Annotated in this window: 43 protein-coding genes (1 of these 43 running past the window's edge); 11 read left to right on the top strand and 32 right to left on the bottom strand. The window is 73.6% G+C overall.

Annotation, left to right across the window (positions count from 1 at the left end):
• From ACFWUY_RS09235 to ngcE, 7 genes are all read right to left on the bottom strand, one after another.
• A protein-coding gene (locus ACFWUY_RS09235) for a sugar ABC transporter permease (RefSeq protein WP_384104194.1) crosses the window boundary here: on the bottom strand, positions 1–27 show its 5' portion. It extends 1308 nt beyond the left edge of the window; only the first 27 of its 1335 coding nucleotides appear in the window; its start codon is at positions 25–27; the stop codon falls past the left edge of the window.
• On the bottom strand, positions 24–803 hold the full coding sequence (locus tag ACFWUY_RS09230) for an ATP-binding cassette domain-containing protein (protein WP_073817512.1): 780 nt from the start codon (positions 801–803) through the stop codon (positions 24–26). The genes ACFWUY_RS09235 and ACFWUY_RS09230 overlap by 4 nt, the downstream gene beginning before the upstream one ends.
• Positions 804–1118: 315 nt before the next feature.
• Positions 1119–2183: a sugar ABC transporter substrate-binding protein gene (locus tag ACFWUY_RS09225; RefSeq protein ID WP_384104190.1), complete on the bottom strand. Its 1065-nt coding sequence runs from the start codon at positions 2181–2183 to the stop codon at positions 1119–1121.
• Between the two features lie 122 nt (positions 2184–2305).
• Entirely contained in the window at positions 2306–3517 is a 1212-nt protein-coding gene (locus ACFWUY_RS09220) for an ROK family protein (protein WP_384104187.1), read from the bottom strand.
• Between the two features lie 180 nt (positions 3518–3697).
• Positions 3698–4636, bottom strand: coding sequence for a carbohydrate ABC transporter permease (locus ACFWUY_RS09215; protein WP_384104184.1), 939 nt, complete (start codon positions 4634–4636; stop codon positions 3698–3700).
• The gene (locus tag ACFWUY_RS09210; RefSeq protein WP_384104181.1) at positions 4636–5565 is read right to left on the bottom strand and encodes a carbohydrate ABC transporter permease; all 930 of its coding nucleotides are present in this window, start codon (positions 5563–5565) and stop codon (positions 4636–4638) included. The genes ACFWUY_RS09215 and ACFWUY_RS09210 overlap by 1 nt, the downstream gene beginning before the upstream one ends.
• A gap of 100 nt (positions 5566–5665) precedes the next feature.
• Entirely contained in the window at positions 5666–7111 is a 1446-nt protein-coding gene (gene ngcE / locus ACFWUY_RS09205) for an N-acetylglucosamine/diacetylchitobiose ABC transporter substrate-binding protein (protein ID WP_384104178.1), read from the bottom strand.
• A 522-nt stretch (positions 7112–7633) separates the two neighbouring features.
• On the opposite strand from ngcE, the gene ACFWUY_RS09200 reads away from it, so the two are divergent.
• Positions 7634–8575, top strand: coding sequence for an FG-GAP repeat domain-containing protein (locus ACFWUY_RS09200; RefSeq protein WP_384104176.1), 942 nt, complete (start codon positions 7634–7636; stop codon positions 8573–8575).
• Positions 8576–8655: 80 nt separating this feature from the next.
• Here ACFWUY_RS09200 and acnA read toward each other — a convergent pair whose 3' ends face one another.
• Positions 8656–11373, bottom strand: a complete 2718-nt coding sequence (acnA, locus tag ACFWUY_RS09195; RefSeq protein ID WP_384104173.1) for an aconitate hydratase AcnA — start codon at positions 11371–11373, stop codon at positions 8656–8658.
• Between the two features lie 247 nt (positions 11374–11620).
• On the opposite strand from acnA, the gene ACFWUY_RS09190 reads away from it, so the two are divergent.
• The 3 genes from ACFWUY_RS09190 to ACFWUY_RS09180 all read left to right on the top strand — a co-directional run bounded on the left by ACFWUY_RS09190 (position 11621) and on the right by ACFWUY_RS09180 (position 13326).
• Positions 11621–12442, top strand: coding sequence for an SMI1/KNR4 family protein (locus tag ACFWUY_RS09190; protein ID WP_384104170.1), 822 nt, complete (start codon positions 11621–11623; stop codon positions 12440–12442).
• A gap of 120 nt (positions 12443–12562) precedes the next feature.
• Positions 12563–12772, top strand: a complete 210-nt coding sequence (locus ACFWUY_RS09185) for a helix-turn-helix domain-containing protein (RefSeq protein WP_383865982.1) — start codon at positions 12563–12565, stop codon at positions 12770–12772.
• Entirely contained in the window at positions 12772–13326 is a 555-nt protein-coding gene (locus ACFWUY_RS09180) for a Clp protease N-terminal domain-containing protein (protein WP_384104166.1), read from the top strand. Before ACFWUY_RS09185 ends, ACFWUY_RS09180 begins: the two co-directional genes overlap by 1 nt.
• Positions 13327–13441: 115 nt before the next feature.
• On the opposite strand, the gene ACFWUY_RS09175 is transcribed toward ACFWUY_RS09180, so the two are convergent.
• Entirely contained in the window at positions 13442–14380 is a 939-nt protein-coding gene (locus ACFWUY_RS09175; protein WP_384104163.1) for a helix-turn-helix domain-containing protein, read from the bottom strand.
• 103 nt (positions 14381–14483) lie between these two features.
• Here ACFWUY_RS09175 and ACFWUY_RS09170 point away from each other — a divergent pair, with 103 nt between their 5' ends.
• The 3 genes from ACFWUY_RS09170 to ACFWUY_RS09160 all read left to right on the top strand — a co-directional run bounded on the left by ACFWUY_RS09170 (position 14484) and on the right by ACFWUY_RS09160 (position 17542).
• Positions 14484–15524 carry a saccharopine dehydrogenase family protein gene (locus ACFWUY_RS09170; RefSeq protein ID WP_384104160.1) on the top strand — a complete coding sequence of 347 codons (1041 nt, stop codon included), beginning with the start codon at positions 14484–14486 and terminating at the stop codon, positions 15522–15524.
• 80 nt (positions 15525–15604) lie between these two features.
• On the top strand, positions 15605–15961 hold the full coding sequence (locus tag ACFWUY_RS09165; RefSeq protein ID WP_384104157.1) for a VOC family protein: 357 nt from the start codon (positions 15605–15607) through the stop codon (positions 15959–15961).
• Between the two features lie 51 nt (positions 15962–16012).
• Positions 16013–17542: a helix-turn-helix domain-containing protein gene (locus tag ACFWUY_RS09160; protein ID WP_384104154.1), complete on the top strand. Its 1530-nt coding sequence runs from the start codon at positions 16013–16015 to the stop codon at positions 17540–17542.
• 108 nt (positions 17543–17650) lie between these two features.
• On the opposite strand, the gene ACFWUY_RS09155 is transcribed toward ACFWUY_RS09160, so the two are convergent.
• The 6 genes from ACFWUY_RS09155 to ACFWUY_RS09130 form a co-directional block, all read right to left on the bottom strand.
• Complete coding sequence (locus ACFWUY_RS09155) at positions 17651–18082, bottom strand: hypothetical protein (RefSeq protein WP_384104151.1); 432 nt, start codon at positions 18080–18082, stop codon at positions 17651–17653.
• 23 nt (positions 18083–18105) lie between these two features.
• Positions 18106–19350: an MFS transporter gene (locus ACFWUY_RS09150; RefSeq protein ID WP_384104148.1), complete on the bottom strand. Its 1245-nt coding sequence runs from the start codon at positions 19348–19350 to the stop codon at positions 18106–18108.
• Positions 19347–20021 (bottom strand): ATP-binding cassette domain-containing protein, encoded by a 675-nt coding sequence (locus ACFWUY_RS09145; protein ID WP_384104145.1) that lies wholly within the window; start codon positions 20019–20021, stop codon positions 19347–19349. Before ACFWUY_RS09145 ends, ACFWUY_RS09150 begins: the two co-directional genes overlap by 4 nt.
• Entirely contained in the window at positions 20018–20980 is a 963-nt protein-coding gene (locus tag ACFWUY_RS09140; RefSeq protein ID WP_384104142.1) for an ABC transporter ATP-binding protein, read from the bottom strand. Before ACFWUY_RS09140 ends, ACFWUY_RS09145 begins: the two co-directional genes overlap by 4 nt.
• Positions 20961–22727 carry an ABC transporter permease subunit gene (locus ACFWUY_RS09135; protein WP_384104477.1) on the bottom strand — a complete coding sequence of 589 codons (1767 nt, stop codon included), beginning with the start codon at positions 22725–22727 and terminating at the stop codon, positions 20961–20963. Before ACFWUY_RS09135 ends, ACFWUY_RS09140 begins: the two co-directional genes overlap by 20 nt.
• 319 nt (positions 22728–23046) lie before the next feature.
• Entirely contained in the window at positions 23047–24492 is a 1446-nt protein-coding gene (locus ACFWUY_RS09130) for an ABC transporter substrate-binding protein (RefSeq protein ID WP_384104474.1), read from the bottom strand.
• 283 nt (positions 24493–24775) lie between these two features.
• Here ACFWUY_RS09130 and ACFWUY_RS09125 point away from each other — a divergent pair, with 283 nt between their 5' ends.
• A complete protein-coding gene (locus ACFWUY_RS09125; protein ID WP_384104139.1) occupies positions 24776–25501 on the top strand; it encodes a dienelactone hydrolase family protein in 726 nt (241 codons plus the stop codon).
• A 10-nt stretch (positions 25502–25511) separates the two neighbouring features.
• Here ACFWUY_RS09125 and ACFWUY_RS09120 read toward each other — a convergent pair whose 3' ends face one another.
• The 3 genes from ACFWUY_RS09120 to ACFWUY_RS09110 form a co-directional block, all read right to left on the bottom strand.
• Positions 25512–27059, bottom strand: a complete 1548-nt coding sequence (locus ACFWUY_RS09120; protein WP_384104136.1) for an MFS transporter — start codon at positions 27057–27059, stop codon at positions 25512–25514.
• Positions 27060–27151: 92 nt separating this feature from the next.
• Positions 27152–27565: a RidA family protein gene (locus tag ACFWUY_RS09115; RefSeq protein WP_384104133.1), complete on the bottom strand. Its 414-nt coding sequence runs from the start codon at positions 27563–27565 to the stop codon at positions 27152–27154.
• Entirely contained in the window at positions 27562–28785 is a 1224-nt protein-coding gene (locus ACFWUY_RS09110) for an acyl-CoA dehydrogenase family protein (RefSeq protein ID WP_384104130.1), read from the bottom strand. Before ACFWUY_RS09110 ends, ACFWUY_RS09115 begins: the two co-directional genes overlap by 4 nt.
• Before the next feature lie 210 nt (positions 28786–28995).
• On the opposite strand from ACFWUY_RS09110, the gene ACFWUY_RS09105 reads away from it, so the two are divergent.
• Both ACFWUY_RS09105 and ACFWUY_RS09100 read left to right on the top strand, forming a co-directional pair.
• Positions 28996–30636, top strand: coding sequence for an AMP-binding protein (locus ACFWUY_RS09105; protein ID WP_384104128.1), 1641 nt, complete (start codon positions 28996–28998; stop codon positions 30634–30636).
• Positions 30637–30640: 4 nt separating this feature from the next.
• Positions 30641–31510 carry a PaaX family transcriptional regulator C-terminal domain-containing protein gene (locus ACFWUY_RS09100; protein WP_384104125.1) on the top strand — a complete coding sequence of 290 codons (870 nt, stop codon included), beginning with the start codon at positions 30641–30643 and terminating at the stop codon, positions 31508–31510.
• Between the two features lie 52 nt (positions 31511–31562).
• On the opposite strand, the gene ACFWUY_RS09095 is transcribed toward ACFWUY_RS09100, so the two are convergent.
• From ACFWUY_RS09095 to ACFWUY_RS09080, 4 genes are all read right to left on the bottom strand, one after another.
• A complete protein-coding gene (locus tag ACFWUY_RS09095) occupies positions 31563–32099 on the bottom strand; it encodes a Dps family protein (RefSeq protein ID WP_384104471.1) in 537 nt (178 codons plus the stop codon).
• 149 nt (positions 32100–32248) lie between these two features.
• On the bottom strand, positions 32249–32707 hold the full coding sequence (locus ACFWUY_RS09090; protein ID WP_384104122.1) for a hypothetical protein: 459 nt from the start codon (positions 32705–32707) through the stop codon (positions 32249–32251).
• A gap of 178 nt (positions 32708–32885) precedes the next feature.
• Positions 32886–35162, bottom strand: a complete 2277-nt coding sequence (locus ACFWUY_RS09085; protein WP_384104469.1) for a bifunctional salicylyl-CoA 5-hydroxylase/oxidoreductase — start codon at positions 35160–35162, stop codon at positions 32886–32888.
• Between the two features lie 128 nt (positions 35163–35290).
• Positions 35291–36118 carry an enoyl-CoA hydratase family protein gene (locus ACFWUY_RS09080; RefSeq protein ID WP_384104119.1) on the bottom strand — a complete coding sequence of 276 codons (828 nt, stop codon included), beginning with the start codon at positions 36116–36118 and terminating at the stop codon, positions 35291–35293.
• Between the two features lie 301 nt (positions 36119–36419).
• On the opposite strand from ACFWUY_RS09080, the gene ACFWUY_RS09075 reads away from it, so the two are divergent.
• Positions 36420–36953 (top strand): ATP-binding protein, encoded by a 534-nt coding sequence (locus ACFWUY_RS09075; RefSeq protein WP_384104116.1) that lies wholly within the window; start codon positions 36420–36422, stop codon positions 36951–36953.
• A 21-nt stretch (positions 36954–36974) separates the two neighbouring features.
• Here ACFWUY_RS09075 and argF read toward each other — a convergent pair whose 3' ends face one another.
• The 10 genes from argF to ACFWUY_RS09025 all read right to left on the bottom strand — a co-directional run bounded on the left by argF (position 36975) and on the right by ACFWUY_RS09025 (position 57387).
• Positions 36975–37994, bottom strand: coding sequence for an ornithine carbamoyltransferase (gene argF / locus ACFWUY_RS09070; protein WP_384104111.1), 1020 nt, complete (start codon positions 37992–37994; stop codon positions 36975–36977).
• Between the two features lie 114 nt (positions 37995–38108).
• Complete coding sequence (locus tag ACFWUY_RS09065) at positions 38109–39344, bottom strand: arginine deiminase (protein ID WP_384104108.1); 1236 nt, start codon at positions 39342–39344, stop codon at positions 38109–38111.
• 116 nt (positions 39345–39460) lie between these two features.
• On the bottom strand, positions 39461–41857 hold the full coding sequence (locus tag ACFWUY_RS09060) for a hypothetical protein (RefSeq protein ID WP_384104105.1): 2397 nt from the start codon (positions 41855–41857) through the stop codon (positions 39461–39463).
• On the bottom strand, positions 41854–44124 hold the full coding sequence (locus ACFWUY_RS09055; RefSeq protein WP_384104102.1) for a hypothetical protein: 2271 nt from the start codon (positions 44122–44124) through the stop codon (positions 41854–41856). The genes ACFWUY_RS09060 and ACFWUY_RS09055 overlap by 4 nt, the downstream gene beginning before the upstream one ends.
• A complete protein-coding gene (locus tag ACFWUY_RS09050; RefSeq protein ID WP_384104099.1) occupies positions 44121–46703 on the bottom strand; it encodes a hypothetical protein in 2583 nt (860 codons plus the stop codon). The genes ACFWUY_RS09055 and ACFWUY_RS09050 overlap by 4 nt, the downstream gene beginning before the upstream one ends.
• A complete protein-coding gene (locus ACFWUY_RS09045) occupies positions 46700–50206 on the bottom strand; it encodes a tubulin-like doman-containing protein (RefSeq protein ID WP_384104096.1) in 3507 nt (1168 codons plus the stop codon). The genes ACFWUY_RS09050 and ACFWUY_RS09045 overlap by 4 nt, the downstream gene beginning before the upstream one ends.
• A gap of 143 nt (positions 50207–50349) precedes the next feature.
• Complete coding sequence (locus tag ACFWUY_RS09040) at positions 50350–52740, bottom strand: VWA domain-containing protein (protein WP_384104093.1); 2391 nt, start codon at positions 52738–52740, stop codon at positions 50350–50352.
• 8 nt (positions 52741–52748) lie between these two features.
• On the bottom strand, positions 52749–53369 hold the full coding sequence (locus ACFWUY_RS09035; RefSeq protein WP_384104088.1) for a Pycsar system effector family protein: 621 nt from the start codon (positions 53367–53369) through the stop codon (positions 52749–52751).
• The gene (locus ACFWUY_RS09030; RefSeq protein ID WP_384104086.1) at positions 53366–54949 is read right to left on the bottom strand and encodes a hypothetical protein; all 1584 of its coding nucleotides are present in this window, start codon (positions 54947–54949) and stop codon (positions 53366–53368) included. The genes ACFWUY_RS09035 and ACFWUY_RS09030 overlap by 4 nt, the downstream gene beginning before the upstream one ends.
• Positions 54946–57387, bottom strand: coding sequence for a hypothetical protein (locus ACFWUY_RS09025; protein ID WP_384104081.1), 2442 nt, complete (start codon positions 57385–57387; stop codon positions 54946–54948). The genes ACFWUY_RS09030 and ACFWUY_RS09025 overlap by 4 nt, the downstream gene beginning before the upstream one ends.
• Positions 57388–57671 lie beyond the last annotated feature (284 nt).

Below are 57671 nucleotides of genomic sequence, written 5' to 3'. Positions count from 1 at the left end.
GCTCGCGGCGGGAGGGGTGTTGCTCACTTCGCTACCTCCGCGTTGCGGGCCTGGCGGCGGGTCACGGCGTTGTCCGTGGCACCGGTGATCGCGGCGATGATCTCTTCGTGCGTGGTGGTGGCCACCGGGAAGGTGCCGTTGTTGCGGCCGAGGCGCAGTACCGCGACGGTGTCGGCGACGGCCTTCACGTCGGCCATGTTGTGGCTGATGAGGATGACGCCGAGGCCCTGCTCGCGCAGGCGCTCGACGAGGTCGAGGACCTGGGCGGTCTGCTCGACGCCGAGGGCGGCGGTCGGCTCGTCCAGGATCACGATCTTGGGGTTGCCGACCAGGGCGCGCGCGATGGCGACGACCTGCCGCTGGCCGCCGGAGAGGGCGGCGACGGGGATGCGGACGCTGGGGATGCGGATGGAGAGCGTGGAGAGGAGGTCCTTGGCCCGCTTCTCCATGGCGACCTCGTCGAGGACGCTGCCCTTCTTGATCTCGCGGCCGAGGAACAGGTTGGCGACGACGTCGAGGTTGTCGCAGAGCGCGAGGTCCTGGTAGACGGTCGCGACACCGAGGTTCTGGGAGTCCTGCGGGCGCTGGATCTCGACGCGCTCGCCCTCCCACTCGATGACGCCCTCGTCGATGGGGTGCACACCGGCGATCGTCTTGACGAGCGTGGACTTGCCCGCTCCGTTGTCGCCGACGAGCGCGACGACCTCTCCTGCGTGGACTTCGAGATCGACACCGGAGAGGACCTGGACCGCTCCGAACCGCTTGAAGATCCCGCGCAACGCCAGCACGGGCGTCTGGGACACGTGAACCAACTCCTTCGCCGCCCGCGGGCGGCGGCATGTCGCGCCGCCGGTGCAGCGCCAAAGTTCGAGGGGGGGTGAGCTCGTCCGGCCCCCGGGCCGACAGCGGGGTCTGGGTCGGCCGGGGACCGGACGGGCGGGGGGACGGATCCGGTCGCCGTGCCGGCCGGAGGGGGTCTTCACCCTCTGTACGCGGGCCGTGGCGGCGGCTCCGGGGCCGGCCCCGTCCGAGGGGCGGCCCGTGTGCCGTACGCGACCGGCGGCGGGACCCGTGCCACCGGGCCTTGGGGGGCCCGGCGGGGTGGTGCGGTCGGGGTGTTACTTGATGCCCAGCCCGGTGCACTTGGCGGCGAGGTCCGAGGTGCAGAGGTCGGCGGCCTTGTAGATGCCGTCCTGGATCACCGTGCTCTGGATGTTGGTCTTGTCGACCACGACCGGCGGGAAGAGCGTGGACGGCACGCCGTCGGTCGAGCCCTGGGCGCCGAGCTCCTTGCCCTGGAGCAGGTTCACCGCGAACTTGGCGGCCTCGGGGGCCAGCTGGAGCGGCGACTTGTAGATGGTGAAGGTCTGCGTACCGGCGATGATCCGCTGGATGCCCGCGACCTCGGCGTCCTGGCCGCCGACCGGGATGTTCTTGATGCCGGCGTTCTCGAGGGAGGTGATGATGCCGCCGGCCATGCCGTCGTTGGCGGAGTAGACCGCGTTGATCTTGTCCTTGCCGAGCGAGGAGATCGCGGCGGACATCTTCTCGCCCGCGACCTTCGGGTCCCACTCGCCGGAGGCCTCGTAGGCGATCTTGCCGACCTTGCCGTCGAGGGCGGCGTGGGCGCCCTTCTTGAACAGCCCGGCGTTCGGGTCCTTCTCGTCGCCGTTGATCATCACGACGTTGGCGGTGGCGGCCTTGCCGCCGAGGGCGGCGAGGAGCGCCTGGCCCTGGAGCTCGCCGACCTTGTTGTTGTCGTGGCTGACGTAGGCGTCGGCGCCCTTGACGGCACGGTCGTACGCGACGACCTTGACGCCCTTGGCCTTGGCCTCCGTGACCCAGCCCTCGGCCTTGGTGGCGTCGACCGAGCCGAGCGCGATGACCTTGACGCCGTCGGCGATCAGCTGGTCGAACTGCTGCTTCTGCTTGACGACGTCGGAGACCGCGTTGTTGTAGACGACCTCGCAGTCACCGCAGGCGGCCTTGACGGCCTTCTCGAACTGGGGCTTGTCCAGGGTCTCGTAGCGCGCGGTCTTGTTCTCCGGAAGGAGCAGGCCGATCTTGGTCGAGCTGCCCTTGTCCGCGCTGTCGTCGCCGCCGGCCTGGCCGCAGGCGGCGAGCGAGAGGGCCATCGAGACCGCGGCCGTGGCTATGACGGCACGACGCGTCACTGCGTTCATGTGGGTTTGCCTCCCTGACGAGGCCGCGACGTTGCGGCCGAGGTGTCACGAAGTCAACTCGGCCGAAACCTTGTCGTCAAGAAGTAAATTATTAACGAGATGACAACGGTGGTGTTCGTTATCTAAGTGAAGGCAAGCCGGGAGGCCGGCGCGGCGATCGGCAACGCACTCTCCAACAGGGTCGAATCGCCCATTTCGCTCAGCGCGAGAGCGAGCGCGCCGAGCACCTCGGCTCGGCCCCCGAGGGCCCCCTGGGTCAGCGAGAGCTGCCGGGCCGCGCTGGGGATCGCGTACCGCGAGACGGAGTCCCTGATGGGCGCCAGGACCAGCTCGCCGGCCTCGGCGAGGTCGCCGCCGAGCACCACCCGGCTGGGGTTCAGGAGGTTGCAGAGGTTGGCGATGCCGCTGCCGATGTGCCGTCCGACGTCCGCGATCACCCGGCGGCAGCCGGGGTCGCCCTCCCGGGCCAGCTGGACGACCCGTTCCATCGTCAGATCCGGCCCGTGGCTGGGCTGGAGCAGCGGCAGCACGTAACGCGCGGCGGTGAAGGTCTCCAGGCAGCCCCGGTTGCCGCAGCGGCAGACCGGGCCCGACTCGTCGAGCGTGATGTGCCCGATCTCGCCCGCCGTACCGCCGGGCCCCCGGTAGACCCGTCCGTCGATGACGAGGCCGGCGCCGACGCCGCTGGCCACCTTGATGTAGGCCAGGTCCTTGACGCCCCGCCCGCTGCCCCAGACCAGCTCGCCGAGGGCGCCGAGGTTGGCGTCGTTGTCGACGTGCACCGGGACGCCGAGGCGGCCGGAGAGCTCCTCCGCGGGGTTGATCCCGCTCCAGCCCGGCAGGATCGAGGTCGACCCGAGGGTCCCGGAGGAGACGTCGATCGGTCCCGGTACGCCGAGTCCGACGCCGATCACCTTGTCCTGGTCGATCCCGGTGGCCCTGATCAGGCGTTTGACCAGCTGTTCCGCCCGGTCGAAGCCCTCCGCCGCGGAGGCGTCCACGTCGAGCGGTTCGGCCTCCTCCGCGAGCACCTGGTGGGCGAGGTTGCCCACGGCGACCCGAAGGTGGGTGTGGCCGAAGTCGACGCCGATCACGATGCCGGCGTCGCCGGAGAGCGAGACGCTGCGGGCGCGGCGGCCGCCCGCGGAGGTGGGCGTGACGTCGACGGTGCCGCCGTCCTTCAGCTCCCGGACGATGTTGGAGACCGTCGCGGCGGACAGGCCCGTCGCCCGGGCGATCTCCGCCTGGGTGAGCGAGCCGGCCATCCGCACCGCCCGGACGACCCGTTCGAGATTGGCCCTGTGCAGAGACGTCTGCGACCCCGGAGTCTCCATCGACTCACTCACTCCCACCGTTTTCTCCAACATGTGAACCCTAAGGGGACGCTTTCGGCTCGGTCCCCGTCAAGGCCTTGACGGGCGGAGGGTCGGAGTCACACGGCGCCGAGGGTGCGCGAAGGGCCCCCGGCGCGGGGTGCGGCGGGGGCCCTTCGGGGACGGGAGGGGGTTACGGGATCACTTCACGGCACCGGCGGTCAGGCCGGCCACCACCTGCCGCTGGAAGATGATGTACGCGGCGAGGACGGGGAGCATCGCCATGACGAGTCCGGCGAAGAGCCCGGACCAGTCGCCCTTGTAGCCCTGGCTGACGGCGAGCTGGACGAGGCCCTGGGAGAGCACCTTGTTCTCCGGCTCGGTGTTGAGCACGGTCGGCAGCAGGTACTGGTTCCACTGGCCGAGGAAGTTGAAGATGCCGACGCTGATGAGGCCGGGCTTGGCCATCGGCAGCATGACCTGGAAGAAGGTCCGGGTGTGCGAGGCACCGTCCACGAAGGCCGCTTCCGCCACCGAGGTCGGCAGGGTGCGGAAGAAGGCGGTGAGGAAGAAGACGGTGAACGGCAGCGAGTACGCGATGTAGACGAGGATCAGGCCGTGCAGCGTGTTGAGCAGGGCCATGTTCTGCATCACGTAGAACAGCGGTACGAGCGCCAGGATGATCGGGAAGCTCATCCCGCCGATGAAGAGGAAGTAGACGAAGCGGTTGCCCGGGAAGTCGAAGCGGGCCAGGACGTAGGCCGCCATCGAGCCGAAGAGCAGGGTGCCGAGGAGCGATCCGCCGACCACCAGGATGGTGTTCATGAAGTAGTCGCTCATGTGCGCCTCGGTCCAGGCGCGCGACCAGTTCTCGAAGTGCAGCTTGTCGGGCAGCGCCCACGGGGAGGTGAAGATCGCCCGGTCGGTCTTGAACGAGGTCATGACCGCCCAGAGCAGCGGCATCACGACCATGATCGCCCAGACGATCAGGACGCCGTGCGAGAAGACGTTGAGGGTCGCGCCCTCGGCCTTGGCGGTCCTCCGGGGCGCGGGCGGCGCCGTCTTGGTGACCGCGGGGCCGGGGCCGCCCGGGGAGCCGGGGGTCTCGACGCCGGTGGGGGCAGTGTCGGTCGTCTTCATCAGAACTCCAGCCGCTCACGCCGGCCGACCTTCATCACGACGGCCGCGAAGGCCAGCGTGACGAGGAGGAGCGCGACGCCGATGGTCGTGGCGTAGGCGGCCTGACCGTCCCGGAACGCCTTCTGGTACACGTACAGGGGGAGGACGATGGTCGAGTAGTCGGGTCCCCCGCCGCTGGGGCCGACGGTCATGATCTGGACGACCGCGAAGGATTCCGCGCCGAGCGCGAGGATGCCCATGTAGATCCAGCCCGACTGCACGGTGTCCCAGAGCAGCGGCAGGGTGATCTTGAAGAAGGTGGTGAACCGGTTCGCGCCGTCGAGCAGGGCCGCCTCGTAGAAGTCCCGCGGAATGGACGCCATGCCGGCCGAGAAGAGGACGACGAAGAATCCGACGGTGGACCAGACGAGTACGACCATCACACAGATGAGGGCGAGGTCCGGATCGCCGAGCCAGTCCGGCTGGACGCTGTCGAGACCGACGCCCTTCAGGACGGAATTGATGGCTCCGCTGTTCGGGTTGTACGCGAACTGGAAGAGCAGCGCGACGATCGCGATCGACAGCACCTGCGGGAAGAAATAGACGATCTTGTAGAAGGACGATCCGCGCACACCGGCGATGGCCGCGCCCCTGCGGCGCCGACCGCCGACATTCAGCATGAAGGCGAAGAACAGCGCGAGTCCGACGGTCACCAGCGGGAGCACCACCGCGAAGGTCAGACTGTGCTGGAGCGACTTCCAGAAGATCTCGTCATCCAGCATCCTGCCGTAGTTGTCGAATCCGACGAAGCCGAATTCGGGGCTCAGTCCCGTCCAGTCCGTGAGCGAGTAGTAGATGGACTGGATGAACGGCCAGATGACGAACAGCGCGTAGAGCGCGAGGGGGGCCGCCAGGAACCCCACGATGAAACGGTACTTGCCGTGTTGCATTCCTACCGACCCCGATCTTCCCGCGAAGGCGCGCCGCTGCTGTGGCGCGCGAAGGGCCCGGGGCCCGCTCCCGGTCGGCGGGAAGGGGCCCCGGCACTGCTCACTGGTGCTTGTAGTGCTTGATCGAGGAGTCCTGGGCCGCCTCGTCGGCGTACTTCTGGATCTTCTTGATCGTCTCGGCCGGGGTCGCGCGGCCGGCCATCATCTCGCCGATGCCGGCGACACCGATCTTCTCCTTCTGGAGGGCGACGTACCAGTCCTGGAGGCGCGGGTTGACCACGTTCTGGCCGGCCTTCTCCAGAGCCGCGACACCGGACTTGAGACCCGGGGTCAGGTCGATGCCGTCCGTGCCGCCGTTGAGGGCCGTCAGGGACTTCACGGACTGGGTGAAGTTCTTGGAGGACGCCTCGCTGAGCATGATGCGCAGCTGCTCCATGCCGCCCTCGGGGTTCGCCGCCTTCGCCGGGACGATGAAGGGCTCGCCGCCGGAGGCCCAGATGGTGCCGAACGGCATCTTGTCCGAGGAGTCGATGCCGGTCGGGGCCGACACGGCCAGGTTGAAGTCGGCCGGCATGGTCTTCGCGGCCTCGTTCTCGACCCAGGAGCCGTTCGGGATGAACAGCGCCTTGCCCTCGGTCCAGGCGGTCTGCGACTGGATGTGGTCGAGGCCGGGCGTGCCCTTGAGGATGTAGCCCTTCCGGACGAGCTCGTAGTACGCCTCGAAGCAGGCCTTGACCGCGGGGTGCTCCCAGGCCTTGGGCTCCAGGTTGTCGATGGCGTCCAGGACCTCGCGGCCGCCGACCTTGCCGATCATCGGGTAGAGCGAGAAGGGGACGTAGTACGGGTGCTTGCCGGCGTACGTCCAGCCCGCGATGCCCTTCTTCTTGGCCTTCTCGCAGACGGCCAGCATCTCGTCCCAGGTCTCGGGGTACTTCGCGTCGAGCGAGTCGAGCAGCTTCTGCGAGTACCAGACGCCGTAGACCGTGTAGGCGTAGTACATGATCCACACCGGGTCGCCGTCGAACTGGCCCATCTCGACGATGCCGGGCCGCAGGGTGTCGCGGACCGTCTTGCTCGGGTCGTCGATGGAGGGCGCGTCGAGGAGCGGGGTGAGGTCCGCCAGCTGCTTCTGGCCGACGAGGACACCCATGTCCATCTGCTCGGCGCCGGAGTTGTCGATGAGGTCCGGCGGGTTGCCGCCGTTGAAGCGCGGCTGGAGCGTGGTGGTGATCTTCTGGGTGGGGGTGAACTTGACCTTCGCCTTGGGGAAATTGGTCTCGTAGATCTTGATGGCGTCCTTGGCGTACTGCTGTCCGAATCCACCGTCGAAGAGGACGAAGTCGAGCGGTGCCGACTCGTTCACCGCGAGCGGGTTCTTCTCGGACTTCGTGCCCTTCTCGACCTTTCCGTTGCCACCGCTGTCGCTGCTCGCACAGGCGGACAGGAAGCCCATCGTCGGTACGGAGATCAGGCCGATAGCGGCAGAACGCTTGATCAGGTCGCGACGGCCAAGGCCCTCACCGTTGTGTGCGGAGGTGGATCCCATGCTCAAGTCCTCGCCTTCATTCAGGACTCAGGCGGTGTACCGGTCGCCCGTACTCTCGCCACAGGCGAAGGGCCCCGCCACCGCGGTCATTTGCAGCCGGGTCGTGCAGGCGTCAGGCCGTCGCGTGATGGATACGACTGGCTGGACGCCGACAGGTATAGTCCACTTCCCTTCGACTGAGCAAGATCGAAACCAGGTTTCGGCAGCCATCTTTCCCGAGTTGAGACCTCCGGGATAAGCACGACGCATCTGCGGCGTTTCGTCCAAGCACTCGTTCGCCGCCACCCTTGACACGGCATCAGGGCGACCCGTACAGAGGAGCCGTGCGGGCCCCGGCGGCACGGCCGGGGCGCGAGGTGCACAAAGGGGACATACGTTCGTGACTGAAACAGTCGTGTCACAGACCCTCCGTGAGATGAAGATTCCGTAAGGAGGACCGGGATCATAGAGGTCTCGCCGACGCCCGTCCTCGCGACGGAAGCGCGGCGAACATACCTGTCCCCTACGCATACGGAGCCTTACGTGGCCAACTCTTCTGGCCTGAACCGCATGGGCGTTCTGTCCCGTGTCACTGTCGCAGCGATAACGGCCGGTCTGCTCGCCACCACCACCGCCGCGGTCGCGGCGGAGCCGGGCTCGGCCTCCAGCACCCCCACCGCACCGCAGTCGGACCGCGTGTCCGCCGCCGCGGCCTCCGCGACCGCCGCCTCCGGGGCCGCGCTCAACAACCTCTACGGCTGGCACACCAACGGCGACATCATCGGCTACACCCCCGTCGGCGGCGGCGCCATCCAGCGGATCGCCGGGCGGCAGGGCTGGGACTGGGTGGGGTACAAGAACTTCGCCCAGGCGGACACCGACGGACGGGTCGAGGCGGAGGGCTGGTACCACGCCGACGGCTGGTACGCCGTCAACCGCGCGGGCCGGCTGCACTTCGCCGGCGGCGGCCCGGTCCGCGACCTCGGTGGCGGCTGGGGCATCTACAACAAGGTCGTCTCGGCCGGCAACACCGGCGGCGGCGCCCCGGACGACGTCCTGGCCCGTGACGGCTCCGGCGTGCTCTGGCACTACCTGGGCAACGGCAACGCGTCCCTGACCCAGCGCTACCGCGTCGGCACCGGGTGGAACGCGTACACCCAGATCGCGGGCAAGGGCGACGTGACCGGCGACGGCCGCGCCGACCTCGTCGCCCGTGACCGCAACGGCGTCCTGTGGCTCTACAAGGGCACCGGCAACTACCGGACGCCCTTCACCACCCGGACCCGTGTCGGCAGCGGCTGGAACACGTACAACTACCTGTTCTCCCCCGGCGACCTGACCGGCGACCGCCGCGCGGACCTGGTGGCCCGCGACAGCGCCGGCGCGCTGTGGCTGTACAAGGGCAACGGCAGCTCGTCCTCGCCGTACACCACCCGCATGAAGATCGGCACCTCGGGCTGGAACGGCTTCGGCGCGATGTTCTGATCGACCCGGTGACACGGAAGGGCCCCGCTCCTCGTGACGAGGAGCGGGGCCCTTCCCGCTTGCTACCGGATCAGCGGGTGTCAGCCACGGATGAGGTTGCGGAGCACGTACTGCATGATGCCGCCGTTGCGGTAGTAGTCCGCCTCACCGGGGGTGTCGATGCGGACGACCGCGTCGAACTCGACACCGGTGTCGGTGGTGACCTTGACCGTACGCGGGGTGGTGCCGTTGTTGAGCTCCTCGACGCCGGTGAAGGAGAAGGTCTCCTCGCCGGTCAGGCCCAGGGTCGCGGCCGAGGCGCCCTCCGGGAACTGCAGCGGCAGGACGCCCATGCCGATGAGGTTCGAGCGGTGGATGCGCTCGTACGACTCGGCGATGACGGCCTTGACGCCGAGCAGCGCGGTGCCCTTGGCGGCCCAGTCGCGGGACGAGCCGGAGCCGTACTCCTTGCCCGCCAGGATCGCGAGCGGGGTGCCCTGCTCGATGTAGTTGCGGGAGGCGTCGTAGATGAACGACACCGGCGCGTCCGGCTGCGTGAAGTCGCGGGTGTAGCCGCCCTCGGTGCCCGGCGCGATCTGGTTGCGCAGGCGGATGTTGGCGAACGTGCCGCGGATCATGACCTCGTGGTTGCCACGGCGCGAGCCGTAGGAGTTGAAGTCACGACGCTCCACACCGTGCTCGGTGAGGTACTTGCCGGCCGGGGTGTCGGCCTTGATGGCACCGGCCGGGGAGATGTGGTCGGTGGTGACCGAGTCGCCCAGCTTCGCCAGGACACGGGCGCCGACGATGTCGGTGACCGGGGTGGTCTCCATCGTCATGCCCTCGAAGTACGGGGGCTTGCGGACGTAGGTGGACTCGGTGTCCCACTCGAAGGTGTTGCCGGTCGGGATCGGCAGCGCCTGCCACTGGGCGTCGCCCGCGAAGACGTCCTGGTAGGACTTGTTGAACATGTCCTCGCCGATGGCGTTGGCGACGACGTCGTTGACCTCGGCCTCCGACGGCCAGATGTCGGCCAGGTAGACCGGCTTGCCCTCGGTGTCGACGCCGAGCGCGTCCTTGGTGATGTCCACCTTCATGGAGCCCGCGATGGCGTACGCGACGACCAGCGGCGGGGAGGCCAGGTAGTTCATCTTGACGTCGGGGTTGATCCGACCCTCGAAGTTGCGGTTGCCCGAGAGCACCGAGGTCACGGCCAGGTCGTGCTCGTTGACGGCCTTGGAGACCTCCTCCGGCAGCGGGCCGGAGTTGCCGATGCAGGTGGTGCAGCCGTAGCCGACGAGGTTGAAGCCGACCTTGTCGAGGTACGGGGTGAGACCCGCCTTGTCGAAGTAGTCGGTGACGACCTTCGAGCCCGGGGCGAGGGTGGTCTTGACCCACGGCTTGCGGGTCAGGCCCTTCTCCACGGCCTTCTTCGCGACGAGCGCGGCGGCGACCATGACGTACGGGTTCGAGGTGTTGGTGCAGGAGGTGATGGCCGCGACCGTCACCGCACCGTGGTCGATCTCGTAGGTCGAGCCGTCGGGGGCGGTCACGGTGACCGGCTTCGACGGGGCGCCGTTCGGGTGGTTCGCCGGGGCGTCGGAGGCCGGGAAGGACTCCATGCCCGCCTCGTCCACCTCGTCGACGTAGTTGCGGACGTCGAGCGCGAACTGCTGGGCGGCGTTCGCGAGGACGATGCGGTCCTGCGGGCGCTTCGGGCCGGCGATGGAGGGGACGACCGTGGAGAGGTCGAGCTCCAGCTTCTCCGAGAAGTCGGGCTCGGCGGCCGGGTCGAGCCAGAGGCCCTGCTCCTTGGCGTACGCCTCGACGAGCGCGACCTGCTGCTCGGAGCGGCCGGTCAGCTTCAGGTACTTCAGGGTCTCGCCGTCGATCGGGAAGATCGCGGCGGTGGAGCCGAACTCCGGCGACATGTTGCCGATGGTGGCGCGGTTCGCGAGGGAGGTCGCGGCGACGCCCTCGCCGTAGAACTCGACGAACTTGCCGACGACGCCGTGCTTGCGCAGCATCTCGGTGATCGTGAGGACCAGGTCGGTGGCGGTGGTGCCGGCCGGGAGCTCGCCGGTCAGCTTGAAGCCGACGACGCGCGGGATGAGCATGGAGACCGGCTGGCCGAGCATCGCGGCCTCGGCCTCGATGCCGCCGACGCCCCAGCCGAGCACACCGAGGCCGTTGACCATGGTGGTGTGCGAGTCGGTGCCGACGAGGGTGTCGGGGTAGGCCTGGCCGTTGCGGACCATGACCGTACGGGCCAGGTGCTCGATGTTCACCTGGTGGACGATGCCGGTGCCCGGGGGGACGACCTTGAAGTCGTCGAAGGCGGTCTGGCCCCAGCGCAGGAACTGGTAGCGCTCCTTGTTGCGGCCGTACTCCAGCTCGACGTTCTGGCCGAAGGCGTCCTTCGTGCCGAACTTGTCGGCGATGACGGAGTGGTCGATGACCAGCTCGGCCGGGGAGAGCGGGTTGACCTTCGCCGGGTCGCCGCCGAGCTCCTTGACGGCCTCGCGCATGGTGGCGAGGTCGACGACACAGGGAACGCCGGTGAAGTCCTGCATGATCACGCGAGCCGGCGTGAACTGGATCTCCTGGCTCGGCTGGGCCTGCGAGTCCCAGCCGCCGAGGGCCCGGATGTGGTCGGCGGTGATGTTCGCGCCGTCCTCGGTGCGGAGCAGGTTCTCCAGGAGGACCTTCAGGCTGTAAGGGAGGCGCGCGGAGCCCTCGACCTTGTCCAGCTTGAAGATCTCGTACGACTCGTCGCCCACGCGCAGCGTGCTGCGGGCGTCGAAGCTGTTCGCCGACACGACAGTCTCCTTCATCAATGTGCGCGATTACCGCGCAGCGACAATATGCGGCTGCCGCCGCGTGGTGCCGCCCGACTCCCCGCCGATCCGCTAAGGTACGACTAAGTTAGGTAACCCTTACCGGGTGGGCGGCTGCGGTGCGCCGTAAGCAGTTATCTCGATGTCGAGATAACTCTAGTGCATCCCCGCCGCTCGGTCATGCCCGGCAGGCCCCTCACCCGAAGCGGGTGGGGGGAAGAGGGGCGCCATGCTCACCGATCACCAGGAGTGCACCGCCCTCGTCACGGCCGTGGCGCGCGTCGGGTGCCTCGTCGACGCGGACGGCCGGCAGGGCTTCGTGGACCGGACCAAGCATCCCTCGTGGTGGTCGGACGCGCCGCGCCCCGAAGTGGGCGACCGGCTGCGCGTGGCCGCACTGGACGCGGGCAGGACGCCCGTACGGCTCAGCGCCCTGCCCGACGACCTGCGGACGGCCCGCGCCCTGCGCCACACCGGGCCGCTGGAGCGGCTGTGCCCGCCACCGCCACCGGGCGCCGTCACCGGGGGCGTGGAATGGGCCGCGGTGGAGGAGGCGCTCGGCACGGCCCTGCCGGCCGACTACAAGCGGCTCGTCCGGTCGTACGGCTGCGGGCTCTTCGCGGGCACGCTCCGGCTCCTCACGCCCGGACACCCCGACCCCTGCCACGACCTCCCCACCCAGGCCCGGGAGCGCGAGGAGATCCTCCGCCGGCTCCGGGAGTCGGGCGAGGACCGGCCGCCGGAGCTCCTGACCCCCGGGGTCCGGCTGGTGCCCTGGGGCTTCGACGAGGGCGCGGGGCACTTCCCGTACCGGGTGGTCCGGCCCGGCGTCGAACCGGAGGAGTGGACCGTGGTCCTCAACGAGGGCCGCGGCCCGCTCTGGGAGGCGGCCCCCGTGTCGTGCAGCCGCTATCTCCACGACGTGGTGGCCGGCACGTCGACGTCGTTCCACTTCGGCGACCTCGACGAGGTCGTCGACCCCGGGGACAGGGCCCGCTTCGTCTCCTACGCCGAGGCGTTCGGTGACGACCGGGGCGCGTCGGCCCCCTGATCGACCGGAGACCGCGGGTCACGGGTCACGGGTCACGGGTCACGGGTCACGGGTCACGAAGGAGAGTCGTCGCGTCAACCAGGGTTGACATCACTCCCGGCGTCAACGTAGGTTGACTGCATGACCGATGCGACCGATCTCGCCGCGCGGGCGGGTGACCGCGACCCCCGGGTCGGACTACGGGCCGTCTCCGCCCTGCGGCGACTGCTCGAACAACTGGAGGCCGTCCAGGTGCGCAGCGCGCGCGACCAGGGCTGGTCGTGGCAGGAGATCGCGACCGAACTGGGAGTCAGCCGGCAGGCCGTCCACAAGAAGTACGGGAGGCAGTGATGTTCGAACGGTTCACGAAAGACGCGCGAGCCGTGGTGAAGGGAGCGGTCGCGCACGCCGAGCGGGGCGGCGCGACGGTCGTCACCAAGGAGCACATGCTGCTGGCCCTGCTCGACCGGGAGGACACCCGGGCGGCGGCCGCGCTGCGCGACCTCTGCCCGCCGGACCGCCGCCCGTCCCTGGTGGCCGCGCTCGCCGAGGCCCGGCGCCGGGCGGGTCTCTCCCGCGCCGACTCCGACGCCCTGGCGGACCTCGGCATCGACGTCGGGGCGATCGTGGCGCGGGTGGAGGAGACCCACGGCACGGGCGCGCTGGCGGGCGACCGCAAGGGCCCCAGGTGGTGGTCGGGCCGCCAGACCTTCTCCCGGGAGGCCAAGTCCGTCCTGGAGAACTCCCTCCGCGTGGCACTGGCCCGCAAGGACCGGGAGATCGGCGACGAGCACATCCTGCTCGCGCTCACCACGACCGGCGGGGTCGTCGCGGAGGTCCTGGCCGACCACGGCGTCACCTACGCAGCGGTCGACACCGCCGTCCCAGGACGGTCGGCCGGCTGACCGGAAGGACCTGACGGGCCCGGCCGGCCGGGTCCTCGTACGCGCCGGCCCCGGAGCCGAGGCCCCCTCCCTCGTCCACCACCACGTGATCGGCGCTACGGCGGATCGCCACCGGTCATCCCGTGCCGGCGCGCGCCGAGGAGCGGCGGAACGTGCGGCGGTAGGTGTCCGGAGGGACGCCGAGGGTCCGGTTGAAGTGGCGGCGCAGGGTCGTCGCCGTGCCCATGCCCGTGGCCGCCGCGATGGTGTCGAGGCTGTCTCCGCTGGATTCGAGGAGTTCCTGGGCGCGCCGGATCCGCTGGGTCAGCAGCCACTGCAGCGGGGTCACGCCGGTCACCGACCGGAAGTGGCGGCCGAGGTGACGCGAACTCATGTTGGCCCGGCGGGCCAGGTCCTCCACGGTGAGCGCCTGGTCGAGCCGCTCGATCGCCCAGGGGAACAGTTCGGCGAGCGGATGGTCGTCCTGGGCCGGCACGGGCGTGGTGACGAACTGGGCCTGGCCGCCGGACCGGTGCGGGGGCACGACCAGGCGGCGGGCGATCGTGTTGGCGTGGGCCGAGCCGTGGTCGAGGCGGACCAGGTGGAGGCACAGGTCCATCGCGGCGGCCTTGCCCGCGGAGGTGAGCACGCTGCCGTTGTCGACGTAGAGCACGTCCGGGTCGACCTCCACCAGGGGGTGGCGGGCGGCCAGGACGTCGGTGTGCGCCCAGTGGGTGGTCGCCCGGAGGCCGTCGAGCAGCCCGGCGGCGGCCAGGACGAACGCGCCCGTGCACAGGGACGCCACCCGCGCGCCCGCCTCGTGGGCCGCGCGCACCGCGTCGACGAGTTCGGCGGGCGGGTCCACGTCGACGTCGGCCCAGCCGGGGACGATCACCGTGCCGGCGTGCGCGAGCCGGTCGAGCCCGGCGTCCGGGTCGAGCCGGAACCTGCCGAACCGCACCGGTCCCGGCCCGCAGACGGTGAGGTCGTACGCGGCGTCGTCGAACACCTCGTGCGCCACGGAGAGTTCGAAGTGCAGCATCCCGTCGGTGACGGCCAGCGCGACAGATTCCATGTCCGGAATTGTACGGGGCATGTCGTTCCGGACACTGGCCGCGGTCGGCGGCCCCTGACAGGCTCCTCGTACCGGAAGAGGACAGCGGGCAACGGAGGAAGTCATGGGTTCGGTACGGGCGGTCGCGGTGTTCGGTGCCTACGGGCACACCGGGCGTTTCGTGGTGGCGGAGCTGCTGGACCGCGGGTTCGTCCCCGTCCTGTCCGGGCGTGACGCCGGCAAGCTGGCGGAGTTCGCGGCGTCCCGGCCGGAGTTCGCCGGCCTCGACGTCCGGCAGGCCACGGTCGACGACCCGGCCTCGCTGGACCGCGCGCTCGCCGGCGCCGCCGCCGTGATCAACTGCGCCGGGCCCTTCGCCTCGACCGCCGCCCCGGTGATCGAGGCGGCGCTGCGCACCCGGATCCCGTACGTGGACGTGGCGGCCGAGATCGAGGCCAACGTCGACACGTTCGCCCGGTTCGCGGAGCCCGCCCGTGCGGCGGGCACCGTGGTGGTCCCCGCGATGGCCTTCTTCGGCGGCCTGGGCGACCTGCTCGTCACCGCGGCGATGGGCGACCGGACGTCGGCCGACGAGGTGCACGTCGCGTACGGGCTGAGCAGCTGGCACCCCACGACCGGGACCCGTACGGCGGGGGCGGTCTCGCGGGAGCGCAGGGGCGGCCGGCACGTCCGCTTCACCGGGGGGCGCCTCGAGTACCGCGACGACTCCCCGTCCACCACCCTGAAGTGGACGTTCCCCGAGCCGCTGGGGGTCAGCCCGGTGATCGGCGACTTCACCATGGCCGATGTCGTCACCGTCCCCAGCCACCTGGACGTTCCCGAGGTCCGCACCTACATGGCCGCCGGGGCGGCGGAGGACCTGGCCTCTTCGGAGACCCCGGCGCCGGCCGCGGTCGACGAGCGCGGCCGGTCCGCGCAGACCTTCCTGGTGGACGTGCTCGTGCGCTCCGGCGGTGAGGAGCGGCGCGCCGTGGCGCGCGGTCAGGACATCTACGCCGTCAGCGCGCCGCTCGCGGTGGAGGCGGTCGACCGGGTGCTCTCGGGGCGGACCAGGGCGGTCGGGGTCGTCTCGGCCGGCGCGGTCTTCGACGCGGCCGACTTCCTGCGCGCCCTCTCCGCCCACCTCTCGGTCGAACTGCCGTAGCGGTCCTGAAGGGACGACCGGGCTCCCCGTACGGGCGCGGAGCGATTGCCGGGGCCGTACGGCGGGGTGAGGATCGGAGCATGTTCAGCGGCGCGCACATGGTTCTGTACACCCGGGACGCGGAGGCGGACCGGGCCTTCCTCAAGGACGTCTTCGGCTTCGAGCACGTGGACGCGGGCGGCGGCTGGCTCGTCTTCAAGCTGCCACCGGCCGAGATCGCGGTGCATCCCGCGACGGAGGAGCCGAAGCACGAGGTGTACCTCATGTGCGAGGACCTCACCGAGACCCTGACGGCCCTCGAGGACCGGGGCGCCGAGATCTCACGGGCCATCACCGAGCAGAGCTGGGGCCTGCTCGCCGCCGTCCGGCTGCCGAGCGGCACGGAACTCCCCCTGTACGAGCCGCGCCACCCCACCGCGCACGGCCTGTCACCCTGACGGCCCACCCCCACGTCAAGCCACATCTCATATCTGAGATAACGTGACGCCATGGCAGACGACTACCTCGTACGCATCGGCAAGCTCATCCGTGACGCCCGTCAGCACCGCGGCTGGACGCAGACGCAGCTCGCCGAAGCACTGGCCACGAGCCAGAGCGCCGTCAACCGGATCGAGCGCGGCAACCAGAACATCAGCCTTGAGATGATCGCCCGGATCGGCGAGGCCCTCGACAGCGAGATCGTGTCCCTGGGCTACGCGGGCCCCATGCACCTCAGGGTCGTCGGCCGCCGCCGGCTCTCCGGCGCCATCGACGTCAAGACGAGCAAGAACGCCTGTGTCGCGCTGCTCTGCGCCTCCCTGCTCAACAAGGGCCGTACGGTCCTGCGCCGGGTCGCCCGCATCGAGGAGGTCTTCCGGCTCCTGGAGGTCCTCAACTCCATCGGGGTGCGCACCCGCTGGATCAACGAGGGCGTCGACCTGGAGATCGTGCCGCCGGCCGAGCTGGACATGGACTCGATCGACGCCGAGGCCGCGATCCGCACCCGCTCGATCATCATGTTCCTCGGCCCGCTGCTGCACCGCATGGACCGCTTCAAGCTGCCGTACGCCGGTGGTTGCGACCTCGGTACGCGCACGATCGAACCGCACATGATCGCGCTGCGCCGCTTCGGCCTCGACGTCACGGCCACCGAGGGCATCTACCACGCCCAGGTAGAGCGCTCGGTCTCCCCCGACCGCCCGATCGTGCTGACCGAACGCGGCGACACCGTGACGGAGAACGCGCTGCTCGCCGCGGCCCGCCACGACGGCGTCACGGTCATCCGCAACGCCTCCTCCAACTACATGGTCCAGGACCTGTGCTTCTTCCTGGAGACCCTCGGCGTACGGGTCGACGGCATCGGCACCACCACCCTGACCGTGCACGGCGTGCCGCGGATCGACGTGGACGTCGACTACTCCCCCTCCGAGGACCCGGTCGAGGCGATGAGCCTGCTCGCCGCCGCGGTCGTCACCGAGTCGGAGCTGACGATCCGTCGCGTCCCCATCGAGTTCATGGAGATCGAGCTCGCGGTCCTGGAGGAGATGGGCCTCGACCACGACCGCTCGGCCGAGTACGCGGCGGACAACGGCCGGACCCGCCTGGTCGACCTGACGGTCCGCCCCTCCAAGCTGGAGGCGCCGATCGACAAGATCCACCCGATGCCGTTCCCCGGCCTGAACATCGACAACGTGCCGTTCTTCGCGGCGATCGCGGCGACGGCGCAGGGCAAGACCCTGATCCACGACTGGGTCTACGACAACCGCGCGATCTACCTGACGGACCTGAACCGCCTGGGCGGCCGCCTCCAACTCCTCGACCCCCACCGCGTCCTGGTCGAGGGCCCCACCCGCTGGCGCGCCGCCGAGATGATGTGCCCGCCGGCCCTGCGCCCGGCGGTGGTCGTCCTGCTGGCGATGATGGCGGCCGAGGGCACGTCGGTCCTGCGGAACGTGTACGTCATCAACCGCGGCTACGAGGACCTGGCGGAGCGACTGAACTCGATCGGCGCGCAGATCGAGATCTTCCGGGACATCTAGGGCACCGGCTTCGGGGAAAGGCCGTCGCACCCGCCGGTGCGGCGGCCCTGCTCTCCGTCCGGGGCACGACACGTACGGGGTGCGGACATGCGCGGCGGCGTGCGCGGGTCAGCGTCGTGCGGCCGTTGCGCGGGCCTCCGCCAGGGCCGCTTCGACGGCTGCCAGGCCGTCGGCGTCGGGTGCCGTGCCGGTCCTGCGCACGTCGGCGACCCGCTGCCAGGCCGCTTCGAGGGACGAGAGCACGGGTTCGGCCGGGACGCGGCCCAGGCTGTCGGCGAGTTCGGCGACCAGGTCGCGGGCGTGCGCGGTGAGGGCCGGGAGTTCGCCGTCGTCCGCGACGAGCTGGGCCTCGTGCAGGGTGCGCACGGCCGCCACCCGCTCGACGACGCCCACCAGCGGTGAGCGCGGCGGGATCGGTTTGAAGCCGACCCCCGGGACGAAGACGAGCACCTCGGCGACGGCCTTCTCGGCCCAGTCGGCGGTGAAGGTCGTCTGACGGTCCGCGTCTTCACAGGAGAGCAGCAGGACACCGATATGCACTGTTTTCTCCCTTCCGCGGCCCCCTAGGCGGCGCCCCTACCGGCCGCTTCGCGGGACGTCCGTCCGGGGCGGCCGGCCGTGGGCCCGGTCGCCCTGTCGTCGGGGCGGCCCGGTACGAGGGCGAGGCCGAGGAGCGGGGGCGCTGCGAGGATCAGCCAGGGGACGGGGCCCATGTGGGTCAGGAGGGCGCCCACGGGGGCCGCCGTGGCGAGGACCACGAGGCCGGCGAGCGAGGAGAGCGCGCCGGTGGACAGGCCGAGGACGCGCTCGTCCACGAGGTCGGGGAGGAGGGCCCGGGTCGCGGGCAGCACCAGCATCTGGCCGAGGGTGAGCAGGACGGTGAAGGCGACCGCCGCCCAGAGACCCTCGTACGGCCTGAGGGCGGCCGTCGCGGTGAACGCGGCGGCGATCAGGAGGAGTCCGGCGCGGATCATGGCCGGGCTGTCGAGCCGGGCGGCCGCGAGCCGTTCCAGGGGGCCCGAGCCGAACACGACCAGGGCCGAGGAGAGGGCGAACAGCCAGCCGAGGGCGGCCTGGGAGCCGGTGGCCCGGTCCAGTTCGGCGGGGAGGGCCAGATAGAGCTGGTTGTAGGCGAGGAGGTAGGTGGAGTAGGCGAGGGCGAGGCGTTGGAAGCGCCGCTCGCCGAGGACCGACCGCCACTCCCCCGGGCGCCTTTCCCGGCCGCCGCCCCGGGGCATGAGGCGTACGTGGGCGGCGAGGACGAGCGTGAAGACGCCCGCTCCGGCCAGGCAGGCCGTACGGAAGTGGGCGTCACCGGCTCCGTGCAGGAGCAGCGCGCCGACGACCGGGCCGAGGAGGGCGCCGGCCTGACCGCCGGCCGAGAAGCGGGCCAGGGTCCGGGTGCGCCGGGGGCCGCCGGAGCGTTCGGCGCGGAGCGCCTCGCGGGCGATCTCGGACTCGACGGCCGGGGAGAAGAGTGCGGCGGCGAAGCCGACGAGGACGACGGCCCCGGTCACCGTCCAGGCGCTCGCCGCGAGGGAGAGCCAGCCGAAGCCGACGATCCGGAGGGCGCAGCCCGCCAGGACCACGGGCCGGGGGCCGTACCGGTCGGTGAGGGCCCCGCCGACGACGAACAGGCCCTGCTGGCTGAACGTCCGCAGGCCCAGGACGAGTCCGACGAGCGCGCCGCCGAGCCCCAGGGTGCCGCCGAGGTGGTCGGCGAGGTAGGGCAGGACGGCGAAGAAGCCGACGTTGAAGGCGAACTGGCTGGAGACGAGGAGCCGGGTGAGGGGGGTCGGGCGGGTCACGCGGTGAGCTTTCCTTCGCGCATGGTCAGGACGCGGTCGCAGGTGTGCCGGACGGCCGCGTGGTCGTGGGAGATGAGGAGACAGCCGACTCCCAGGGTGTCCTGGAGGTCCATCAGGAGGTTGAGGACGCCGGCCCGCAGGGAGGGGTCGAGGGCGGAGGTCGGCTCGTCGAGCACGAGGAGCTCGGGGCGGGTGGCCAGGGCCCTGGCGATACCCGCGCGCTGGCACTGCCCGCCGGACAGTTCGTGGGGCAGCCGGTCGCCGTGCGAGGGGTCGAGCCCGACGAGGCCGAGGAGTTCGGCGACGCGCTCGGGTCCTTCGGTCCGCGTCCAGTGTCCGTGCACCCGCAGGGGTTCGGCGATCTGGTCGCGGACGCGGCGGCGCGGGCTGAGCGCTCCGTACGGGTCCTGGAAGACCGGCTGGAACCGGGGCCGCAGCGACCGCAGTGCGCGCTCCGGCAGGGTCGTGAGCTCGACGCCGTCGAACCGGACCGATCCGGCGTCGGGGCGCAGCAGCCGCAGGACGGCGGCGGCCGTGGTCGACTTGCCGCAGCCGGAGGGGCCGACGAGGCCGACGGTCTCGCCGGCGGTCACGTCGAACGACACCCCGTCGACGGCGGTGCGGCCGCCGTACCGTACGACGAGGTCGCGTACCTGGAGCAGGGCGTTCACGCGGCCTCCCGGAGGGGGTGGTGGCAGGCGACCCGGCGCCCGTCGACGGTTCTCGGCCCGGGGTCCTCGCGGTGGCAGAGGGCGGTGGCGCCCGGGCAGCGGGGCGCGAAGGCGCAGCCCTCGCCCGTGGCGCCCGGGAGCGGTGGCGCTCCGGCGAGGACGGGCAGCCGGGAGCGGTGGGGCAGCCCGGCCGTGGGCAGTGCGGCGAGGAGGGCACGGGTGTACGGGGCCGCCGGGTGCCCCAGTACCCGTTCCACCGGGCCGAGTTCGGCGATGCGGCCCGCGTACAGGACGGCCGCCCGGTCGGCGTGGCGGCGTACCGCCTCCAGGTCGTGGGTGACGAGCAGCAGGGCGGCCCCGGTCGCCGCGCACCGCTCCCGCAGGAGGGTGAGGACCCGCTCCCGGCGGTCGGGGTCGAGCGCCGTGGTCGGCTCGTCGGCCACGACGAGGCCGGGCCCGTTGACCAGGGCCAGCGCGATCACGGCGCGCTGGCGCATGCCGCCCGACAGGGCGTGCGGGTACGCGGCGGCTGCTTCCGGGGCGAGGCCCGTGCCGGCGAGCGCCCGCCGGGCGGCCGCACGCGCCTCGCGACGGCCGAGTCCCTGCACGGACCGTACGGCCAGGGCCAGTTGGTCCTCGACCCGGTGGACGGGCGAAAGGGCCGACAGGGCGTCCTGCGGGATCCGGGCGATACGGCGCCCGAGGTCGGCCGGGGTGACGGGGGCGCCGTGGAGCAGTACCCGGCCGGAGACGGCGGCCGTGCGGGGCGCCATGCCGAGGAGGGCGCGGGCCGTGAGCGACTTGCCCGCGCCGGACTCGCCGACCAGGGCGAAGACCTCGCCCGCGTACACCTCGAAACCGATTCCGCGCACGGCCTCGACGCCCTCGGGGGCGGCTCCGGGGAAGGAGACGCGGAGCTCGTCGACGGAGAGGAGCGGTTCAGGAGCGGGGGGCGGCAACGGAGCGGGCCTTCCTGGGGGCGGCGGTACGGGAACTCCCTCGGGCCGGAGCCGTACGGAAGCTCCCGCGGGCCGGGGCGGCGTGGGAAAGGCGGACGGCGAGCGCGGCGAGCAGGGCGAGGGCCACGGCCGGGGCGAGCGCGGCGACGGGGGCCCGTTCGACGTAGTCGGCCGACTCGTCGAGGAGCAGGCCCCACTCGGGCGAGGGCGGCTGGGCGCCGAGGCCGAGGAAGCCGAGCGAGGCGAGGGCGAGGGCGACGCCGGGCAGCCGCAGCACCGCGTGCCGGGCCACGGGGCCCGCCACCGAGGGCAGCACGTGCCGCGTCGCGATCCACAACGGGCCCGCCCCCAGAGCGCGTTGGGCCTGGAGGAAGCGCGAGGCGCGCACCTCCTGGGCGAGGGCCGCCGCGTGGGCGGCCAGCGGCGGCCAGGACACCAGGGTCACGGCGAGGGCGGCCGCGCCCGCGCCGGGACCGGTCACGGCCGCGACGAGCAGGCCGGCGATCACCGGGGGCAGGGCGTTGGCGATGTCCGCGAGCCCGGCCGCCGTGCCCGGCAGGAAGCCCAGCGCGAGGGCGATCAGACAGCTCAGCGCGGTCACCGCGGCGGCGGTGCCGACCGTGGCGGCGGCGCCGTGCCCGAGGCGGGCGAGGACGTCCCGGCCGAGCGCGTCCGCGCCGAGCGGGTGCGCGGCGGACGGGCCGGCGAGCCGGGAGACGACGTCCACGGCGTACGGGTCCCGGAGCAACCCCCAGCCGATCACCGCCGCGAGCACGGCGGCCAGGAGCAGCGGGACGGCGGCGGACACCCGCGCCGGCCGGGGCGGCGGCAGGCTCAGACCCGCCTCGCGCAGCGCGGGCCCGAGCATCCGGCGCCGTACGAGCGAGGCCGCGCCGCCGACCAGCAGGCCGAGGACGAGGAGGGCGAGCACACAGCCCTGGAGCAGCGGCAGGTCCTGCGCCTTGGCCGCGCCGAGTGCCGTACGGCCGATGCCGGGGACGGCGAACACGGTCTCCACGGCGACGGCGCCGCCGGTGAGCCCGACGACCACGAGACCGAACTGCGGGACGAGCGGCGGCAGGGCGCGGCGGAGCGCGGCCCGGGTGATCCGGGCGCGGCCGGTTCCGGCGCCGCGCCACAGTTCCACCCACGGTTCGTCGAGGACGGCGGGGACGGCGTCGGCGACGAGCCGGCCGAGGAGCCCGCCCGCCGGGATCCCGAGCGCCAGTGCGGGCAGCACCAGATGGGACGGTCCTGCCCAGCCGGAGGTGGGCAGCAGTCCGAGCCACACCCCGGCGACGATCAGCAGCGCGAGGGAGAGCAGGAACTCGGGCAGCGACGTGAGCGTCGCGGCGACGGTGCCCGTCGTGGCCCGGCCCCGTACGAGCGCGGGCGCGGCGAGCAGCGCGCCGACGGCGCACGCGACGGCGAGCGCCGCGCCCATCAGGGTCAGCGAGACCCCGAGGCCGCCCAGGACCGAGGGGGCGACGTCGGTGCCGGAGACCCAGGAGACCCCGAGGTCGCCCCGGAGCAGCCCGGCGGCCCAGCCGCCGAGGAGGCCCCAGGGCCCGGCGTCGAGGCCGAGGTCGGCACGGATGGCGGCGAGCGCCTCGGGGGTGGGGGCCTGCTCGGCGGACCGGGCGCGCAGCAGGCCGAGTGCGGGGTCCTTGCCGGAGAGCCACGGCAGCAGCCCGACGACGGCCACGAGAAGGGTGAGGACCACGCCCCGGCCGGTGGCGGCCGCCAGGACGGGCCGCCACCTGGACGGGCCGTCCGTCGGCCTGGGCCGCCGGGAAGCTTCGGGCCCGGCCGTCCTGCGAGGGCTACGGGAACTCCCCGGCCCGGACGGACGGTTGGGACTTCGCGAACTCACCTGCTCTGCGGGGGAGTTCGGGGTCCCGGGTTGAGGCAGGGCGTTCGCCGTCCCCGGTTCCCCGAGCTCGGGTTCCGTCAGGTGGCGCGGCCCCGTCGCGTGGTTCATGGGCGGGCCTTCGTCAGGAGGGTCTTGACCGTCAGGGCCTTCGCCATGAGCAGGCGGGCCGCCAGGGTGGTCATCGCCGGGGACTTCACCGTACGTGGGTGTCGACGGTGACGAGTTCGCGCTCGCGCGGGTCGTGCGCGGCGGCCACGACGTCGGCGGCGTCGCCCTGGATGACGCGTTCGTGCAGCATCGGCACGGCCGCGTCGGTGGCGAGCACGGCGGCCTCGGCGGCGATCACGGCCCGGCGGCGGGGTTCGCCGGTCGCCGTGCCGGTGGCGGTGGCGAGCGCCCGGTCGACGGCGGGGTCGGCGAGCTGGGCGATGTTGAAGGAGCCGTCGCCCGCGAAGTCGCTGTAGAGGTACGCGGCGGGGTCGCCGGAGTCGAGGACCGTGGCGCGGGAGAGGACGAAGGCGTCGAACTTACCGTCGAGCGCGTCGGCCTCGATGGTGGCGTACTCCCGTACGTCCAGCTTCACGGTGAAGCCGGCCTTCTGGAGCTGCTGCTGGAGGAGCTGGGCGACCTCGGGGAGTTCGGCCCGGTCGGTGAAGGTGCCGATGGTGACGGTGGCGCCCGCGGGAGCGGCGGCCGCCCGGGGGCGGCGGACGGGTGCGCGGAGTCCGGCCGCCCAGGGCAGGGCGGGGCCGAGGAGTCCTTCGGCGACGTCGGCCCGTCCTTCGTACACCCCGGCGACGAGGGCGCGCGCGTCGACGGCCTCACGGGCGGCGGCGCGGAGGGCCGGGTCCTTGAACGGGCCCTCACGGGTGTTGAGGTACAGGGTGTTGGTCCGGGGCATGGGGACCTCGGTGATCAGTTCCGGGTCGAGGAGGCGGGCCTGGGAGACGGGGACGGCCTCGACGATGTCGGCCTCGCCGCTGCGCAGGGCGGCGGCCCGGGCGGTGCCGTCGGGGACGTAGCGCACGTCGATGCCGGTGGCCTTGGCGCGGCCGCCCCAGTAGGAGTCGTACCGGTCGAGGGTCGCGGAGGCGGTGCCCTCGGCGCGGACCAGGACGAACGGTCCGGTGCCGGCGCCGACGGGGTTCACGGTCCCGCCCCGGTAGGCCTTGGCGGCGAGGATCGACAGCTGCGGCGAGCTGAGCCGCTGGGGGACGAGGGGGTCGGCGGTGCCGGTGGTGACGGTGAGGGTGCGGGGGCCGGTGGCGCGGGCGGTGAGGGCGACGCCGTCGAGGATGCGGGGCTTGGGCGAGGCCTGGGCCGCGGTGGTCAGGGAGCGGACGGCGGCCTCGGCGGTCAGGGGCGTGCCGTCGTGGAAGGTCACGCCGTCGCGGAGGGTGAAGGTCCAGGTCGGACCGGTCTGCCGCCAGGCGGTGGCGAGGGCGGGTGCGGCGTTGCCGTCGCGGTCGAGCCGGACGAGGGTCTCGGCGGTGGACCACCGGGAGAGCTTGAAGGCGTCGTCGGAGAGCGGGGAGAGGCCGGACCGGGGCGGCTGCATCATGGCGACCCGGAGACGCCCGTCGTGTCCGGCGCCGGTGCCGCGGGTGTGTCCGGTGCCGGCGAAGCAGCCGGTGAGCAGGGTCGCCGCGGTGGTGGCGAGGGCGAGGGCGGTGAGCGCGCGGCGGGGGCGGGCGGAAGGTGCGGGGGTGTTCGCGGGCGGGCCGGGGGGTGCGGGCAGGCGGGGCAAGGGGGGTCCTCGGAGGGCGTGGCGAGCGGGTGTGCGCCGACCATATCAGTATGACAATCATTTTCATTACGCCGGTCCGAAGATGCCCTCGTCGACCCCGCGGGCCCACCCCTACTGTTCCGCCGAGGGCGAAGACCGGCCCGTACGGACGGCCTCCTCAGTACCGTCGTGTCTCATGACGACTGTCACCACGCGCACGGTCGAATACCCGGCCGACGGCCTCACGATGATCGGGCACCTCGCCCTCCCCGCCGGTACCGACCGCCGGCCCGCGGTCCTGATCGGACCCGAGGGAACGGGACTCAGCGACGTCGAGCGCCGCCGGGCCGATGCTCTCGCCGAGCTGGGATACGTGGCGCTGGCCTTCGACCTTCACGGCGGGCGCTATTTGGGCGACCCCGAGGAGATGCTGGCCCGTTGCATGCCACTGCTCGCCGACCCCGACCGGATGCGGGGCATCGGCCATGCGGCACTCGACGTGTTGCGCACCGAACCGCGCACCGACCCCGACCGGATCGCCGCCATCGGCTACGGCACCGGGGGCGCCGTCGGGCTGGAACTCGGGCGCGACGGCGCCGACCTGCGCGCGATCGGGACGGTCAACGCGCTGACCACGGGCCGACCGGGCGAGGCAGCGCGCATTCGCTGCCCGGTGTGGGCCGGCGTCGGGTCGGAAGACCCGATCATGCCGCCCGCACAACGGAACGCGTTCACCGCCGAGATGCAGGCCGCAGGCGTCGACTGGCGCCTCGCGGTCTACGGCGGCGCCTTGCACGCCTTCCACCACCCGCCGGTCGACCACCCCACGGTCCCCGGCGTCGGCTACCACCCGGAGCACGCGCGGCGGGCCTGGCGCGACGTCGTCGGCCTGCTCGCCGAGTGCCTCCCCGTCACGGAGTGAGCCGACGCGCTCAGACGGGCGGCACCACACCGCCCTTGAGCCGTTCGATGTCCGAGGCCCGGACCTGGATCACGAAGAGGGCGATCAGGGCGCCGACCACGGCGAAGACCGCCGCCGTGACGAAGCCCGCGGAGACCCCGGCGGTCAGGATCTCGTCCGCCCAGGGGGGCGGCAGCTGGCCGGTCCTGGCGAACTCGGCCTTCTCCAGCGGGCCCGCCTGGGAGAGGAAGGCGGGCACCTGCTTGTCCGCCTCGGTGCGGCTGGCCGTGCCGAAGACCGTGACCAGGATCGAGAGACCCAGCGAACCGCCCACCTGCTGCATCGCGTTGAGCAGGCCGGACGCGGCGCCCGAGTCCCTGGGCTCGACGTTCGACAGCGCCATGATGGTCAGCGAGACGAACATGAGCCCCATGCCGAAGCCGAAGACGAGGATGGGCCCGAGGATGCTGCCCAGATAGGTGGAGTCCACGTCGGTCAGGGTCAGCCAGGAGAGGCCCGCCGCGGCGAGGACCGAGCCCGTCACCATGAACGGTTTCGGTCCGTACCGGGGCAGCAGGGTGGACGTGAGCCCCGCGCCGACCCCGATGATCGCGCTGACGGGCAGGAACGCCATGCCGGTCTTCAAGGGACTGAAGGCCAGCACCTGCTGCACGAACAGGGTGAGGAAGAAGAACATCCCGAAGATCGCCGCCGCCAGGCAGAGCATGATGGCGTAGGTGCCGGAACGGTTCCGGTCGGCGAACATGCGCAGCGGCGTGATGGGCTGCTGGGAGCGCCGTTCGACGAGGAGGAACACGGCCAGGAGCACCACCGCCGCGACGAACGAGCCGATCGTGTACGGGTCGCGCCAGCCCTCCTGGGCGGCGCGGATGAACCCGTAGACCAGTGCCACCATGCCGAGCGTCGAGGTGAGGGCGCCGGTGAGGTCGAAGTGGCCGGGGCGCCGCTCCGACTCCTTGACGTGACGGGGGGTGAGGAAGGCGATGAGCAGGGCGATGGGGACGTTGACGAAGAAGATCCAGCGCCAGTCGAGCCACTGGACGAGCATGCCTCCGGCGACCAGGCCGATCGCGCCGCCGCCGGCCGAGACGCCCGCGAACACGCCGAAGGCCCGGTTGCGTTCCGGGCCTTCGTCGAACGTCGTGGTGATGAGGGAGAGCGAGGTCGGCGAGGCTATCGCGCCGCCCACGCCCTGGAGCGCCCGGGCGGCGAGGAGTTGCCACTCGCTCTGCGCGAGTCCGCAGAAGAGCGAGGCGAGTCCGAAGAGCAGCACGCCGAAGATGAAGACGCGCCGCCTCCCCAGGATGTCGCCGGCCCGGCCGCCGAGCAGCAGCAGGCCGCCGAAGGTGAGGGTGTAGGCGTTGACGACCCAGGCCAGGCTGGTGGTGGAGAAGTCCAGCGCGGTCTGGATGTGCGGGAGCGCGATGTTCACGATCGTGATGTCGAGGACCACCATCAGCTGGCAGGACGCGATCACGAACAGGGCGATGCCCTTGCCGTCCCCACCGCTCTTCGGAGCGGCGGTCTGTGCCGGTGTCGTCGGCTTGGGGGTACTCATATGGCGCCTCGGGTTCTCGCCTGGTGAGTGATCCGTGGGCCGGTCAGTCCACCTTTCGACACTAAGCCCGGCCCGCACGGGCGACCAGTTGATCAAGCGTGGGTGTGCTCGTCCAGGACCGCGAAGCCGTCGAGCTCCACCAGGGCCTGTTCGTCCCAGAGGCGTACGACTCCGATGACGGCCATCGCCGGGTAGTCGCGGCCCGCCAACCGGTGCCAGACACGGCCCAGTTCGTGGGCGTGGGCGCGGTACGCGGCGACGTCGGTGGTGTAGACGGTGACGCGGGCGAGGTCGGCGGGGGTGCCTCCGGCGTGCCGCAGGGCGGTGAGGAGATTGGCGAGGGCGGTGGTGAACTGCTCGGTGAGGGTGTCCCCCACGACGACGCCCTCGGTGTCGAGGGAGGTCTGTCCTGCGAGGAAGACCAGCCGGGTGCCGGTGGCGGTGACGGCGTGGGAGAAGCCGCTGGGAGGGGAGAGTTCGGCGGGGTTGTGCCGGTGCAGGCTCATGGGGACGGCTCCTCGGCGTGCGGTGTCGTGTCACCATCCTCCCCCGGGAACGGCTCCCCCGGCCGACGGTGGGCGGCGTGCGACGCCTGGGCCGCGTGCGACGCGTACAGCTCCTTGGCGATGATCGTGCGCTGGACCTCGGTGGCCCCCTCGTAGATCCGGGGCGCGCGGACCTCGCGGTAGAGGTGTTCGAGCAGGTGGCCGCGTTGCAGGGCGCGGGCGCCGTGGAGTTGGACGGCGGCGTCGACGACGTACTGGGCGGTCTCGGTGGCGAGCAGTTTGGCCATGGCGGAGCGCCGGGGGACGTCGGGGCCGTCGGGGCCGTCCTCGTCGTACGCGGTGGCCGCCGCGTAGACGAGGAGGCGGGCGGCCTCGGTACGGGTGGCCATCTCGGCGATCCGGTGCGCGACGGCCTGGAGGTCGGCGAGCCGGCCGCCGAAGGCGGGGCGGGCGGCGGTGTGGGCGAGGGCGGCGTCCAGGGCGGCCTGGGCCATGCCGACGGCGAAGGCGCCGACGCTGGGCCGGAAGAGGTTGAGGGTGTGCATGGCGACCCGGAAGCCCCGGTCGGGTTCGCCGAGCAGGTCCTCGGGGCCGACGGGGACGCCGTCGAAGGTGAGGGTGCCGAGGGCGTGCGGGGCGAGCATGTCGAGGGGCTCGCCGCCGAGCCCCGGCCGGTCGGCGGGGACGAGGAAGGCGGTGACGCCCCGGGCGCCCGCTCCCCGGGTGGTGCGGGCGAAGACGGTGGCGAAGTCGGCCTCGGGGGCGTTGGAGATCCACTGCTTCTCGCCGTGCAGCCGCCAGCCGCCGTGCCCGTCGGGGACGGCGTCGAGGACGAGGGCCGCGGCGTCGGAGCCGGCGCCCGGCTCGGAGAGCGCGAAGGCGGCGACGGCCCGTCCCGCGGTGGCCTCGGGGAGCCAGCGGGCGCGCTGCGCGGGGGTGCCGAAGGCGGCGACCGGGTGGGTGCCGAGGCCCTGGAGGGCGAGGGCGGTCTCGGCCTCGGTGCAGGTCCGGGCGAGTGATTCGCGCAGGAGGCAGAGGTCGAGGGCGCCCGCGTCGAAGAGCCGGGCGAGGAGTCCGAGTTCGCCGAGGGCGGCGACGAGGGGGCGGTTGACCCGTCCGGGTTCGCCCTTCTCGGCGAGGGGCTTCAGGCGTTCCGCCGCCAGGGTGCGGAGCTCCGCACACCAGGTGGTCTGTGCCGTGTCGAGCGAGAATGCGGGCATGTGGGCCCTTTCCGACGCCCCCGGGCGTCCTCGTCCCCGTACCGTCGGGCGTCCGTGTCCTGACCCCGTCGGGCGTCCGCGTCCGGGCGCCGTCCGGTGCCTTCCCACGGGCGCACCCCGGCACCCTTGTCGCGAACCGTTGACTGCCGTCACCAACACGATACGCTCGTGGAGCGACGGGCGACCCCACCACGACAGGGGGACGGACTCATGGAGCTGACACCCTCGGCCCACCTCGACACCTTCGCCCGCGACCGGCTGCCGCCGCCGGACCGGTGGCCGCGTCTCCTCTTCGACCTCCCCGAGCTCGCCTACCCCGACCGGCTCAACTGCGGCGCCGAACTCCTCGACCGCACGGTGGAACGGTTCGGCGCCGGCCGGCCCGCCTTCCACGACGGCGAGGGCGGCGTCTGGAGCTACGGGGAGCTCCAGGACCGGGTCGACCGCATCGCCCACGTCCTCAGCTCCGACCTGCGGGTCCTGCCCGGCAACCGGGTCCTGCTGCGCGGTCCCACCACCCCCTGGCTCGCCGCCTGCTGGCTCGCCGTGATGAAGGCGGGCGCGATCGCCGTCACCGTCCTCGCCCAGCAGCGCGCCCCCGAGCTGGCCGTCATGGCGGACGCGGCCCGCTGCACCCACGCCCTCTGCGACGTCCGCACCGTCGACGAGCTCCTCGGCGCCCGGATCCCGGGGCTCCGCGTCACCCCCTTCGGCGGGGAAGGACCGGACGACCTCCTCGCCCTCGCCGCCCGCCGCCCCGGCCCGTACCCGGCGGTGCCGACGGCCGCCGACGACGTGGCCCTGATCGCCTTCACCTCCGGCACGACCGGGCGGCCCAAGGGCTGCGTCCACTTCCACCGGGACGTCCTGGCCGTCGCCGACACCTTCTCCGCGCACGTCCTGCGCCCGCTGCCCGACGACGTCTTCGCCGGCTCGCCGCCGCTCGCCTTCACCTTCGGCCTCGGCGGGCTCGTCGTCTTCCCCCTGCGGGCCGGGGCGAGCGCGGTCCTGCTCGAACAGGCCGGGCCCAAACAGCTCCTCGCGGCGATCGAGCGGCACCGGGTGTCGGTGCTCTTCACCGCCCCGACGGCCTACCGGGTCATGCTCGACGAGCTGGTCCAGGGCACGGCCCCGGACCTGGGCTCCCTGCGCCGCTGCGTCTCCGCGGGCGAGAACCTGCCGGAAGCGACCTGGAAGACCTGGTACGCGCGCACCGGTCTGCGCCTCATCAACGGCATCGGCGCGACCGAACTCCTCCACATCTTCATCTCCGCCGCCGACGGCGACATCCGCCCCGGCACCACCGGCCGCCCGGTGCCCGGCTGGCAGGCCAGGATCGTGGACCGCGACGGCGGGGACGTTCCGGACGGCGAGGAGGGGCTGCTCGCGGTGCGCGGCCCGGTGGGCTGCCGCTATCTGGCCGATCCCCGGCAGTCCGAGTACGTCCGGGAGGGCTGGAACGTCACGGGCGACCGTTACGTCCGCGAGCCCGACGGCTGGTTCCGCTACGTCTCACGGGCCGACGACATGATCATCTCGGCCGGGTACAACATCGCGGGACCGCAGGTCGAGGAGGCGCTCCTCGGCCACCCCGACGTGGTGGAGGCGGCCGTGGTGGGCCGCCCGGACGAGCTGCGAGGACAGGTCGTCGTGGCGTACGCGGTGGTACGGGACGGGGTGCCGCGCGACGCGGTCACGGCCGCCGCGCTGCGGGCCTTCGTCCGCGCCCGCCTCGCCCCGTACAAGTCGCCCCGCGAGATCGTCTTCCTCGACGCGCTGCCGCGCACGCCCACCGGCAAGCTCCAGCGCTTCCGGCTGCGGGACGCCCCGCCCGGCCACCCCCTAAAGTGATCACGTGGCCGAGCAGCACACTCCCCGATCCCTCATCGTCTCCCTCTACGGCGCGTACGGTCGTGCGCCCGACGGGTCGCCGGTGCCGGTGGCCGCGCTCATCCGGCTCCTCGCGGTGCTCGGGGTGGACGCGCCCTCGGTGCGCTCCTCGGTGTCGCGGCTCAAGCGGCGCGGGCTGCTGCTGCCGGGCCGGACGACGGACGGCGCCGCCGGATACGCCCTCTCGGAGGACGCCCGCCGGCTCCTCGACGACGGCGACCGCCGCATCTACGCCCGTACCGAGCCGAAACTCTCCGAGGGCTGGGTCCTCGCCGTCTTCTCGGTCCCCGAGGCCGAGCGGCACAAGCGCCACCTGCTGCGCTCCCGGCTCGGCCGGCTCGGCTTCGGTACGGCGGCGCCGGGCGTCTGGATCGCGCCCGCCCGGCTGTACGAGGAGACCAGGAACGCCCTGGAGCGCCTGGAGCTCTCCTCGTACGTGGACCTCTTCCGGGGCGACCACCTGGGGTACGCGGCCACGGCCGGGGCGGTGGCCCGCTGGTGGGACCTGCCGGCGATCGCCGCGCTCCACGAGGAGTTCCTCGCGGTCCACGGGCCGGTGCTGCGGGCCTGGCGGACGGCGCCGGCGGGCCCCGAGGACGCCTACCGGGACTACCTCCTCGCCCTGGACTCCTGGCGCCGACTGCCGTACGCGGACCCGGTGCTCCCGGCGGAGCTCCTGCCGGACGACTGGCCGGGCCGGCGCTCGGCGGAGGTCTTCGCGGCCCTGCACGAGCTGCTGCGGGACCGGGGCGCGGAGTTCGTCCGCCCGTTCCTCTCCGGAGAGCCCGCTCAGGGGTCCGGAGAGCCCGCCCAGGGGCCCGGCCCGCGCCGGTGAAGGGCACGGGAACCCGGCCGGAACGGGCGGGTTCCCCGGCGCCGTGCGTGGTTCAGGGCTGGCTGCGCGCCTGCTCGGCCGCCCGGTCCGCCGCCGCCCGTTCCGTCCGGGCGTCGGCGGTGCTGAGGCGCCCGCCGCTGCTTTCCAGGTGGGCACGGACGAACCACTGGAACAGCTCAAGACCGCGCAGCTGCTCGATGAGCATGTCCTGGGTGACGGGGTCGGAGGTCTCGGTCGCCTCCATGGCGGCGCGATGGTCCTTGATCAGCTGCGTGTAGACCACGTCGAGGGCGCCCAGGTGCTCGATGGCCTCGGCCCGGCCGATGGAGTAGTCGTCCCAGCTCCGGTCGGAGACCAGCGCTCCCGGCGTGCCCCGGGGGACACCGCCGAGGGTGGAGATGCGTTCGGCGAGGTCGTCGGTCATGGACCTCACCTGGTCGACCTGCGGATCCAGCATCTCGTGCACGGCGATGAAGTGGGGGCCGACGACGTTCCAGTGGACGTGCTTGAGGGTCAGGTGCAGATCGTTCAGCGCGTGCAGCCGCTTCTGGAGCAGCTCGATGATGCCGGTGCTGTCCTGGGCGGACATGCCCGGGACGGTGTATTCGAGGGTGGGCTCGGAAGCCACTGCCGTACCTTCTTCCTTGGGCGGACAGCGTGTCTCTGCGGGCAGGAAATCACCGCCGCCGCCCGGCCGCCGTCGGAGACGGCCGTACGGACGTACGGCGTCCCCCGGACCTAGCAACCGGTGCCGGGACCGTCGGGGCGGGCCGTGTGGTCCGGGTGGCCGTCGGAGCGGCGGACCTCTTTCATCTCCGCCTCGTACAGGTGGTCCTTTCCCTCGGCCAGGTCGGCCAGGGCCTGCCGCTCCACCGACCGGAACGGCTCGTAGTAGGTGCGGTTGTACTCCTCGACGATCTGGAAGGTCCAGTGCCCGGGGATGACGTTGCGGCCCACGATCTCCTGCTGCACGCGGTGGGCCCACGTGGGGTGACCGGCCTCGCGCAGCAGTTTCACCGCCCGGTCCAGCTCCAGGTCCGCGCGTCCGGTCAGCTGGTGGAAGGCGTAGAGGTGGCCGCGGGCCCGCTCGGTCGTCTCCAGGGCCTTCGACAGGGATCCGAGCGCTTCCACCGTGGTGTCGCTGACACCGTCGGGACGCTGGTGGGCGCTGTCGGGCCCGTCGCCGTTCACGTGCATGAAGAACCGTCCTTCCGGGCGCCCGCTCTGCCGGGTGGAGCGGACCGGTGGGTCGCTGTCCCGTCCCAGCCGAGCCGAGCCGCGTCGCGGCGGCGAACGGTGTACGGCCACTCGGAGCAGGCGCCGACCCGGTGGACAGCGCGGCGAGGACCGCTCGGGGAGCCGGCGGGCCGTCGGCTCAGGGCGTGTCGCGGCGGCCGGTCGGGGGGCGGCGGCTGCCCGCGCGGTACGGGGCCGGCCAGGGCGCCGCCGGGCCCTGGTAGTCCTGTTCGGCCGCCGCGTGCAGGGTCCAGTGCGGGTCGTAGAGGTGCGGGCGGGCCAGGGCGCAGAGGTCGGCGCGGCCGGCCAGGAGCAGGGAGTTGACGTCGTCCCAGGAGGAGATCGCGCCCACGGCGATCACCGGGACGCGGACCTCGTTGCGGACGCGGTCGGCGTACGGGGTCTGGTACGAGCGGCCGTAGGCGGGGGTCTCGTCCGGGACGACCTGGCCCGTGGAGACGTCGATCGCGTCGGCGCCCCGGTCCGCGAAGGCGCGGGCGATGGCGACGGCCTCCTCGTCGGTCGTGCCGCCCTCGGCCCAGTCGGTGGCCGAGATCCGGACGGTCATGGGGCGGTCGGCGGGCCAGGCCTCCCGTACCGCGTCGAAGACTTCGAGGGGGTAGCGCAGCCGGCCGTCGAGGTCCCCGCCGTACGCGTCGGTGCGGTGGTTGGTGAGCGGCGAGAGGAAGCCGGAGAGCAGGTAGCCGTGGGCGCAGTGCAGCTCCAGGAGGTCGAAGCCGGAGCGGGCCGCGCGCCGGGCTGCGGCCGTGAACTCCTCGCGCACGGCGGTGAGACCGGCGCGGTCGAGGGCGCGCGGAGTCTGGTTGACGCCGGGCCGGTACGGGAGGGGCGAGGCGGCGACCAGCGGCCAGTTGCCCTCGGGCAGCGGCTGGTCGATGCCCTCCCACATCCGCCGGGTGGAGCCCTTGCGGCCGGAGTGGCCGAGCTGGACGCCGAGCGCGGTGCCGGGGGCCGAGGTGTGGACGAAGTCGACGGTCCGGGTCCAGACGGCGGCCTGCTCGTCGGTCCAGAGGCCGGTGCAGCCGGGGGTGATACGGCCGCCGGGGCTCACGCAGACCATCTCGGTCATGACGAGTCCGGCGCCGCCGAGGGCCCTGGCGCCCAGGTGGACGAGGTGGAAGTCGCCGGGGACGCCGTCCTCCGCGACGTACATGTCCATGGGCGAGACGACGATCCGGTTGCGCAGGGTCAGTCCGCGCAGCCGGAAGGGGGTGAACATGGGCGGGGTGCCGGGCGGGCAGCCGAAGTCGCGTTCGACGGCGGCGGTGAAGGCCGGGTCGCGGAGCCGCAGGTTGGCGTGGGTGACGCGGCGGCTGCGGGTGAGGAGGTCGAAGGCGAACCGGCGGGGCGGCCGGTCGACCCGGTACGCGAGCTCCTCGAACCAGTGGAGGCTGGCGGCGGCGGCGCGCTGGGTGGAGGCGACGACGGGTCGGCGCTCGGCCTCGTAGGCGGCGAGGGCGTCCGGGAGGTCGGCGCGGCCGTCGACGGCGTGCGCCAGGGCCAGGGCGTCCTCGACGGCCAGTTTGGTGCCGGAGCCGATGGAGAAGTGCGCGGTGTGGGCGGCGTCGCCGATGAGGACGGTGTTGCCGTACGACCAGCGCTCGTTGACGACGGTACGGAACGCGGTCCAGGCGGAGTTGTTCGACCGGAGCTCCCGGCCGCCGAGCGCCTCGGCGAAGATCTTGGCGCAGCGGGCGGTGGACTCGGCCTCGTCGAGCTCGTCGAAGCCGGCCGCCCGCCAGACCTCCTCGCGCATCTCGACGATGGCGGTGGAGGCACCGGTCTCGTAGGGGTAGGCGTGCAGCTGCATCACGCCGTACTCGGTCTCGGCGGTCTCGAAGCGGAAGGCGTCGAAGGCGAAGTCCGCGGCGAGCCAGATGTAGCGGCAGCGGTGGGTGATGATCCGGGGGCGGAAGTGCGCGGCGTGGGCCTCGCGGGTGCGACTGTGGACGCCGTCGGCGGCGACGACCAGGTCGTGGTCCGCGGCGAGGGCGGCGGCGGGCGGGGCCTCGGTGCGGAAGCGGAGCCGTACGCCCAGGTCGGTGCAGCGGGCGTGCAGGATCTCCAGGAGCCGGCGGCGGCCGAGGGCGGCGAAGCCGTGGCCGGTGGAGCGGGTGCGGTGGCCCCGGTGCACGACGTCGATGTCGTCCCAGCGGACGAGGTCGCGGCGGAGCGCCTCGTACACGACGGGGTCGGCGTCGCGGATGCCGCCGAGGGTCTCGTCGGAGAGGACGACGCCGAAGCCGAAGGTGTCGGAGGGCGCGTTCCGCTCCCAGACGGTGACCTCGCGGGCGGGGTCGAGCCGCTTGAGCAGGGCGGCGGCGTAGAGCCCGCCGGGGCCGCCCCCGACGACGGCGACCCTCGACGGCCCGGCCGCGGCAGGCGGCCCTGCCATCGTCGACGGCCCGGCCAGGACTGACGGCTCGGCCAGGACCGACGGCCCGGCCGTGCTCGACGGCCCGGCCGTGGTCGACGGCCCGGCCGTGGTCGACGGCCCGGCCGTGGTCGACGGCCCCGCCATGGCTAGCGGCCCTGCCATTTCGGGGGGCGTTTCTCGGTGAAGGCCGCGTGGAACTCGGTGTAGTCGGCGCCGTTCATCAGGAGCGCCTGGGTGGCCGCGTCCATCTCGATCGAGGCGGCGAGCGGCATGTCGAGCTCGGCGGTGAGCAGGGCCTTGGTCTGGGCGAGCGCGAGGGCGGGGCCGTCGGCGAGACGGCGGGCGAGGGCGCCGGCCCGCTCCGCCGCCCGGCCCTCCTCGGTGAGCTCGGAGAGCAGGCCGATGCGCTCGGCCTCGGCGGCGTGGACGGGTTCGCCCAGCATGAGGAGCCGGGTGGCGTGGCCGAGTCCGACCACCCGGGGCAGCAGATAGGCCGCGCCCATGTCGCCGCCGGAGAGCCCGACCCGGGTGAAGAGGAAGGCGAAACGGGTGGTGGGGTCGGCGATCCGGAAGTCGGCGGCGAGGGCGAGGACGGCCCCGGCGCCCGCGGCGACGCCGTGGAGGGCGGCGACGACCGGGAAGGGGCACTCGCGCAGGGCCCGGACGACCTGGCCGGTCATCCGGTTGAAGTCGAGGAGCTCGGCGGTGTCGAGGGAGAGGGTGGCGCCGATGATCTCGTCGACGTCGCCGCCGGAGCAGAAGCCGCGGCCCTCTCCGTCGAGGACGAGGGCGCGGACGGCCCGCTCGCGGGAGAGCTCGGCGAGGAGGTCGCGCAGGTCGGCGTAGGCGCCGAAGGTGAGGGCGTTGAGTTTCGCGGGGCGGGCGAGGGTGACGGTGGCGACGCCCCGGTCGATGTCGAGGCGCAGGTGCCGCCAGTCCGCGGTGCGGGGCGCGGAGCCGGTGAAAGGGCTCATCCGGAAGGGCCTCCTTCCTCCGTTCGGAGGGTATCACCGTACTGTGACCGTCGTCACGAGTGCGCGATAGAGGAGGGCGAGGCGGGTGGCCGGAGGCCTGGAGCCCAGGGACGAAGGTCCCTCGGAGGGGGGAGGGGTGCCCCTGGAACGAGAAATTGCAGACCGTAAGGTTGAAACCGGGACGTCTCGGGATGCCCCGTCCGCCGACCAGCCCTACCTGCTCCACCTGCCCGACCAGCTCCACCTGCTCTGCCCGCCCCGCCCGTGCCATCCGCCCCGCTCGGCGAAGGGAGCCCTCCCCATGCCCGAAGCCGCCGACCCCGCCGCGGCCGGTCCCGCCACGACCGGGCCTCCGGGAACGGCCGCCCCCTGGCGCGTCCGGCTGCCCCACACCACCGCCGCCGTACCGATCGCCCGCGCCCTGATCCGCGGCGCGCTCGACGACATCGATCCCGGGGCCGTGGGCCGCCCCGACCGCGACACGGCGGAACTGCTCACCGCGGAGCTCGTCGCCAACGCCGTCGAGCACACCGCGGGCCTCGGCCCCATCGAACTCGTCGTCGAGCTGCTCCCGGGACCCGGCGGCTGCCAGATCGAGGTCCACGACTCCCAGCCCGTCCGGCACGGCCGGCCGGTCTGCCCCGACCCGGGGACCGAGGTCGACCCCTGGCAGGAGCACGGCCGCGGTCTCCTCCTCGTCCGCGCGCTGAGCAGCGACTGCGGACACCGCCCCACCACGCACGGCAAGGCGGTCTGGTTCACGCTCCCGGCCGTACCGGCCCAGCGGGGCCCGACCCGGCGCGGCCCGGCCCGGCACCGCCGTCAGGAGTCCTGAGCCGTCGGCGTTCCTGAGTCGTCAGGAGCCCTGAGGGGCGGCACCCGCAAGCGTCGCGACCAGGACCGCCTTGATGGTGTGCATCCGGTTCTCGGCCTCGTCGAAGACGACGGAGTGGGCCGACTCGAAGACCTCGTCGGTGACCTCCAGCTCGGTCAGGCCGTGCCGGGCGTGGATGTCCCGCCCGACGGCCGTGCCCAGGTCGTGGAAGGCCGGCAGGCAGTGCAGGAACTTGACGTCCGGGTTCCCGGTGGCGCGCAGCACGTCCATGGTCACGGAGTACGGGGCGAGGGCGGCGATCCTCTCGTCCCAGACCTCCTTGGGCTCGCCCATGGAGACCCAGACGTCGGTGGCCACGAAGTCGGCTCCCCCGACCCCCTCCGCCACGTCCTCGGTGAGGGTGACGGTCGCGCCGCTGGTCTCGGCGAGCTTGCGGGCCACGGCGACGACGTCCTCGGCCGGCCAGTACGCCTCGGGGGCGACGATCCGTACGTCCATGCCGAGCAGGGCGCCGGTCACCAGGTAGGAGTTGCCCATGTTGAAGCGGGCGTCACCGAGGTAGGCGAAGGTGATCGCGTCCAGGGGCTTGTCCGTGTGCTCGGTCATGGTGAGCACGTCGGCGAGCATCTGGGTGGGGTGCCAGTCGTCGGTGAGCCCGTTGAAGACGGGGACGCCCGAGAAGGCGGCGAGCTCCTCGACGGCGGTCTGACTGTCGCCCCGGTACTCGATGCCGTCGAACATCCGGCCGAGGACGCGGGCGGTGTCCTTGACCGACTCCTTGTGGCCCATCTGGGAGCCGGAGGGGTCCAGGTAGGTGGTGGAGGCGCCCTGGTCGGCGGCGGCGACCTCGAAGGCGCAGCGCGTACGGGTCGAGGTCTTCTCGAAGATCAGGGCGATGTTCCTGCCCCGCAGCCGCTGGACCTCGGCGCCCGCCTTCTTGGCGGCCTTGAGCTCGGCCGAGAGCGCGATCAGGGCGCGGAACTCCTCGGCGGTGAAGTCCAGCTCCTTGAGGAAGTGGCGGCCGATGAGGTCTGTGGCCATGGGTCGCGCTCCTATGGGTACGGTCGGGGGACGGCGTTCCGAGACATTGGAAGTGTATACGCACCTCAACATTTCTATACAGCCCCCTCGGGCAGCACCCCGCGGGACGCCCCCTCAGGCGGCGTCCCGCACCACCGGGCAGCTCATGCAGCGCGGCCCGCCCCTCCCCCGGCCCAGCTCGCTGCCCGGGATCTCGATCACCTCGATGCCCTGCTTCCGCAGATGCGTGTTCGTGGTGGCGTTCCGCTCGTACGCGACGACCACGCCCGGCTCCACGGCCAGCACGTTGCACCCGTCGTCCCACTGCTCGCGCTCGGCCGCGTGCACGTCCTGCGTCGCCGTCAGGACCCGGATCTCCCGCAGCCCGAGCGCCTCTGCGATGGCGCTGTGCATCCGCTCCGGCGGATGGTCCGTCACCCGGAGGGGATGTCCCTCGTCCTCCCCGGGTTCGATCGTGTACGAGCGGAGCATCCCGAGGCCCGCGTACTGGGTGAACGTGTCCTCGGCGACCATCGTCATCACCGTGTCCAGGTGCATGAACGCGCGCCGCTTCGGCATGTCGAGCGCGACGATCGCGCGGGCCGAACCGGCCGCGAACATGCCCCGGGCCAGCATCTCCACCGCCTGCGGGGTCGTCCGCTCGCTCATCCCGATGAGCACGGCGCCGTTGCCGATGACCAGGACGTCCCCGCCCTCGATGGTCGACGGATAGTCGGCCTGCCCCTCCGACCAGTGGTGGAAGGCCCCCGCCTCGGGGCCGGTGAAGAGCGGATGGTGCTTGTAGATCGCCTCGAAGTGGACGGTCTCGCGCTGCCGGGCCGGCCAGCGCATCGCGTTGATCGAGACGCCGTCGTAGATCCAGGCCGAGGTGTCCCGGGTGAAGAGGTGGTTCGGCAGCGGGCCGAGCAGGAAGTCGTCCAGGTCCAGGGCGTGGAACCGGACCGAGGTCGGCTCGCGGTGCGCCGCCAGGAACTCCCGCTTCGTCATCCCGCCCACGAGCGCCTCCCGCAGCGCGACCGAGTCCAGCGAGTCGAACGCGTCCCGGAGGTGGTCGGTGGCGAGCGGCCCGTACGCCTTCTCGTCGAAGACCCGGTCGAGCACGAGCGCGCGGGCGGCCGGCACGTCGAGGGCCTCGCTCAGCAGGTCCCCGAAGAGATGCACCTCCACCCCCCGGTCACGCAGCACGTCCGCGAAGCCGTCGTGCTCCTGCCGGGCCCTGCGCACCCACAGCACGTCGTCGAAGAGGAGGGCGTCCTTGTTGGTGGGGGTGAGCCGCTTCAGCTCCAGATCGGGCCGGTGCAGGATGACGCGGCGCAGCCGCCCGGTCTCGGAATCGACGTGGAATCCCATGCGCCCATCCTGGCGGAGCCGGGCCGCCGGGGCCCGCGTTTCGGACGAGGCGGGGGTGGTCGAGGGTGCCGGGGCGGGGGTGGCCGTCGTGGTCGCGGACGTCGGGGCGGTCTCGGTCAGGTGAGCCACCCCCATGCGGCGACCAGGACGATCGCGGCCACGAGGCCACCGATCAGCATCCCGGCGCGGCGCAGGAAACGGCGGGTGTAGCCGTTGCCGGGATCGTGCGGGTGGCCGGAGGACCCGGGCGCGGGCCCTCCGGGGCGGGGGGCCCTACGGGGCACGCCGTACGCCTCCTTGAGGAGGGTCAGCCAGACCGCGTCCGGCAGACCGGGACGCTCGCCGTCGACGATCAGCCAGAAGGTCTCACGGGCGGACGGAACCGGGCTCGTACGGAGCCGGGAGAGCAGCGCGGCGACCGTGCCGAGGGGGGCGTCACCGCGATCGAGGAGGGGGCTCACCGCCCAGCGGTGCAGCGCGGCGGCGTTGGCCGCGCGCTGCTCCTCCGGCGGGTCGGACGGATCGGCCGCGCCGCCCGGCGGCGCGACGGCCCAGAGGTCCTGGCCGAGGGCCACGTCGCAGAGCTCCCTGCGCAGCGGATGCCCCCAGGACGGCAACCGTCCGGCGGTCTCCCGCAGGAGGAGCGTGAGGACGACGTACGCCTGCGGGCGGCGCAGCGCGTCGAGCAGCTCACGGCTGCCGCCCCGCTCGACGAGGGCGCGGGCCTCCTCCACGGTGCGCGCCGCCGGCAGCTTGTGCACGAGCCCGGTCTCGACCTCCCGCTCCCGGCCGCGCGCCCGGGCCCAGGACCGGCCTTCGACCGCGCCGGGCCCGGTCCACACGGGCGCGACCAGGGGAAGTACGGGGCGGGGGTACGGGTCGGCCCCGGGCCGCCCCTCGGGGGCACGCGCCTCGGGGGCACGCGCCTCGGACCCGCCCGGCGGTACGTCGCCTTCCGGGGGCGTGGAACGGGCGCCGGGCTCCGGAGGGCGCTTCGACAGATCGGCCGGGTGGGAGGGATCCGCCGGGACGGGCGGGTACGGGTGGGCTTCCCGGGCAGGGCGGTCGCCGACGGCCGGACGGTCGAGGCCGGTCGGAGGGCGCGGGTCGGAGACGGCCGGACGGTCGGAGGCGGCCGAGGGGCGCGGGTCGGGGGCAGCCGAGGGGCGTGGGTCGGGGACGGGCGGGTGGTGGTCCTCGGGTGCGGTCCGGTTGCCCTCGGGTGCGGCCGGGAAGTGGGGGGCGGAGGCCGACGGACCGCGCTCCGGCGCCCCCGCCTCGCTCCCGTACGGCGCGGGCCGGAGGTCACGCGTGGCCGGCGGGCGGGTCCTGTCCCCCGGCAGCGGTTCCTGGCGGAACCACAGGTCCGGGCGTTCCGACGGGCCGGGGCCGGCGGTCCCCCGGAACTCGCCCGCCGGCGGCGGGACCTCGGCCGCCGGGCGTTCGGAGGAGGGCGCGTCCTCGGTGGCCCGGCCGCCCGAGGACCGGCCCCACCGCCGGCCCGTGGGCCTCCTGGCCGGCGTCTCCGCCCGGAGGGCGGGCTCTCCGGGCGGGGCCGGAGAGCCCGGGGCCTCCGGGTCCGGGGTCCCGAAGCCCCGGGAGGGAGCGCTCGGACCGCCGTCGCGGCTGTCGAGGGCGTCGAGCGCGCGCGTGGCCGTATCGAGGAGAGGGGCGCGGCGGGCGGCGGAGGCCGTGTGGAGGGCGCTGCCGACCGCGTACTCCGCGCCGTCGCCCTCCGCGACGCCCCGCAGGTGGTGGCGGACGAGCCGGGCCGCGATCTCCTCCGCCCGGTCACCGGTCCGCTCGAGCGGGTCGACGCGGCGGCGCTCGGTGTTGCGACTCGCCGCACCGGCCCAGCCGCCGACGAACACGTAACGGAGCGCGGGGAGTTCGGCGGTGTCGTGGGTGGCGAAGGTCCACCGGCGGTCGGTGAGCGTGCCGAACATGCTGTGCAGTCCCCAGAGGACGGAGCAGGCGGTGTCCCCCCGCTCGTCGAGGACGGTGAAGCGTTCGTCCGGATGGCGGAGCAACTCCGCGACCGCGCCGGTGAGTTCCTCGGCCGCGTACGCCAGGATCCGGTCGAGCTCCCCCTGCCCCCGGCCGGTCGCAGGGACGAGGACCTCCTCGGGGACGACGGGGAGCCGCCCGCGCGCCTCGGCGGCGTTCAGGTCCGCGCCCTGCCAGTTCCAGGCGTGCAGCCCGAGGCAGACGGCGGGTTCGAGGAGCGCGGGCGAGCCGACCAGGCCGTGACAGAGCACGGAGGTGCCGCCGCCGGCGTCCGTGAACGGGACGCGCCGGATCAGCATCACCTCGGCCCGCCGCTGGAGCCTGATCAGGGCGGGCCGGGTCTCCTCGCCGCTCGCGCGGAGCACGGGCCCCGAGGTCCTGAAGAGGTTCTCCGCCTCGTCACGGGGGCCCGACCAGGCCACAGGACCGAAGCCGGTGCTGCCGGAGAGGTTCTCGCTGTCCCACCGGAAGACGATCTGGTCGACCTCGTTCTCCGACCGTGTCATCGGACGATCCCCTCCGTAGGTCTCACGGGTTGCGCCCCGGGCAGCAGCCCGCACATGGCGAAGAGCGAAAGGAGTGGCGCGAGGACCCGGCGCGGCCGGGCCCCGTGCGGAAACCGGTCGCCGCGCGCCTGTCCGCCGGTCGCGGCGACGAAGTGCAGCGTGCAGTCGGCGCAGTCGTCGAAGGGCTTGAGCCAGGCGGCGCCGGCGTGCTGGGCCAGGAAGGCGTACGCGTCCCGGCTCTCGGCCGACGGGGCGACGGCGTCGTGGCGGCCGGGCAGGGCGCGGCCGAGCCAGCGGTCCACTACCGGTTCGAAACGCACCAGGTCGCTCTTGTTGACGGCGAGCGCGGCCGGCGCGGCGACGAGCCCGCCGCGCTGCCTGGGGATGCGGTTCAGGACGGTGGTGAAGGCCTCGTCGCCGAGCTCGCGCCGGTGCAGTCCGCTCTGCTTGCGCACCGGGTCGAGGGAGGGCAGCCGGAGCGCGCGCAGCGGGTCGAGGACGAAGACGAACGCGTCGACGCCCATGAGGAAGCGGCCGACCTCGCTGTCCTGGGCGAGGTCCTCGCCCGCGAGGTCGAAGAAGACGACGGGCCGGGGCGTCGCGCCGCCCGCCGAGACGAGCAGACCGTCGGCGAAGCGCGCGAAGGTCTGCTGTCCGGTACGGCCCAGCTGCCGTCCCTGTTGGAGACTCTGCACGCGTTCGCGCAGATAGGTGCGGTGCGCCTCGGGGTTGAGCGGCCGGCACTTCAGCCCGTACGGTTCCAGGCCGCCGAGCTCGACCTCGCCGAGCATGGCGGCGAGCAGGTGGGTCTTGCCGACGGAGGAGCTGCCGACGAGGGCGATGGAGAGCGGTTCCCCGTTCGTGAGGTACGGCACGGGCAGTTCGTGCCCCTCGTCGCCGTCCCGTGTGTGGGGGCAGAGGTGGTACGCCTTGCGCAGGGCGTCCGTGCGGTGGCCCGGCCGGCGTTCGGTGCTGAGGTCGAGCGGGATCCGGTTGCCCTTGGCGTCGATGGTGACGAGCAGCCGTTCGTCGTACTCGACGGGGAGCAGGCAGTGCGGGCACATCCGGCTCCGGGACGGCGGCGCCGGTACCGGTTCGGGCGCGGGCACGGCGGGGCGGCGCGCCTCGTCACCGCCGCCGAAGACCCGGCGGAACACGGAGGTACGCGGGGAGGTACGCGGGGAACGCTCGCCCTGGCCGTGGACCTCCGGGGTGTCCGCGTCCGGTCCCGCGCCCGGCGGGGCTCCCGTGGACAGCGCTCGTTTCCGCGCGACCTGGGTGTCGTACTCGGCGCGCCACCGGTCGAGCGGGTCCGCCGCGCCGACGCCGGTGGCGAGCGGGTCGGGCACGTCGAGGAGGCGCAGCAGCTCGGCCGGGTGCGGGCGTTCCCCCGCGTGCGGGGAGAAGAGACCGCTGTGCCCGAGGGCCGCCAGGCGCCGGTAGTCGGCCAGGTCCCCCGGCGGGCCCTCGCCCCGGTCCTGGCGGTCGGAGAGCAGCCAGTAGGCGAGTTCGGCGACGGACCACAGGTCGTCGCGCGGGTCGGCCGCGCCGCGCCCCGCGCGCTGTTCGGGCGAGGCCCAGGGGGCGGTGCCGAAGGGCTCGCGCTCCTCCCCGGCGCGCAGCGCCGCGTACGGTTCGCAGAGCCGTACGCGCGCACCGTCCCACCGTACGGTGTCGGGCGTGATCGCCCGGTGCACGAGGCCGAGTTCGCCCAGGAGGCGGACGGCCATGGCGAGTTGGCCGGTGATCGCCTCCGGGTCGTCGGTGCCGAGACGACCGGCCCAGGCGGAGAGCGGCCGCCCGCCTGGGGGCCGGTACAGCACGAAGGGCTCGGCGGCGGTCAGGTCGAAGCCGACGATCCGGGGCAGCACGGCGACGAACTGCGCGGTGCCGTACCGCCGTTCGAGGGCGACGGCGGCCGCCACCTCCCGCTCCAGGAGCCCGTACGCGTGGGGGTCGCGGTGCCCGGACGAGGTCAGCCGGTACTGGAGGACCGGCACCGCCCCCGTGCCCAGGACCGCCCGGCGCGCGAGGACCCCGGGGCGGCCGGGTGGCCTGTGGTCCTCCCCGTAGCGGACGGCGAAGCGGAGCTGCGCCTCCTGGGGGGTGAGGAACTCCAGCTCCTGGTAGTACGGGTGGGGCGGCGGACTCGGCTCGCTGAGGTGGTCGGGATGGTCGGGGCCGAGGGGGAGACGGGGGTCGGCGGGCGGGCGGCCCGGGTCGTCGTTCGGGTCGTTCGGGTGGATCGGGTGGATCGGGTCGGTCACGGTTCTCCCGCCTCCTCGGCGCGGACGGTGTGCACGACGTCCGCGCGCAGCGGTACGAGACGGAGGATTCCGGCGTGGCGTCCCGCACCGGTCCACACGACGTCCTCGGCGGTGCCCCGCCAGACGTCGTCCCCCGCCGCCCCGCGCCGCATCGCCTCGGGCACGAAGCGGACCTGCCGGGCGGCGAGCGGGTCGTGGGAGAGCAGCCGCAGGTGTTCGGGGCCGCAGAGCGCGACCGTGCGGCCGGGATCGTCGTCGGACAGGAGCAGCAGGGCCACCGCGTCGGGGGCGACCCCGGTGAGCCGGGCCGCGTCGGGCCGGTCGGAGCGGTCGGTGAAGGCGGCGAGTCCGGAGAGCGCGTCCGGGTCGCGGAGGCCCTCGTACCGGGGCGGCGGCGAGGCCGCCACGTCGCGCTCCAGGCGGAGGCGGGTCTCGTCAAGGAGCTCCGCGATCCGCTGCTCGTGGACGGCGGGCACGGTGGCTCCGGGGTCGCGCTCGATGCCCGCCCAGCACCGGTCGAGGATCAGGAGGGTGCCGGCGACCAGATCGCCGACGAGCGTGTCGACGAGCAGCGGTCCCCCGTCGCCGTACCGCCGCTCCAGCCACGCGGGCGCGGGGCCGGGCCCGTCGACGGACTCGGGGACCGGGACGGTGTCGCGGTCTCCTTCGTACGGGCCGGACGGGGACGGAGACGGGTACGGAGACGCGGACGACGACGGCGGTGCGGGGGGCGCCGTGGGTGCCGGTTCCTCGTCCATGTCCGACCAGACGTCCTCCTCCCCGCCGCCGTCCGTCCAGTCCTGCCAGTTCCAGGAGGCCGTGCCGCCCTCCCGGTCCGGCGGCGGCCCGTCCTCCGCCCGGGACGCCGTCTCCGGTGGCGCGGCCGACGGGCCGGACCGCCGCGGGTACGCCCGCCCGTGCGCGTCGGCCGTCTCCGCGAGGCCCCTGAGCAGCCGGGACACCGCCCCCGCTCCCGCCGAGCAGTGGTGGCGCACCTCGGCGAAGAGCCAGTCGTGCACGGCGGTCGTGACGACGAGCGTCTGCGTCTCCCGCAGGATCCGCCAGGCCTCCTCCGGGTCCGCCCGCGCCCACCAGTCGTCCACCGCCCGCGTCCAGTCGCGCAGCGCGAGCAGGACGACGGCGGTCAGGGACACGGTGAGCGCCGCCGCCGCCAGCCACGCCGGCGGGCCGAGGAACTGGCCCGCACCCGCCCCCACGAGACCGCCGAGCAGACCGCCGAAGAGCCGGGGCGCGGCGCCCGTGGCACCGCCGCCGTCGATCCGCCCGTCCGGGGAGCGGTTGGGCCTGCGCCGCAGCATCAGATGGGCGAGTCCGGCGGCGAGCACGCCGACGGCCGGTCCGAGGACCCAGCCGAGGACCGGCCAGATCCCGGCGAGCAGCGCCAGGACCCCGGTCACGGCGAGGGCCGCGGGGCGCGGACCCCCGGCCGTGAACGGGTACCGGCCGCCGAGCCGCCGCAGCCGCTCGGGTCCGCAGATGACGTCGAGCCGGGCGAGCCGGGCGGCGCTGCCGACGGGCGCGGTGCGCGCGGCGAGCGCGCCGAGCCGGGCCGCCACGGAGCGGAGCGGGAGTCCCTTGCCGATCAGGTCGTGGGTGTGGTCGCGCAGGGCCGGGACGATTCCCGCCCGCGATATCTCCCGCGGCATCTCCGGCAGTTCGATGCCCCGGTCGCGGAGCACGCCCCGGTGCTCGGCGGTGAGCCGGCTGCCGCCCGCGGCGCCGAACGCGTCCGCGACGGCGGTACGGAACCGGGCCAGTTCCTCCGTCACCCGCTCGATGTCCCCCGGCAGGTCGGCGGTGCGGCCCGCCCCGGTGAGGAGCCCCGCCGCGCCCCGCACCCGGTGGTAGCCGTCGACGGCGGCGCCGACGGCCTCCTCGCAGGCGGCGAGCCCGGCCCCCGCCCTGCCCTGCGGCGGGAGCCAGCGGTGTCCGGAGAGGGAACGCGGGACGCCCTCGTCGAGGAGCAGCGCGAGGGCGCCCGGCACCTGCTCGGCCGCGGTGGCGACGGCCGGGACGTCCGGGCCGGTAAGACCCTCCATCGCCTGCCGCCAGGCGCGGGCCCTCGCCTCGTCGGTGAGGTCGTGTTCGAGGACGCGCACGGCGGGCACGGCGACGCCGTGCACCACCTCGCCGAGCGCGTGGAGGACGGCGTCGAAGACCTCGGGAGTGGACAGGACGTCGACGAGCGGACGCAGTACGGCCTCGGCCGGGACGCCGTCCTCCACCGTGTCGAACAGCCACAGGACGCCCGCGGCGGGCGGGCGGAGGGCGAGGGTGCGGCGCAGGTTCCGCTCGCCCCGGGCGCCGACGGCCAGACAGACGACGTGGGCGGGCCCGTAGGAGGAGAGGCGTTCGTAGAGCAGTTGGTGGGCGACGAGCCGGTCGGCCTCGTCGAGGACGAGGAAGCGGCGCTCGCCGCCGGGCTGCGGGGCGTCCAGGGCCGCGCGGACGACGGCGTCGGGGTCGTACGGCCCGGCGCCGTCCGTACGGAGGGTACGGAGGTCGAGGCAGACGGCGTGGCCGGGCAGCGGCCGTTCGGGAAGGACACGCGCGTTCACTCCTCCTCCCCGGGACCGAAGTCCGCCTCGAACTCCGGCCCGAAGTCCGGCTCGGGTTCCAGCTCCCAGTCGCCTTCGTACGCGGACGGCTGGGGTGGCTTCGCCGCGGGCGCGAGGGTGGGCGTCTCGCCGTAGGCGGTACGGGGATCGGGCCAGGCCCCTGCACCACCGCCGGTGCCGTTCCCGGACGGCGGGCTCTGCGTGGTGCCGTACCCGGTGCCGTACGCGGGCGGCGGGCTCTGCGCGGGTCCGTGCCCGTGCCCGTACGCGGGCGGCGGGCTCTGCGGCGGCCCGTACCCCTCCTGCACCGGCACCGGCCCCTGACCGGATGCCTGCGGGCCGGGTGCCGGGACCCGCCCCTGTCCTGCGCGCGGTCCGTGGCGTTCGTAGAGGGCGCGCAGGGTGGACCTCGTCGCGCGGGCCGCCCGGGGGAAGCGCATGTCGAGGGCGCCCGGGTAGGTGACCTCCCAGAAGTGGCGCAGCGGGGCGAGCCATTCGGTGTCCGCCTCGCCGTACTCCCCGTATTCGGCGACGAGTCCGTCGATCAGGGCGAGCTGGCGCGGGGCGACCTGCTCCACGAAGTGGGTGAAGAGCGGCGAAGGGGCCGCCGGCACCTGGGCGAGGCCCTTGGGCAGGGCCTGCATGAGGCGTTCGCAGAACTGCTCGATGATCTGTCCCTCGTCGAGCAGCGCCCAGCGTTCGTACGCGCGCAGCAGCCCCGCCCAGCTGGAGAGCGAGCCGTCGAAGCCTTCCAGGCGCAGCGACATGGTCGCGGACTCGCCGTCCTGGAGGCGGATGCGGACGACGCGCGGCGACCCGGCCGGGCCCTCGGCGTCGACGTGTCCGTTCCACATCGCGCAGAGCAGCCGGTGCAGGATGCGCTGCCGGTCGTGTTCGGTGGAGACCAGCCAGTCGTCCTGGTAGCCGAGCCGCTGGCGCCAGTGCAGGAAGTCGTCCTCGCCGGCCGCGTCGCGTGCCTCGGCCCAGAGGCCGAGGACGCCGCGGACCTCGGAGATGTCGGTGAGGTTCATGCCGCTGCGGAAGAAGACGACGGTGATGGAGTCGGTGTCGCCGGCCCGGCTCTCCGGGGTGACCCGGGAGGGCAGGTTGAGTTCCTGTTCCAGGTAGTCGCGGGCGCGGCCGTCGGACTCGCTCGCCGGGTGCACGATGAGGATCTTGAGCGGGCCGCTGCCGTCGGGGACGAAGCCCACCGGGATGAGTCCGGCGAGGCGGGCCCTGAACTGGTCGAGCCAGCGCGGGTCGACCTTCGCCTCGGCGGTCTCGTCGCCGGAGGCGGCGCGCAGGAGCAGCTCCATGGAGGGCAGCAGGGGGCGGGCGAAGGCGTCCTCGTTGGCCTCGCCGAAGAGCCGCTTGACCCGCCGTTCCACGACCTGCTTGATCTCCTTCACCGCCGCGCCGGAGGAGCGGCGTACCGCGTCGAGGGCCCGCCGCCAGTCGTCGGGGCCGACGAGCCGGCCGAGGAGGCTCGCGGCGTCGGCGGACTCGGGCAGGCCCAGGCTCTGGGCGAGCCGGTCGACGACGTCGTCGTAGAAGGCGCGCAGGGTGTTCTGCGGGGGCAGCAGATAGGCGATGCCGGCCCGGTCGTCGCGGTAGAGGTCGCGGCGGCGGTCGGCGAAGGCCTTCGCCTCGTCGTGCTCGTGGGCGCGGAGCGCCTTGGCGAGTTCGGCGACCTCGACGGAGACGCGGTTCAGGGACGGCCGCCACTGCGCTTCGCCGGCCTGCCAGCCGCGGTGCCAGAGGGTCCGGGCCCGCCACTGGTACCAGGCCTCCTGGGCGGCGAGGGCGTCCTGGACGTCGGGGTCGCTCCAGCGGGCGGGCACGATGCCGCCGACGCTGCCGCTGACCGGGGGGATGGGCGGGGCGGAGGCCTGGACGTTCGGAGGGCGCTCGGGTTCGTTGCGGCGGTTGTCGAGCATGCCGGTGAAGCCTTCCCTGGCCACCCGGTCGGGGTGGCCGGGCAGTCCCCCGAGGACGACCTCGACCTGGAACGGGTCCATGTGGCCGAGGAGTTCGCGGATGCCGGCGCCCGGCCTGAAGTCCTCGGTGAGCCGCGGGATCTCCCGGGCGAGGCCGCTGTCGAGGCGGCGCAGTGCCTCCTCCATGTCCCCGAGCCGGTTCCGCAGCTCCTGGGTGATCTTCCCCTTGCCCCGGGGGAGTTGCTCGGGCGCGGGCACGTCGGGCGCCTCCCGGGTCCAGAGCCGGCCGATGCCGGAGCGGGTGAACAGCTCCCTGACCTGGTTCTGCCCCTCCCGGTCGGGCCGCCGGGCGCGCTCGGACATGCCGCGTACGGCCTGGGCGAGGAGGCGGGCGGCGACGATCTCGGCGAGGTCGTCGACGGGCACGGTGAGGGAGGCGGCGAGGCTGGTGGACATGCCCCGGTAGCCGATGCCCGTACGGGCCGGGGTGGAGCGCTCCACGCTCTTGTTGATGAAGCTGGCGGCGAAGGACTGGTAGTCCTCCTCGACGCGGGTCGCCGAGCCGTTGTCCTCTCCGAGGTCGGTGCCGATCAGCGACATCACCATGGCGGCGATGGAGCGGCGCAGGTCGTCGCTGCCGATCACGGAGGGCTTGGAGAAGAGGAACGCGGTCTGCATGGTGGCGGGGCGCAGCGCGACGACGCCGTCGCCGGGGTACGTGACGCTGAGCCGGCCGCGGTCCTCGACGTCGCCGACCTGGTCGAGGGCGTCGGGCACGTTCTGGTCGTCGACGAGCCGCGAGAGGTCCACGAGGGCGCGGGCCGAGTTGAGCTCGGCCTCGCGCCCGCCGCCGGCCTCGGGCGGGAACGCGGAGGGCATGACGACGAGCGGGTAGATCTTCACCCCGGGCACCCGGGCATTGCGGAACTCGTGCCCGATGAGATGGATGAAGTCGTAGAAGATGCCGGCCCCGGTGCCGCCCGCGACGGAGAAGGCGACGAACACGTCGCAGCCCCGGATGCGGCCGCCGCCGACCCGCCGGAGGTCGCCCGCGGACTGCCCGATGGCCCCGATCGCCTCGCGGAGCTGGCGCAGGACGGGTTCGAGCCCGGAGCGCAGGGTCGCGAAGAGCGCGGCACGGCCGACGGTCGGAAGCTGTCCCGCACCGTTGTTGAGGGGCGCGACGCGGGGCTGCCGGGCCTGGGGCGGCAGCCAGAGCCGGGTCTCCTCGGGGACGGAGACGCGCAGCATGCGGGTCACCTCGGGCGAGGAGTCGAAGTCGGTGGGCAGCAGGTCGCGGACCATCCGGGAAGTACGGGCGAAGGCGGCGCCCTCGGCTCCCTTCGCCCGGAACTGCGGCTGGCTCAGCAGCTCGCCCTCGCTGAAGTCGGCGTAGACGAACTGGAGGCAGTCGGGCAGCTGGAAGGGGAGGCGGCGGCCGCCGTCGACCAGGTCGGTGCCGTCGGGGCCGCACAGCTCCCGGCGCAGGCTGCGTTCGAGTTCGCTGCCGATGCGTCCGCCGGTGCCGCCGAGTCCGACGAAGAGCATGGGCTGGTAGATCTTCATGTCGTTCTCCTCGGTGACCCGTTCATGGGTGGCGCGTTCCTCGAGGGCGCGTTCGGAGGTGGCGTGTTCCTCGGTGGCCCGTCCATCGGTGGCCCGTCCATCGGTGGCCCGTTCATCGGCGACCCGTTCAGAAGTTGCCCCGTTCAGAAGTTGACGTCGTAGTCGCTCGCGCCGGGGGAGGCGTCCGGGCCCGTGTCGGCGGCGGGGCGGCCGTCCGGCGCCCCCGCTCCCCCGCTCCTGCCGCCGCCCGCCGGCCGGCGGGACCACGGGGTGGCGCGGGCGCCGCCCGGTGCCGGCCTGCCGCCCCGTACGACGAGTTCGTGGTCGCCGAGTCCGGTCGGCTCGCCGGTCCTGACGGGGATCTGCGCGCCGCCCCGGGGGCGCAGCAGCAGCTCGCCCGCGCCGGTGCGGCGCAGGACGTGGGCGGTGGACGAGCCGCCGGGGATCCGGCGGAGGGCGGGCGGCGCCCCGTACGGTTCGTCGACGGCGAAGGCGTACGCGCCGCCGGGGCTCTGGCCGCGGCGGACGGTCAGCGAGTCGACCGGCCGCCCGTCCTGGCACAGTTCGAGCGTGACGCTGGTGAGGTCGCGGCGGCGGCGGCGGGCCGCGAGCCGGATGCCCACGAACGCGCCGAGGACGAGAAGGGCCGCCGCCCCGCCCGCCACGACCTTCCACCAGCGTTCCCACCAGGTCGGCGGCGCCACCACCCGGACGTCGAGGAAGGCGCCGCGCAGGACGCGGTCGCCGTCGCCGGTGTCGACCACCGTGATCCGGCCGCCGAGTTCGCCGAGGGGCGTGCCGTCGCCGACGGTGACGGTGAAGGGGACCCGGGCGCTGCGGTTCGGCCGGGCCGTGACGGTCGCCGGGGTGACGGCGAGCTCCGCGCCGGGGGTCTGGTCACCGAGGGCGAACCGCAGGGTGCGCGGCGCGGAGTCGTTGTTGGTGACGTCGAGGGTGCCGTGGACGGTGCCGCCGGGGTGCACGGTGGCCCCGTCGACGACGAGGGCGGCGGTGACGAGCGGGGCGTCCCCTGCGACGACCGCGTGCAGCGGGCGCCGGTCGGAGGTGATCCCGGGCGCCTCCATCCGGGTGACGAGCTCCAGGTCGCCGGTGGCCCCGGCGGGGACGGTGAGGGTGCCGGTGAACCGTACGTCGCCGGCCTTGGCGTCGGGGGCCTTCCCGTCGTCGGCGAGCCGGAAGGCGACGGGCCGGAAGCCCTCGCCGCTGAGGTCGGCGGCGACCGAGAGGCCGGCCAGCTGCTTCGGATCGGTGACGACGACTCCGCGCCGGGTCTGCATCCGCACCTCGACCCTCACCTGCTCCCCCGCGCGCGGGGACGCCGGGTCGAGGACGACGGTGGAGCGGAGCCGGCCCTGCCAGATCGCCCGGACGGCGACCTCGCGGTCGCGGTGGCCCTCCGGCGCCTCGACGTGGACGCGCCAGCGGCCGGGCAGCGGGTTCTTCACGCGCAGCGCCTCGACCGGGCCGTTCTGTCCGCTCACCTCGAAGCCGGAACCGTCGAACTCGCCCCGTACGGGCACCTTGCGGCCCGCCGGGTCGAAGTACGTGACCCTCACCTTCGGGTCGTGCTTGGCGACCGTGAGGGAGCCGTCGGTGGCGATGGGCGGGATGACGACGGTCAGGTCGGCGGGCGGCTTGCCGACGGTGCCGTGCTCGATCCGGGCGCAGCGGGCGGCGGCGAAGGTCTCCTGGAGGGCCTTGTCGATCTCGGCGGAGGTGTCGACGACCCGCATGCGCGGCACGGATCCCGGGACCTCGGAGCAGCCGCCCAGGTAGCCGCCGCCGGCCATGACGGCGAGGGCGGCGCGGTCGATCTCGCCGCCGAAGCCGAGGGGCCAGATCTGCACGCGGGCGGCCCGGGCACGGGCGAGTTCCTCGGTGAGCCGGCGTGCTCCGTTGGCCTGGCGGCTTTCCCGGTCGGAGCCGTACTCGGGGCTGTCGGCGACGTCGAGCCTGCCGTCGGTGAGCAGGAAGACGACCTTGGGGGCGCCGCCTTTTCGGCCGCCCTCCGTGAGGCGGGTGACGGCCTGCCGGATCGCCGCCGGGAAGTCGGTGCCGGGACCGGTCCGCGCGGGGTCGCGGCGGCCGAGTTCCTGGACGCAGTCGCTGAGCCGTTCACGGCCGGCCGCGTCGGCGACGGTGAGCGGGCAGACCTCGCGCACGGGCGACTGGCCGGGCTTCTCCGAGCTGCCGAAGCCGATGACGGTGGCCCGGGAACGCTCGGATATCTCACCCTGACCGATCAGCGCCGCCGCCTCGGTCTCGCGCGCGAGGTCCTTGTCGGCGAGGCTCGCCGACTGGTCGACGACGACGGCGAAGTCGATCGGGTCGGGCCCTTCGGCGGGGGCTGCGGGGGCCTCGGCCGCGGCGGCCTCGCCGACGGGGGTCCGGTAGGCGGCGGCCTTGTCGGCGGGCCGGGGCGCGCCCGAGGCGGTGGTCGCCGCGAACGGGCCGGACAGCGCCAGGAGCACCCCGGCGAGGAGCAGGGCGCCCCCCTTGTCGGTCCACTGCATGTTCTCTCTCACCACAGTTCGCTGAAGAGGGCCAGGAGGGCGCCGAGCACGAGCGCGCACACGCCCAGGCGCAGCCACCGGTACTTCGCCGCGAGCACGAGCCCGTGCACGCTGGCCTGTTCGAGGAGCCAGCCGGTGGCGTCCGCGCCGGACGCGGTGAGCCGCTCGCGCAGCGCGGGCTCGGACGGCCCGGCCGTCAGCTCGCGCAGCAGCGTGCGGTCGGCCCCGATCCGGGTGCGGGGCAGCACCACCGAGACGAGCATCAGGACGCCCGCCGTCCACAGCGCGCCCGAGAGCAGCAGGAACGCGAGCCCGGCGCCGGCGGTGGGCAGCGGGCCCCGGTCCGCCGAGAACACGACGGCGAGGAAGGCGAGGGCGCCGGAGAGCAGGATCGCGGCCTTGGTGTCGGCACGGCCGATGTCCTCCCGGACGGTCGTAAGCAGCCGCTCGGCCATGAACCGGAGCTCTTCGGGCGGGACGGCGGGGGGCGTGGGCGACGGGTTCGGTACGGGGAGCCCGGACGCGGGCGCGGGTGCGGCCGCGGGGTTCGTCACGGGCTCCGGTGCGGGCGCGGGCGTGGGCACGGCGTTCGTCACGGGGTCCCGCGTCGGGTCCGGGGTGGTGCTCACGCGTCGTCCCAGTCGTCGAACTCGGAACTGGGCCGGACCGGGCGGGCGGACCGCCGGGGACGCTCGCGCCGCTCGCTGTCGTACGGGTCGTCGCGGTCGTACCGGTCGTTCCGCTCGTACGCGTCGCGCCGCTCGTACGGGTCCTCCTCCTCGTACCGGTCGTGGCCGTCGTCGTGGCGGTCCCCCGGCCGGCCCCGGTCGCGGGAGTCGCCCTCGTGGTCCCGTTCGCGCGCCCTCCCCCTCCCCCGCTCCCGTTCGCGCTCGAAGCCGGACTCGACCCGGGTCGGCTCGTAGACCCGGGGGTCGCGCGGGGCGTCCCCGTGCTCCTCGTCCCAGTCCGGGCGGTTCGGCTCCGGCAGCGCGTCCTCCAGGGCGAGGCGGCGCGGCGGGGTTCCGCCCGAGGGGTTGAGGACCCGGTCGGTGATGCCGCCGAGGACCGTGCCGGTCTGGGTCCGCAGGTACATGAGGACCTGGTACATCTGCTCGCCGATGTCGTGCCGTTCCAGGACCCCGGTGTCCAGGAGCCGGTTGAAGACGGCCAGGTAGTCCTCCTGGCCCTCGCGCCGCTCCCGCTGGAGCTGGGTGCGGATCTCCCACTGCTTGTCGGGGTGCATCGCCATGTGGTGGGCGATCTGGGCCAGGTCGCCGCGCCGGAAGAGGGCCTCCATCTCGCGGGCCCGGTCGGCGACCAGGACCCGCTCGGCGGCCTCCCTGCGCCGCTCCGCCTCGGCGACGCGCTCGTCGGCCTCCATGGTGACGCCGACCCTGTCGCGCCGTGAGACCTCGGCCTTGACGGAGTCGTCGAGGTCGATGAAGACGAGGACGCGGGTCCGCAGCCCGATGTCCCGGCCGAAGCTGAGGCGTCCGGCGCTCAGTTCCTCCCGTACGGCCTCGTCGGCGCGTTGCGCCTCGGTGATCCGGAACCTCCTGGAGAGCCTGCGCAGTCCGTCGAGGAGTTCGTCGTGGAGCAGCTCGGCGACGTCCTCGACCTGTTCCCGTACGACGAGGTACGGGTCGGTCACGACCCACTGGACCTTGGCGACGGCCTCGAAGAAGACGCCGTCCCCGGCGGCCGGCAGCTGGAGCCTGAACTCGGTGACGTTACGGCCGAGCTGGACCTCGAAGACGGTGTAGGGCTGGCGGAGCAGCGGCTTGTTCACGTCCTCCTTGCGGTCCGGCCAGATGACCCGGTGGCCGCCGTTGCGGTAGAGGAGCACGGCGGCGACCCGGCCGCTCCGGCGACGGTACGGGGGCGCGTACTCGCCGATCAGCGGTCCGCGCGGACGCCCGCCGGACCCGCCGGCCTCCCCGCCCCACGGCCGCTGCCCCCGTTCCTGCCCCTGTGCCCGTACCCGCGCCCGTTCCCGGTCCTGCTCTCCGCCCTGGTCCTGCCACGGGTCCGGGTCCGTGTCCAGGTCCTCGTCGGGGCCACCGGGCGGCCGGCCGCCGTCGCGCCCGTCGTACCGCTGCCGTTCCCGGCCGTCCCGTTCCCTGCCGTCCCGAACCCGCTCGTCCCGTGCCCGGCCGTCGCGCGCCCGCTCGTCCGGCCGTGCGTTCCTGTGCTGCTCGGGTCCGGTCATCGGTTCGCTCCTTCCGTCACGGCGTCCCACATCCGGCGCGCCGCGGCTCTGTCCAGGGGCCGGTCGCGGTCCCGGACCAGTTCGTTCAGCAGGGTCCTGAGCCGGTCCCGGTCCCGGCGGTCCACCGCGAGACGCGGCAGGAAGGCGCGGACGTGCCCGAGGGACTCCGGATCCTTCGCGGCCCGCCTGAGCAGACCGCCGAACGCCTCGAGGGCCGCTTCCCCCGAGCGGGCCGTGGTGAGGGTGTGCCGCAGCAGCGCCGCCAGCTCCGGTGCGAGTTCGGGCCGGGTCGCGAGCAGGGCGACGAGGAGCGGCCGGGCCGCCTGTCCGTCGAGTTCGGGGACCTCCCGCAGGCCCCAGAGGTGGGTGGTCCGGGTGTTCAGGGCGCGGATGACGGTGAGGTGGACCAGATTGGCCAGGTTCAGCCGGCCGTCCTCCAGCCAGTCCCTGAGCCGCCGCAGCACGGGTGCGGGCTCACCGGAGGCGAGCAGCCGCGCCACGCTGAAGGAGGCGGGCACGAGGACGTCGACGTCGGTCGCCTCACGGGTCCTGACGACCCGGGCCAGGGCGTCGAGCGAACCGGGGACGCCGCCTGCCGCGAGGACGTAGCCGTGGGCGAGCAGCGCGGTCCTGACGAGCGTGTCGTCGTCGGACGCCGCCCAGTCCTTGAGCACGGCGGCGACGGCGGGCCGGATGCGCGGGTCGCGCGCGGACTCCGCGAGCGCGGTCGCGGCGGCCATGCGGGCGACCGGCTCGTCGGTCACGGCGAGCGGTACCACCAGCTCGCGGAAGCCGTGGATCCAGTCCCAGGAGCAGAGCACGCCCGCCGCGACGGAGGCCCGCACCCACACCTCGGGGCGCGGGTCGTCGCAGAGAGCGCGCAGCCAGCGGGCCACCGGGCCGCGGACGTTGTGGTAGCCGTGCCAGACCTCGCCGAGGACGGCCCCGGCGAGGGCCTCGCCCTGGAAGCGGACGGCGCGCACCGGCACCTTGGCCGGGCCGAGGTCCAGCTCGCCGTCCTCCAGGACGGCACGGGCCCGCACCGGCCGGTGCTCGGCGTGCGTCCCGAACAGGCGTCGGCCCGGGTCGTGTTCGGGGTCGAGGGTGACCGCGAGTTCCCAGCCGAGGAGTTCGGCGGCCTCGGCGGCGAGGCTGTACGCCGAGCCGTCGAAGACGGCGACGGCGATACGGAACGCCACGGCGTTCAGGGCCGGCAGAGCCTCGGGGAGCGCGCCCGGCCGGTCGGCGCCCGCGAACCACTCGCGGGCCTGGGAGCGTACGAAGGAGGCGCAGTCGGCGAGGAGTTGTTCGTCGGTGGCCTCGCCGCGCCAGTGCCGGGCGAGGTGGTCGGCGAGCCGGGCGGCCTCGCGCGGGCGCAGCTCCTCGAGGCCCAGGGCGTCGATGACGTCCTGCCGCGCGGCGCGCTCCCGCGCGGCCCCGAGGGCCTCGTCGGACTCGGCGCGCAGCCGGTGCCAGAGGTGGCGCTGCAGGACCTCGTCGGCCGGCGGCGGCGCGCAGTACATCCCGTACCGTCCGCGCAGCAGCCGGTCGGCGAGCTCCCCGTTCTCGACGAGGACGACGCCGTACGCGTCCCGGCCGCGCAGCAGGTCGGCGAAGCGGTCCAGGTGCAGTTCGGAGAGGCGGGCGGCGGGGCGGCGGGTGACGGTGGTGTGCTCGCCCCGCCCGGAGCGGGAGGGGCGCGGTTCGCTCTCGGTGGGCATGTCGTCGGTGAGCAGTTCCAGGAGGTGGCCGCCGCTCTCCTGGAGGACGTCCTCGGTGATCTCGTCGACGCCGTGGCGCGGGTCGAGGCGGAAGACCTTGCCGCCGGTCAGCTCGTCGAGCAGGGCGAGGGCGGTGGTCTTGCGGCCGCTGCCGGGTTCGCCGCACAGGACGAGGACCCGGTGGTCGCGGAGCCGGTCCCGCATCCGCCGGTAGCCGGCGGTGGCGCAGTACACCCGGCCGAGGTGGTCGAGCGTCTCGGGCGGGACGGGGCCCTGCACGAAGTGAGCGGAGCGGTCGGAGCCGTACAGGGCGAAGATCTGGTTGCCCTCGAAGACCGTGCCATCGCCGTGGATGGTGGTGAGGCGGTCGGCGCCGCCGCCTGCCCAGGTGCGGACGGCCCGGCGCGCGGTGGCGGCGCCGCCGGTGTCGCTCTCGCCGCCGAGGGGTCCCCGGTCGGCGGCCGCGAAGACGCTCGGTTCGCGGGGCTGGTCGCCGGTGCCGTCGGCCCGGTCGGTCCCACCGGCCCGGTCGCCGTCCCGGTCCGCGCGCCGGCCTCCACGGTCCGAGCCTCGATCCGAGCCACGGTCCGCACCCCGGTCGGAGCCCCGGCCGGAGCCCCGGTCGCTTCCGCGGTCCGGCGCGTCCCCCCGGTCACCGCGCCCCGGTCCGGCGTCCCGTGCGTCGTCCTGCGGCGCGGACGCGTCCTCGTCGCTCACTCCGCCTCACCCGCCCCCGCCCCCGCCGCGGCCCCGGACGCGGCTCCCGGACCCGCGCCGGTGCCTCCGCCTTTCCTTATGCCGGTGAAGCCGCCATGGATGGTGTTGCCGTGGACGTCGAGGAGGTCACCCCCGACGTGGTACGTACGGTTCCCTCCCCCGGTCCGGGGGGGGGGGGGGGGGCCCCCCCCCCCCCCCCCCCCCCCCCCGCCCCCCCCCCCCCCCCCCGCCCCCCCCCCCCCCCCCCCCCCCCCCCCCCCCCCCCCCCCCCCGCCCCCCGCGGG

It is taken from the genome of Streptomyces sp. NPDC058664, from assembly GCF_042716635.1.
Taxonomy (GTDB): Bacteria; Actinomycetota; Actinomycetes; order Streptomycetales; family Streptomycetaceae; genus Streptomyces.
This window is presented reverse-complemented; position numbering and strand designations above follow the sequence as displayed.

Coding starts and splice junctions, on each gene's coding strand:
- ACFWUY_RS09225 (WP_384104190.1), bottom strand. CDS start 2,183: ATGAACGCAGTGACGCGTCGTGCCGTCATAGCCACGGCCGCGGTCTCG.
- ACFWUY_RS09220 (WP_384104187.1), bottom strand. CDS start 3,517: ATGGAGACTCCGGGGTCGCAGACGTCTCTGCACAGGGCCAATCTCGAA.
- ACFWUY_RS09215 (WP_384104184.1), bottom strand. CDS start 4,636: ATGAAGACGACCGACACTGCCCCCACCGGCGTCGAGACCCCCGGCTCC.
- ACFWUY_RS09210 (WP_384104181.1), bottom strand. CDS start 5,565: ATGCAACACGGCAAGTACCGTTTCATCGTGGGGTTCCTGGCGGCCCCC.
- ngcE (WP_384104178.1), bottom strand. CDS start 7,111: ATGGGATCCACCTCCGCACACAACGGTGAGGGCCTTGGCCGTCGCGAC.
- ACFWUY_RS09190 (WP_384104170.1), top strand. CDS start 11,621: ATGCTCACCGATCACCAGGAGTGCACCGCCCTCGTCACGGCCGTGGCG.
- ACFWUY_RS09185 (WP_383865982.1), top strand. CDS start 12,563: ATGACCGATGCGACCGATCTCGCCGCGCGGGCGGGTGACCGCGACCCC.
- ACFWUY_RS09180 (WP_384104166.1), top strand. CDS start 12,772: ATGTTCGAACGGTTCACGAAAGACGCGCGAGCCGTGGTGAAGGGAGCG.
- ACFWUY_RS09175 (WP_384104163.1), bottom strand. CDS start 14,380: ATGGAATCTGTCGCGCTGGCCGTCACCGACGGGATGCTGCACTTCGAA.
- ACFWUY_RS09170 (WP_384104160.1), top strand. CDS start 14,484: ATGGGTTCGGTACGGGCGGTCGCGGTGTTCGGTGCCTACGGGCACACC.
- ACFWUY_RS09165 (WP_384104157.1), top strand. CDS start 15,605: ATGTTCAGCGGCGCGCACATGGTTCTGTACACCCGGGACGCGGAGGCG.
- ACFWUY_RS09160 (WP_384104154.1), top strand. CDS start 16,013: ATGGCAGACGACTACCTCGTACGCATCGGCAAGCTCATCCGTGACGCC.
- ACFWUY_RS09125 (WP_384104139.1), top strand. CDS start 24,776: ATGACGACTGTCACCACGCGCACGGTCGAATACCCGGCCGACGGCCTC.
- ACFWUY_RS09120 (WP_384104136.1), bottom strand. CDS start 27,059: ATGAGTACCCCCAAGCCGACGACACCGGCACAGACCGCCGCTCCGAAG.
- ACFWUY_RS09115 (WP_384104133.1), bottom strand. CDS start 27,565: ATGAGCCTGCACCGGCACAACCCCGCCGAACTCTCCCCTCCCAGCGGC.
- ACFWUY_RS09110 (WP_384104130.1), bottom strand. CDS start 28,785: ATGCCCGCATTCTCGCTCGACACGGCACAGACCACCTGGTGTGCGGAG.
- ACFWUY_RS09105 (WP_384104128.1), top strand. CDS start 28,996: ATGGAGCTGACACCCTCGGCCCACCTCGACACCTTCGCCCGCGACCGG.
- ACFWUY_RS09095 (WP_384104471.1), bottom strand. CDS start 32,099: ATGTCCGCCCAGGACAGCACCGGCATCATCGAGCTGCTCCAGAAGCGG.
- ACFWUY_RS09090 (WP_384104122.1), bottom strand. CDS start 32,707: ATGCACGTGAACGGCGACGGGCCCGACAGCGCCCACCAGCGTCCCGAC.
- ACFWUY_RS09085 (WP_384104469.1), bottom strand. CDS start 35,162: ATGGCAGGGCCGCCTGCCGCGGCCGGGCCGTCGAGGGTCGCCGTCGTC.
- ACFWUY_RS09080 (WP_384104119.1), bottom strand. CDS start 36,118: ATGAGCCCTTTCACCGGCTCCGCGCCCCGCACCGCGGACTGGCGGCAC.
- ACFWUY_RS09075 (WP_384104116.1), top strand. CDS start 36,420: ATGCCCGAAGCCGCCGACCCCGCCGCGGCCGGTCCCGCCACGACCGGG.
- argF (WP_384104111.1), bottom strand. CDS start 37,994: ATGGCCACAGACCTCATCGGCCGCCACTTCCTCAAGGAGCTGGACTTC.
- ACFWUY_RS09065 (WP_384104108.1), bottom strand. CDS start 39,344: ATGGGATTCCACGTCGATTCCGAGACCGGGCGGCTGCGCCGCGTCATC.
- ACFWUY_RS09060 (WP_384104105.1), bottom strand. CDS start 41,857: ATGACACGGTCGGAGAACGAGGTCGACCAGATCGTCTTCCGGTGGGAC.
- ACFWUY_RS09045 (WP_384104096.1), bottom strand. CDS start 50,206: ATGAAGATCTACCAGCCCATGCTCTTCGTCGGACTCGGCGGCACCGGC.
- ACFWUY_RS09040 (WP_384104093.1), bottom strand. CDS start 52,740: ATGCAGTGGACCGACAAGGGGGGCGCCCTGCTCCTCGCCGGGGTGCTC.
- ACFWUY_RS09030 (WP_384104086.1), bottom strand. CDS start 54,949: ATGACCGGACCCGAGCAGCACAGGAACGCACGGCCGGACGAGCGGGCG.